55 protein-coding genes and 3 tRNA genes (2 of these 58 cut by a window edge) are annotated in these 56,406 nt (G+C 59.6%); 42 read left to right on the top strand and 16 right to left on the bottom strand.

What is annotated here, in order from left to right; genetic code table 11:
- A protein-coding gene (locus B2M20_RS09055; RefSeq protein WP_079446717.1) for a porin crosses the window boundary here: on the top strand, positions 1-463 show its final stretch. Its footprint begins 1,088 nt before the window's first position; only the last 463 of its 1,551 coding nucleotides appear in the window; the start codon falls outside the window, past its left edge; it ends in the stop codon at positions 461-463.
- 537 nt (positions 464-1,000) lie between these two features.
- On the opposite strand, the gene B2M20_RS09050 is transcribed toward B2M20_RS09055, so the two are convergent.
- Positions 1,001-3,238, bottom strand: a complete 2,238-nt coding sequence (locus B2M20_RS09050) for a lytic transglycosylase domain-containing protein (RefSeq protein WP_079446716.1) — start codon at positions 3,236-3,238, stop codon at positions 1,001-1,003.
- A 234-nt stretch (positions 3,239-3,472) separates the two neighbouring features.
- Between B2M20_RS09050 and dapA the strand changes: the two genes are divergently transcribed.
- The 4 genes from dapA to B2M20_RS20250 all read left to right on the top strand — a co-directional run bounded on the left by dapA (position 3,473) and on the right by B2M20_RS20250 (position 5,737).
- Positions 3,473-4,363, top strand: coding sequence for a 4-hydroxy-tetrahydrodipicolinate synthase (gene dapA / locus B2M20_RS09045; RefSeq protein ID WP_079446715.1), 891 nt, complete (start codon positions 3,473-3,475; stop codon positions 4,361-4,363).
- Between the two features lie 52 nt (positions 4,364-4,415).
- The gene (gene mscL, locus B2M20_RS09040) at positions 4,416-4,835 is read left to right on the top strand and encodes a large conductance mechanosensitive channel protein MscL (protein WP_079446761.1); all 420 of its coding nucleotides are present in this window, start codon (positions 4,416-4,418) and stop codon (positions 4,833-4,835) included.
- Between the two features lie 67 nt (positions 4,836-4,902).
- The gene (gene smpB, locus B2M20_RS09035; RefSeq protein WP_079446714.1) at positions 4,903-5,376 is read left to right on the top strand and encodes an SsrA-binding protein SmpB; all 474 of its coding nucleotides are present in this window, start codon (positions 4,903-4,905) and stop codon (positions 5,374-5,376) included.
- Between the two features lie 199 nt (positions 5,377-5,575).
- Positions 5,576-5,737: a hypothetical protein gene (locus B2M20_RS20250; protein WP_244553470.1), complete on the top strand. Its 162-nt coding sequence runs from the start codon at positions 5,576-5,578 to the stop codon at positions 5,735-5,737.
- Positions 5,738-5,750: 13 nt separating this feature from the next.
- On the opposite strand, the gene B2M20_RS09025 is transcribed toward B2M20_RS20250, so the two are convergent.
- Complete coding sequence (locus tag B2M20_RS09025) at positions 5,751-6,452, bottom strand: uracil-DNA glycosylase (RefSeq protein WP_173815959.1); 702 nt, start codon at positions 6,450-6,452, stop codon at positions 5,751-5,753.
- A complete protein-coding gene (locus B2M20_RS09020) occupies positions 6,430-7,047 on the bottom strand; it encodes a LabA-like NYN domain-containing protein (RefSeq protein WP_079446712.1) in 618 nt (205 codons plus the stop codon). Before B2M20_RS09020 ends, B2M20_RS09025 begins: the two co-directional genes overlap by 23 nt.
- A gap of 340 nt (positions 7,048-7,387) precedes the next feature.
- Here B2M20_RS09020 and rpoZ point away from each other — a divergent pair, with 340 nt between their 5' ends.
- The 12 genes from rpoZ (at position 7,388) to B2M20_RS08960 (ending at position 19,907) form a co-directional block, all read left to right on the top strand.
- Positions 7,388-7,780 (top strand): DNA-directed RNA polymerase subunit omega, encoded by a 393-nt coding sequence (rpoZ, locus tag B2M20_RS09015; protein ID WP_079446711.1) that lies wholly within the window; start codon positions 7,388-7,390, stop codon positions 7,778-7,780.
- A gap of 202 nt (positions 7,781-7,982) precedes the next feature.
- Entirely contained in the window at positions 7,983-10,268 is a 2,286-nt protein-coding gene (locus B2M20_RS09010; RefSeq protein ID WP_079446759.1) for a RelA/SpoT family protein, read from the top strand.
- A 142-nt stretch (positions 10,269-10,410) separates the two neighbouring features.
- Entirely contained in the window at positions 10,411-11,181 is a 771-nt protein-coding gene (locus B2M20_RS09005) for a pyridoxine 5'-phosphate synthase (RefSeq protein WP_079446758.1), read from the top strand.
- Positions 11,178-11,597, top strand: a complete 420-nt coding sequence (gene acpS / locus B2M20_RS09000; RefSeq protein ID WP_079446710.1) for a holo-ACP synthase — start codon at positions 11,178-11,180, stop codon at positions 11,595-11,597. The genes B2M20_RS09005 and acpS overlap by 4 nt, the downstream gene beginning before the upstream one ends.
- A 265-nt stretch (positions 11,598-11,862) precedes the next feature.
- Positions 11,863-12,621: a signal peptidase I gene (gene lepB, locus B2M20_RS08995; protein WP_079446709.1), complete on the top strand. Its 759-nt coding sequence runs from the start codon at positions 11,863-11,865 to the stop codon at positions 12,619-12,621.
- On the top strand, positions 12,618-13,418 hold the full coding sequence (rnc, locus tag B2M20_RS08990) for a ribonuclease III (protein WP_079446757.1): 801 nt from the start codon (positions 12,618-12,620) through the stop codon (positions 13,416-13,418). The genes lepB and rnc overlap by 4 nt, the downstream gene beginning before the upstream one ends.
- Complete coding sequence (gene era / locus B2M20_RS08985) at positions 13,415-14,326, top strand: GTPase Era (protein ID WP_079446708.1); 912 nt, start codon at positions 13,415-13,417, stop codon at positions 14,324-14,326. Before rnc ends, era begins: the two co-directional genes overlap by 4 nt.
- 9 nt (positions 14,327-14,335) lie before the next feature.
- Positions 14,336-14,707: a hypothetical protein gene (locus B2M20_RS08980; RefSeq protein ID WP_079446707.1), complete on the top strand. Its 372-nt coding sequence runs from the start codon at positions 14,336-14,338 to the stop codon at positions 14,705-14,707.
- Between the two features lie 49 nt (positions 14,708-14,756).
- On the top strand, positions 14,757-15,545 hold the full coding sequence (gene recO, locus B2M20_RS08975) for a DNA repair protein RecO (protein ID WP_079446706.1): 789 nt from the start codon (positions 14,757-14,759) through the stop codon (positions 15,543-15,545).
- Positions 15,546-15,632: 87 nt separating this feature from the next.
- On the top strand, positions 15,633-17,882 hold the full coding sequence (gene parC, locus B2M20_RS08970) for a DNA topoisomerase IV subunit A (RefSeq protein WP_079446705.1): 2,250 nt from the start codon (positions 15,633-15,635) through the stop codon (positions 17,880-17,882).
- A 32-nt stretch (positions 17,883-17,914) separates the two neighbouring features.
- Entirely contained in the window at positions 17,915-18,286 is a 372-nt protein-coding gene (gene arsC / locus B2M20_RS08965) for an arsenate reductase (glutaredoxin) (RefSeq protein ID WP_079446704.1), read from the top strand.
- A 232-nt stretch (positions 18,287-18,518) separates the two neighbouring features.
- Entirely contained in the window at positions 18,519-19,907 is a 1,389-nt protein-coding gene (locus B2M20_RS08960) for an Nramp family divalent metal transporter (RefSeq protein WP_079446703.1), read from the top strand.
- 281 nt (positions 19,908-20,188) lie between these two features.
- On the opposite strand, the gene B2M20_RS08955 is transcribed toward B2M20_RS08960, so the two are convergent.
- The 3 genes from B2M20_RS08955 to hemB form a co-directional block, all read right to left on the bottom strand.
- Positions 20,189-20,962: an arginyltransferase gene (locus B2M20_RS08955; RefSeq protein ID WP_079446702.1), complete on the bottom strand. Its 774-nt coding sequence runs from the start codon at positions 20,960-20,962 to the stop codon at positions 20,189-20,191.
- A gap of 79 nt (positions 20,963-21,041) precedes the next feature.
- Positions 21,042-21,584, bottom strand: coding sequence for an RDD family protein (locus tag B2M20_RS08950; protein ID WP_079446701.1), 543 nt, complete (start codon positions 21,582-21,584; stop codon positions 21,042-21,044).
- Between the two features lie 130 nt (positions 21,585-21,714).
- Complete coding sequence (gene hemB / locus B2M20_RS08945) at positions 21,715-22,776, bottom strand: porphobilinogen synthase (protein WP_079446756.1); 1,062 nt, start codon at positions 22,774-22,776, stop codon at positions 21,715-21,717.
- A gap of 164 nt (positions 22,777-22,940) precedes the next feature.
- Between hemB and B2M20_RS08940 the strand changes: the two genes are divergently transcribed.
- From B2M20_RS08940 to B2M20_RS08930, 3 genes are all read left to right on the top strand, one after another.
- Complete coding sequence (locus B2M20_RS08940; protein ID WP_079446700.1) at positions 22,941-23,405, top strand: DUF6163 family protein; 465 nt, start codon at positions 22,941-22,943, stop codon at positions 23,403-23,405.
- 432 nt (positions 23,406-23,837) lie between these two features.
- The gene (gene ldtR / locus B2M20_RS08935; protein ID WP_079446699.1) at positions 23,838-24,353 is read left to right on the top strand and encodes a transcriptional regulator LdtR; all 516 of its coding nucleotides are present in this window, start codon (positions 23,838-23,840) and stop codon (positions 24,351-24,353) included.
- A 241-nt stretch (positions 24,354-24,594) separates the two neighbouring features.
- Positions 24,595-24,897: an antibiotic biosynthesis monooxygenase family protein gene (locus B2M20_RS08930; protein ID WP_079446698.1), complete on the top strand. Its 303-nt coding sequence runs from the start codon at positions 24,595-24,597 to the stop codon at positions 24,895-24,897.
- A gap of 110 nt (positions 24,898-25,007) precedes the next feature.
- On the opposite strand, the gene B2M20_RS08925 is transcribed toward B2M20_RS08930, so the two are convergent.
- The 3 genes from B2M20_RS08925 to B2M20_RS08915 form a co-directional block, all read right to left on the bottom strand.
- Positions 25,008-26,153: an AI-2E family transporter gene (locus B2M20_RS08925; protein ID WP_079446697.1), complete on the bottom strand. Its 1,146-nt coding sequence runs from the start codon at positions 26,151-26,153 to the stop codon at positions 25,008-25,010.
- Positions 26,154-26,300: 147 nt separating this feature from the next.
- A complete protein-coding gene (glnA, locus tag B2M20_RS08920; RefSeq protein ID WP_079446696.1) occupies positions 26,301-27,710 on the bottom strand; it encodes a type I glutamate--ammonia ligase in 1,410 nt (469 codons plus the stop codon).
- A 90-nt stretch (positions 27,711-27,800) separates the two neighbouring features.
- Complete coding sequence (locus B2M20_RS08915; protein ID WP_011315159.1) at positions 27,801-28,139, bottom strand: P-II family nitrogen regulator; 339 nt, start codon at positions 28,137-28,139, stop codon at positions 27,801-27,803.
- Between the two features lie 344 nt (positions 28,140-28,483).
- On the opposite strand from B2M20_RS08915, the gene B2M20_RS08910 reads away from it, so the two are divergent.
- Positions 28,484-29,983 (top strand): NAD(P)H-hydrate dehydratase, encoded by a 1,500-nt coding sequence (locus B2M20_RS08910; protein WP_079446695.1) that lies wholly within the window; start codon positions 28,484-28,486, stop codon positions 29,981-29,983.
- Positions 29,984-29,987: 4 nt separating this feature from the next.
- Here B2M20_RS08910 and B2M20_RS08905 read toward each other — a convergent pair whose 3' ends face one another.
- On the bottom strand, positions 29,988-31,331 hold the full coding sequence (locus B2M20_RS08905; RefSeq protein WP_079446694.1) for a multicopper oxidase family protein: 1,344 nt from the start codon (positions 31,329-31,331) through the stop codon (positions 29,988-29,990).
- 278 nt (positions 31,332-31,609) lie between these two features.
- Here B2M20_RS08905 and B2M20_RS08900 point away from each other — a divergent pair.
- The 5 genes from B2M20_RS08900 (at position 31,610) to lon (ending at position 38,692) form a co-directional block, all read left to right on the top strand.
- Positions 31,610-31,694 (top strand) — tRNA-Leu (locus B2M20_RS08900).
- Between the two features lie 150 nt (positions 31,695-31,844).
- Entirely contained in the window at positions 31,845-33,206 is a 1,362-nt protein-coding gene (gene tig / locus B2M20_RS08895; RefSeq protein WP_079446693.1) for a trigger factor, read from the top strand.
- 376 nt (positions 33,207-33,582) lie between these two features.
- Complete coding sequence (locus B2M20_RS08890) at positions 33,583-34,218, top strand: ATP-dependent Clp protease proteolytic subunit (RefSeq protein WP_079446692.1); 636 nt, start codon at positions 33,583-33,585, stop codon at positions 34,216-34,218.
- Positions 34,219-34,667: 449 nt separating this feature from the next.
- The gene (clpX, locus tag B2M20_RS08885) at positions 34,668-35,942 is read left to right on the top strand and encodes an ATP-dependent Clp protease ATP-binding subunit ClpX (RefSeq protein WP_040675983.1); all 1,275 of its coding nucleotides are present in this window, start codon (positions 34,668-34,670) and stop codon (positions 35,940-35,942) included.
- Positions 35,943-36,265: 323 nt separating this feature from the next.
- The gene (lon, locus tag B2M20_RS08880; protein WP_079446755.1) at positions 36,266-38,692 is read left to right on the top strand and encodes an endopeptidase La; all 2,427 of its coding nucleotides are present in this window, start codon (positions 36,266-36,268) and stop codon (positions 38,690-38,692) included.
- Positions 38,693-38,878: 186 nt separating this feature from the next.
- On the opposite strand, the gene B2M20_RS08875 is transcribed toward lon, so the two are convergent.
- Positions 38,879-38,955: transfer RNA gene (locus B2M20_RS08875), tRNA-Val, on the bottom strand.
- 126 nt (positions 38,956-39,081) lie between these two features.
- Positions 39,082-39,300 (bottom strand): hypothetical protein, encoded by a 219-nt coding sequence (locus B2M20_RS08870; protein ID WP_079446691.1) that lies wholly within the window; start codon positions 39,298-39,300, stop codon positions 39,082-39,084.
- Positions 39,301-39,493: 193 nt separating this feature from the next.
- Here B2M20_RS08870 and B2M20_RS08865 point away from each other — a divergent pair, with 193 nt between their 5' ends.
- Entirely contained in the window at positions 39,494-40,351 is an 858-nt protein-coding gene (locus B2M20_RS08865) for a class I SAM-dependent methyltransferase (protein ID WP_079446754.1), read from the top strand.
- A gap of 7 nt (positions 40,352-40,358) precedes the next feature.
- Here the strand turns inward: B2M20_RS08865 and B2M20_RS08860 are convergent, their stop codons facing one another.
- From B2M20_RS08860 to B2M20_RS08850, 3 genes are all read right to left on the bottom strand, one after another.
- The gene (locus B2M20_RS08860) at positions 40,359-40,670 is read right to left on the bottom strand and encodes a hypothetical protein (protein WP_079446690.1); all 312 of its coding nucleotides are present in this window, start codon (positions 40,668-40,670) and stop codon (positions 40,359-40,361) included.
- A gap of 132 nt (positions 40,671-40,802) precedes the next feature.
- Complete coding sequence (pepT, locus tag B2M20_RS08855; protein ID WP_079446689.1) at positions 40,803-42,056, bottom strand: peptidase T; 1,254 nt, start codon at positions 42,054-42,056, stop codon at positions 40,803-40,805.
- Positions 42,057-42,191: 135 nt separating this feature from the next.
- Entirely contained in the window at positions 42,192-42,491 is a 300-nt protein-coding gene (locus B2M20_RS08850) for an HU family DNA-binding protein (protein WP_079446753.1), read from the bottom strand.
- A gap of 217 nt (positions 42,492-42,708) precedes the next feature.
- Here B2M20_RS08850 and B2M20_RS08845 point away from each other — a divergent pair.
- Positions 42,709-42,785: transfer RNA gene (locus B2M20_RS08845), tRNA-Asp, on the top strand.
- Positions 42,786-42,904: 119 nt separating this feature from the next.
- Here the strand turns inward: B2M20_RS08845 and B2M20_RS08840 are convergent.
- Positions 42,905-43,099 carry a hypothetical protein gene (locus B2M20_RS08840; RefSeq protein WP_079446688.1) on the bottom strand — a complete coding sequence of 65 codons (195 nt, stop codon included), beginning with the start codon at positions 43,097-43,099 and terminating at the stop codon, positions 42,905-42,907.
- A 318-nt stretch (positions 43,100-43,417) separates the two neighbouring features.
- Between B2M20_RS08840 and B2M20_RS08835 the strand changes: the two genes are divergently transcribed.
- The 14 genes from B2M20_RS08835 to nuoL all read left to right on the top strand — a co-directional run.
- Positions 43,418-43,783: an NADH-quinone oxidoreductase subunit A gene (locus B2M20_RS08835; RefSeq protein WP_079446687.1), complete on the top strand. Its 366-nt coding sequence runs from the start codon at positions 43,418-43,420 to the stop codon at positions 43,781-43,783.
- Positions 43,753-44,376, top strand: a complete 624-nt coding sequence (locus B2M20_RS08830) for a NuoB/complex I 20 kDa subunit family protein (protein WP_087881145.1) — start codon at positions 43,753-43,755, stop codon at positions 44,374-44,376. Before B2M20_RS08835 ends, B2M20_RS08830 begins: the two co-directional genes overlap by 31 nt.
- A gap of 141 nt (positions 44,377-44,517) precedes the next feature.
- Positions 44,518-45,123, top strand: coding sequence for a hypothetical protein (locus tag B2M20_RS19070; RefSeq protein ID WP_139372870.1), 606 nt, complete (start codon positions 44,518-44,520; stop codon positions 45,121-45,123).
- Between the two features lie 131 nt (positions 45,124-45,254).
- Positions 45,255-45,869, top strand: a complete 615-nt coding sequence (locus B2M20_RS08815; protein WP_079446683.1) for an NADH-quinone oxidoreductase subunit C — start codon at positions 45,255-45,257, stop codon at positions 45,867-45,869.
- Positions 45,869-47,077: an NADH-quinone oxidoreductase subunit D gene (locus B2M20_RS08810; RefSeq protein WP_079446682.1), complete on the top strand. Its 1,209-nt coding sequence runs from the start codon at positions 45,869-45,871 to the stop codon at positions 47,075-47,077. Before B2M20_RS08815 ends, B2M20_RS08810 begins: the two co-directional genes overlap by 1 nt.
- Positions 47,077-48,039 (top strand): FkbM family methyltransferase, encoded by a 963-nt coding sequence (locus B2M20_RS08805; protein ID WP_173815964.1) that lies wholly within the window; start codon positions 47,077-47,079, stop codon positions 48,037-48,039. Before B2M20_RS08810 ends, B2M20_RS08805 begins: the two co-directional genes overlap by 1 nt.
- Positions 48,040-48,053: 14 nt before the next feature.
- Positions 48,054-48,809, top strand: coding sequence for an NADH-quinone oxidoreductase subunit NuoE (nuoE, locus tag B2M20_RS08800; protein WP_079446680.1), 756 nt, complete (start codon positions 48,054-48,056; stop codon positions 48,807-48,809).
- Positions 48,809-50,134, top strand: coding sequence for an NADH-quinone oxidoreductase subunit NuoF (nuoF, locus tag B2M20_RS08795; protein ID WP_079446679.1), 1,326 nt, complete (start codon positions 48,809-48,811; stop codon positions 50,132-50,134). The genes nuoE and nuoF overlap by 1 nt, the downstream gene beginning before the upstream one ends.
- Before the next feature lie 4 nt (positions 50,135-50,138).
- Positions 50,139-52,214, top strand: coding sequence for an NADH-quinone oxidoreductase subunit NuoG (gene nuoG / locus B2M20_RS08790; RefSeq protein ID WP_079446678.1), 2,076 nt, complete (start codon positions 50,139-50,141; stop codon positions 52,212-52,214).
- Between the two features lie 5 nt (positions 52,215-52,219).
- Positions 52,220-53,290, top strand: a complete 1,071-nt coding sequence (gene nuoH, locus B2M20_RS08785; RefSeq protein ID WP_079446752.1) for an NADH-quinone oxidoreductase subunit NuoH — start codon at positions 52,220-52,222, stop codon at positions 53,288-53,290.
- Positions 53,291-53,298: 8 nt separating this feature from the next.
- Positions 53,299-53,787, top strand: a complete 489-nt coding sequence (gene nuoI, locus B2M20_RS08780; RefSeq protein WP_079446677.1) for an NADH-quinone oxidoreductase subunit NuoI — start codon at positions 53,299-53,301, stop codon at positions 53,785-53,787.
- A gap of 120 nt (positions 53,788-53,907) precedes the next feature.
- Complete coding sequence (locus tag B2M20_RS08775; protein WP_079446676.1) at positions 53,908-54,546, top strand: NADH-quinone oxidoreductase subunit J; 639 nt, start codon at positions 53,908-53,910, stop codon at positions 54,544-54,546.
- Entirely contained in the window at positions 54,543-54,851 is a 309-nt protein-coding gene (gene nuoK / locus B2M20_RS08770; protein WP_079446675.1) for an NADH-quinone oxidoreductase subunit NuoK, read from the top strand. Before B2M20_RS08775 ends, nuoK begins: the two co-directional genes overlap by 4 nt.
- Before the next feature lie 83 nt (positions 54,852-54,934).
- A protein-coding gene (gene nuoL / locus B2M20_RS08765; RefSeq protein WP_079446674.1) for an NADH-quinone oxidoreductase subunit L crosses the window boundary here: on the top strand, positions 54,935-56,406 show its 5' portion. Its footprint extends 595 nt past the window's final position; 1,472 of the gene's 2,067 nt are visible here — the first part of the coding sequence; it begins with the start codon at positions 54,935-54,937; its stop codon lies beyond the right edge, outside the window.

The raw sequence follows: 56,406 nt of genomic DNA, 5'->3' as shown, positions 1-56,406 counted from the left end.
CGGCGGCGGCATTAGCAGCGTTGGCTTCGGCTTTGCGCCCGATTCTGTCTATGCACCCAACGGCCAGCTTCAACTGGTCTCGACCTGGGGCATGCGCGGCGCCTTCACCCACAACTGGAGTCCGCACTGGAGCAGTTCGGTATTCGGCGCCTACGCAGCGGTCAGCTTCACCGGCGAAGCCAAGTCATATATGTGCGGTGTCTCAATTCCGCGGGCCCTTGGTGCGGGTTTCACCTCCTGCAACCCCGATTTCAACATCGCGCAGGTCGGTGCAAACCTTCGCTGGACGCCAGTCAAGAACCTGACGTTCACGACGGAAGGAGTGTACTCCATGTTGGATCAGAAGCACGCCGGTGTGGCGAATCTTCCAAACAACTACGCGGTCTACAAGGCGACGGGCAATTATCAGCTGAAGGATCAGGACATCTGGACCGTTATGTTCCGCGCTCAGCGCACCTGGTAAGACACATCGTCTGACGACGCACTCTCATAAAACCCCGGCGGGAGACCGCCGGGGTTTTGTTTTGTGGCGAAGCCAGATGTTTGCTCAGTTTCAGGGAAGGTGCTGCGCCGCCGCTGAGCGGGACAAGGACGACGATCGTCTGAACCACTGATAAGGACCTCTCGACGCATTTGGCCACGGGTCGTGAGCAGCCTGGACACTTTCATCGGCGACGGAGATAGCGGCGACAAATCCGATATTACGGCGTTCACGCGTAGATGCGGTTCTGCTGGAGTGTCCCTAGCGTTTTTGAGCGAAGTAGATGCCGGTTCGCGCGAAGAAGATGCGTTAATCCAAAGCTCGCTTCTGATTCAGCTAGAAGCAAAAAAGCTTTCGAATGGGACGGATTGATCGGGCCTGCGCGCAGGCTCCGTTGCTCCAGGCACTCGCGTCAATCTTGTTCCGCAAACGAAGTTCCGCAGCCGGCAAGGAGGACCACCAAGGACGTTTCCTCCACGTGGACTGTGCCCGGCACGAGGCGTTATTCGTCTCCAAACGTCACTGGTTAGCGCCGCGCTGCAAGTCCGCCTCGATCTGTAACTTCGAGCCGCCGCCAAAGCGGGCGCGATAGACCTGCAGGTTTTCCATTATTCGCTGCACGTAGTTGCGCGTCTCCGAGAACGGGATCAGTTCGACCCAGTCCACCGCATCGACTCCCGGGTCCCGCGGATCACCGTAACGCGCGATCCATTTTTGGACGCTGCCGCGGCCGGCATTGTAGGCCGCGAACGTCATGATGTAAGAGCCGCGATAGTCTTCGAGCAGGCCACCGAGCTCCGCTGCGCCGAGTGCAGCATTGTAGGCGGTGTCGGTCTTCAGGCGATGAAGGTCGAAGCTGGCGCCGTACTTCTTGCAGACATACCGTCCAGCATCCGGCGTCACTTGCATCAGCCCGTAGGCGTGCGCCGGCGAGACCACCGACGGATTGAAGGCGCTTTCCTGTCGGGCAATCGCATAGATGATGCTGCGCTCCACATCCGGTCCAATTGATTTGACCGGCGGCATTCCACTGACCGGGTAGGCATAGAAATCGAATGGCAATCCGCGATTTAGCGCGGCCTTGCCAGCGAGCAGCATTCCCTGCGCGTCGCCATGACGTGCGGCGAGTTCGCCAAGCCCCAACACCGCATCGGGGTCGCCGTTTGCGCCTATATCGGCAAGGATCGGAATTGCGAGGTCGTCTTTGCCGAGAGCGTAGAGAAGCTCCGTGGCGCGGACTATCTCGAGCCGCTCGATTCCTCGTGACCGGCTGCTTGGAACGCTGTGCAGTTCGATCTGCGGGAGCCCGAGCTTGGCGCGTGCGAGTTGACCATAGTAACTGGTGGATTGTTCCGCCGCCGACGCGTAGGCGCGACGAGACTCCTGAATCCGGCCTGCCGCTTCGGCGGCGCGACCCTGCCAGTAGCCGGCCCGCGCCAGCGCGGTCGGATTGACGCTGCCGACGCCGATGCGCGCAAAATGCCGGGCGGCCGTATTGGGGTCCTTCAGGAAGCGGAGAGCGATCCAGCCGGCGGTAAACTCTTGTTCCGTTTTGTAGATATCGCGCGCGGGGAGCGCCGCGTCGCGGGCGATGAGATACGCGGTGCGGTAGTCTCCGACGTCGATCATCTTGCGCGCGAGCAGCCGCCGCTCGATCCACCACTGATCGACATTGTAAAGCCGGTTGGGATCCCGCGGCGCGCTCTGCATCAGCCGCGCAGCTTCCGCAAACTTCTCTTCACGACGCAGTAGCTGAATGTAGGCCAAGACATAGCCAGGATCGCTGTGCAGTTCGTGTGGTACTTTCTCGAGCAGTGCGCGTAGGCTGGATGATTTGTGATCGGCCGCAATCCGCGCCTTGGCGAGGGCCTCTTGCGACCTTCCGAGACGCTGCGCCGCACGCATTCCGACTTCGCGGTCCTCGCCGTAAAGCATGTAATCCATGCGCGCCTTGTGGTCGCTCGGCGTAATCAGCGCTCCGAACATCTCCAGCGCTTTTCCCTCGACCGCGGCCGACATCGCATCTGTCCGCCAGGCCTCGCGGACCAATTGCTCGGCGCGGGCGCGGTCTCCGCGTGTGAGCAGCGCGCTTGCCAGAGCAAAGCGTCCTTTGCCCGACAGTGGTCGTTCATTTTCGAACCAGGCCATCACAGTGGCGCCGTCGCGATGGTCGTCCCATAGCGCAGCTTCCGCGCGCCGGCGTAGGAATGTCTGCGAGGGCCAACTCGGATTGGCGTCGAGGAAGGCGCGGTAGCGCTCGGTCGGCGCGCCGTTGTCGTTGCTGCGCAGGATGATCCACTCGGCGAGCTTGCGAGCCACCGGGTCTGTCATGCTGGCCTGGACCTGGGTGGCCTCCGAAAATTTATTCTTGTGGGTAAGGTCTATGACATTCTCAAGCGCAGCGACATCGGTGCGCGAGGTCGATGACGTTACGGCCATCGCAGCTCGTGGAGCGGGCTTGCGAGCCGGTGGCGCGGGAAGCGTGGCGTGCTGACGTGTAGCTGGTTGAATGATCGAGGCTGCGGGGGCCTTGCTTTTGCTCGGAGCGACGGTCTTGCTTTTGCTCGGAGCGACGGTCTTGCCGTGCCCATGGCCGGAGACGGGTTTTGGAACGGCGTGGCCTGAAGGTTTCGACTTCGGCGCGGAACTTTTGGCGACTTTCTCCGCATGGGCGATCCCCGCCCAGAGCGCGGCCGCCACCAGACTCGCGCCTAAAGCCGCGGTTCGTAGCTTTGATGCACGGGCAGGCGATGTCACGACAAATCCCTTTTTCAGCGAATTAGGCAGGCCCCTAAAATCTTATTTACTATTTCATTGAATGTGTGGACAAAACACTAAAACCCCGACATTGCGATCATATGCCTCGACAACGGCGGAATCGCGGCCATGGCTTCAGCCGTGGACCTTTCGTGGCAGCGTCAGACCCGATATGACTGATCCAGCATCAAAATCGGCAGACGGCGAAGCCGCGCAACGTGTTGGAGCGGACTAATGGCAAGCACGGCGAAGTTCCAAGGATCGTACACGGCCCTGGTGACGCCATTCAAGAACGGCTCCGTTGACGAGGCCGCCTTTCGTAGTCTGGTGAATTGGCAGATCGCCGAAGGAGTCCACGGGCTTGTGCCGGTCGGCACAACTGGTGAGAGTCCGACGCTGAGCCACGACGAACACCGCAAGGTCGTGGAATGGTGCATCGAGGAGGCCGGGGGTCGTGTGCCGGTGATCGCGGGCGCGGGTTCAAATTCGACCCGCGAAGCCGTCGATCTGGCCTTGCATGCCGAGAAGGCCGGCGCTGACGCAGTGCTGGTGGTGACGCCGTATTACAACAAGCCGACCCAGGAAGGTTTGTACCAACACTTCAAGACCGTGAACGATGCGGTTGGTATTCCTATCATTATCTACAACATTCCTTCGCGCTCGGTCGTCGATCTTTCCGTCGAAACGATGGCGCGATTATTCGAACTGAAGAACATCGCCGGCGTCAAGGATGCTACCGCTAATCTGGCGCGGGTCTCGCTGCAGCGCCGGGCGATGGGGCCAGAATTCATCCAGTTGTCGGGCGAGGATATGACGGCGCTCGCCTTCATGGCGGCGGGCGGACATGGTTGCGTCTCCGTCGTCGCGAACGTCGCGCCGAAATTGTGTGCGGGCCTGATGTCCGCCGTCCTGAAGGGCGACTATGCCACCGGGCTCGCAATTCAGGACCGCCTGGTGCCGCTGCACGACGCTATTTTCAAGGAACCTGGTCTCGCCGGAGCAAAGCATGCGCTCAAGCTGCTCGACCGGATCGACGAAGTCGTGCGGCTGCCGCTGATGCCGGTGACCCCGCCGACCGGAAAGCTCATCCGCGATGCCATGGTCCATGCCGGTTTGATGAACTGAATTGGGGCTAATTGCTGCCGCACGTGGCGGTGAAGGACTGCTGGAGATTGCGATGATCAAAGAATTTCGTGAATTTGCGATGAAGGGCAATGTCGTCGATCTCGCCGTCGGCGTCATCATCGGCGCCGCCTTCGGGGCCATTGTGTCCTCGATGGTAGCCGACGTCATCATGCCGATCATCGGCGCCGTTACCGGCGGCCTCGATTTTTCCAACTATTTCACGGGTCTCTCGAAGGCCGTCACTGCGACCAACCTTGCGGATGCGAAGAAGCAAGGTGCGGTATTGGCTTGGGGCAACTTCCTCACGCTGTCGTTGAATTTTATAATTGTCGCTTTCGTCCTCTTCATGGTCATCAAGGGCATGAACAAGCTGAAGCGCAAGGATGAGGCAGCGCCTGCCGCGCCGCCGAAGCCTTCTCGCGAGGAAGAATTGCTGACCGAGATTCGCGATCTCCTGAAAGCGAAGGTATAGGACGCAACGCCGCCAGATCGGTGTCGCCGCCGTCCCTCGAAAGATAACGCCTGGAGGTTTCAGGGATATGGCCGAGAAAGGCGAGCGCGCCATCAAGGTCGTCGCGGAGAATCGCAAGGCGCGATTCAACTATGCGATCGAGGATACCGTCGAAGCCGGCATTGCGCTGACCGGTACGGAGGTCAAATCGATTCGTAACGGTAAGACCACGATTGCCGAATCCTACGCCGATTCAAAGAACGGCGAAATCTGGCTTATCAATTCCAACATCCCCGAATATCTGCAAGCCAACCGCTTCAATCACGAGCCGAAGCGGCCGCGCAAGCTGTTGCTGCACAGGAAGCAGATCAACAAGCTGATGGGTGCGGTCGATCGTGAGGGGATGACGCTGATTCCGCTCAAGCTCTATTTCAACGAACGCGGCCGGGCCAAGCTGTTGCTGGCGATTGCCAAGGGCAAGAAACTGCACGACAAGCGCGAGACCGAGAAGAAGCGCGACTGGGGCCGCGAAAAGGGCCGGTTGTTGCGGGCGAGGGGATGAGAGTAGCAAGCCTGACGGAGGTCGATCCGGTCGTTAAACTTTAAAGGATCGGTTCAACTTAATTTTAGGGTTGAGGTGATTTGCTCTCGACATGCGCATCAAACAGAAACGTGCGATTCGGCGGATGCGTCGGCGGCATCAGCGAGCGTGGCTTGTGCTCGACTCGGTCGAGGGCAGATCCAAATCGGAGTGTGAGGTGATGGACATCTCCCACGATGGCGCGCGCCTGGTGATTGCCTCCGGTCTGACTGTGCCAAAGCGTTTCGGCGTCGCGCTGGTGCCGAATTCAACGCCGAGGGAATGCGAGCGCGTCTGGCGAAACGGCGAGATGATGGGAATCCGCTTCACGGAGCCGGGATAGAGTTGTCGGAGTTTCAGCGGCAGGTCAGATCGGCACGCACCTGCGCGAATACGCTCTCGAACATTGCGGGCGTCAGGACGCGCGTGTTGGTGTTGTAGCGCGAGCAGTGATAGCTATCATAGAGTCTCACCGCGCCGACAGGATGCACGGCGCCGTGGACGAAGGGTGCGGCGGCGGCGCGGACTCCGAGCGCCTTCACCGCGGAATCGTGTGCGACGCGGCCGAGTGCGACAATCGCTCGCAATCTGGGCATTGCCGCAAGCGTGGCGCTGAGAAACGCACGGCAGGTGTTGATCTCGGCCGGTAGAGGTTTGTTCTGCGGCGGCACGCAACGTACCGCATTGCTGATGCGGCAATCGACCAGTTTGAGGCCATCATCGGGGTGGGCCTGGTAACGTCCGGTGGCAAAGCCGTATTTGAGAAGCGTCGCGTAAAGCAGGTCGCCGGCATAGTCTCCGGTGAAGGGGCGCCCGGTGCGGTTGGCGCCTTGCACGCCCGGCGCCAAACCGACGATCAGAACGGCCGCGTCGGGGTCGCCGAAAGAAGGGACAGGCGCGTTGAACCAATCCGGCTCGCGCGCCCGCACCGAAAGGCGATAGTCGACCAGCCGCGGGCAAAGCGGACAATCACGGCCTGGTTCTGAACTGGCGGAAGCCGCGCCGGATCGAGCGGTTCGGGTGCGCGGGCGTGTTTCAGTCCTCAAAGTCGTCGTCATCGCTCCGGGGTGCCATAGTAGCGGTGCGCTGCAGGAACTGCGGCGCGTGGTGGCGCGATTGACGTTCCGACGGGTCGCGGCCGAGTTTCGACTGCAACTCAACGAGATCGGTGAAGACGTCGGCCTGACGGCGTAGCTCATCGGCGATCATCGGCGGCTGACTTGCGATTGTGGAAACAACGGTCACGCGAACGCCGCGACGTTGGACCGCTTCGACAAGAGAGCGGAAATCGCCGTCGCCCGAGAACAGCACGATCTGATCAACGTGCTCGGCAAGCTCCATCGCATCGACCGCAAGTTCGATGTCCATATTTCCCTTGACCTTGCGGCGGCCGCTGGCGTCGATGAACTCCTTGGTGGCTTTCGTGACCACCGTGTAGCCGTTGTAGTCAAGCCAGTCGATCAACGGTCTTATCGATGAGTATTCCTGATCCTCGATGATCGCCGTGTAATAGAAAGCGCGGATGAGGGTGCCTCGGGACTGAAATTCTTTCAGGAGGCGCTTGTAGTCGATGTCGAAGCCAAGCGTCTTGGCTGTTGCGTAGAGATTGGCGCCATCGATGAAAAGCGCGATCTTGTTGGAGGCAGATGGCATCGAGCGTTCTCGTGATCGTTGTTCGCGTTATTGGTGCGGCTGAATCCAGCCCCACGGTTCAATGATGCATCGCGTCTTGCGGATCAGACTGAAGAAGCCAATATGCGCAATGAGGTTGAGGCAAAGGCAGCGTGATACGATGGAGAAGCAATGAAGCGAATTGTTGTCCGGTCAGGACCCTATTCCGCGCTTCTCCGGACGTCGGCCTTCTGGCTCCAATAACGGGTATCAGAGACCGGCCGTCACGCCAAATGCTAAATTCCCTGTTGCGAAACCCGCAAACGCTCTATACGTAGCGTATATATTCACCAGTTTCAGCCCTGCAACGGAGCGACAGGCGATGGCGCGCGTCACCGTGGAAGATTGCATTGATAAGGTCGACAACCGGTTCGACTTGGTTCTTTTGGCCGCACATCGCGCGCGGACGATTTCATCCGGTTCGCAACTTACGATTGACCGCGATAACGACAAGAATCCCGTTGTTGCGCTTCGCGAGATAGCCGAACAAACCATCTCCCCGGAGGATATGCGCGAAGAGTTGGTTCATTCCTTGCAGAAGTTTGTCGAGGTTGACGAGCCCGAGCCCGACACCGTGCCTTTGATCGGTTCAGCCGGGGCAAGCGTCGATGCGGACGATACCGAGGTTGCCGTCGAGCGCATGACAGAGGAAGAACTGCTGAAAGGCCTGGAGGGACTCGCGCCTCGCGAGGAACAACCCGAAGAGGACGAATGATCGGCTCATCACCGACAGTAAGGTTTAAAAGCCCGGACCTCGGTCCGGGCTTTTGCGTTTAGTCAGGTCGTGGGATCGGCGGCCGCTTTGATAACCAAAATCTGGTACGCCTAAAGATCGAATTCGACTTTCGGTCGGGACAATCTAGGATAGACCCTGGAGGGTGAACGGCGGGTTCCGCGCGATGAAGACACTTGGTTCTATGACAGGCTGGCCTCGCAGAAGGCGACAGATAGAGGCCGCGCCCGACTCGGCCGCAGCGGCGCCGATGCCGGCTGCCCCCGTCAAGCCGCCGCGTCCGCGAATGATGCGTCAGTACGACCTGGTCGAACGCGTTCGCTCCTACAACCCCGATACAGACGAGGATTTGCTGAACCGAGCCTACGTCTATGCCATGAAAGCTCATGGCGAACAGATACGGGCGTCGGGCGATCCCTATTTCTCCCATCCGCTTGAGGTGGCGGCCATCCTGACCGGTCTCAAGCTCGACGATGCCACCATCGTCGCGGCGCTGCTGCACGATACCATTGAGGACACCGAGGCCACCCGCGCCGAGATCGACAACATGTTCGGGCCAGAGATCGGCGCGCTGGTCGAGGGCCTGACCAAGCTGAAACGGCTGGAACTGGTCTCGCGCGAGGCCAAGCAGGCCGAAAATCTGCGCAAACTGCTGCTGGCGATTGCTGACGACGTCCGCGTGCTGCTGATCAAGCTTGCGGATCGGCTGCACAACATGCGTACTCTCGAGTTCGTGCCGCCGATGTCGCGTCAGCGCATCGCCGAGGAAACCCTCGACATCTACGCGCCCCTTGCAGGCCGCATGGGTATGCAGGAGATGCGGGAGGAGCTTGAGGATCTGGCGTTCCAGACCCTCGATCCGGAAGCCCACGCGGTGGTGGGGCAGCGGCTTGATGCGCTGGCCGAGCGTAACCGCAACCTCATCGGCGAGATCGAGACCCAGCTCACGACCAGTCTTGCGAACAAAGGTATCGTTTCGCGGGTAAGCGGTCGTCGTAAGCAGCCGTTTTCGATCTGGACCAAGATGGAACGGAAATCGGTCGGGTTCGAGCAGCTTTCCGATATTTTCGGATTTCGCGTCGTAATGCCCGATGTCGAAGCCTGCTATCGCGCTCTCGGTGTGGTCCACATGACGTGGCCGGTCGTGCCAGGCCGTTTCAAGGACTATATCTCGACTCCGAAGCAGAACGACTATCGCTCGATCCACACCACGGTGATCGGACCTGGCAATCAGCGTGTCGAATTGCAGCTCCGGACCGAGGAGATGGATTGCATCGCCGAGCTCGGCATCGCCGCACATGCCTTTTACAAGGAAGGCGCGGGCTCGCCGACCGAATTGCTCAATCGCGAGTCCAATGCGTTCGCATGGCTGCGTCATACCATCGAAATGCTGTCGGAAAGCGCCAATCCGGAAGAATTCCTTGAACACACCAAGCTCGAATTGTTTCACGATCAGGTCTTCTGCTTCACCCCGAAGGGGAAATTGATCGCGCTGCCGCGGCACGCCAATGTCATCGACTTCGCCTACGCCGTGCATACCGACGTCGGCAACAGCACGGTGGGTTGCAAGATCAACGGCAAATTCGCGCCGCTGTCGTCGCGATTGCAGAATGGTGACGAGGTCGAGATTCTGACTTCGGACGTTCAGTCCGCACCGCCATCTGCCTGGGAATCGCTTGCGGCAACCGGCAAAGCGCGGGCGGCGATCCGGCGCGCTACGCGAGCCGCCGTGCGCGGTCAGTATGTCAGCCTTGGCCGGCGGATCGTGGAACGCCTGTTCATCCGCGCGAAGATCGAATACGCCGACGACAAGCTCACCGGCGCGTTGCCCCGGTTGGCGCGCGCGACGATTGAGGATGTCATGGCCTCGGTGGGGCGGGGGGAAATGCGCGCCGCCGATGTCGCGCGCGCGATGTACCCGGACTACAAGGAGGAGCGCTTAGGGCGCCCAGGCGTCAAGAAGAGCCTGGCGGCGAAACTCAAACTAAAATCGCTGCCGGATCCGGCTCGTGGCCCGGCGGTGATCCCGATAGGCGGCATCAATTCGGGCTTGCCGATCAAGTTCGCGCCCAGTGGCGGCGCGGTGCCGGGTGACCGTATCGTCGGCATCATCACGCCGGGTGAGGGTATCACGATCTATCCGATACAGTCGCCGGCGCTGACGAATTTCGAGGAAGAGCCCGAGCGCTGGCTCGACGTTCGTTGGGACGTCGACGACACCACGCCGCAGCGGTTCCCGGCCCGCATCGTGCTGGATAGCCTCAACGAACCCGGCAGCCTCGCGCAGGTCGCGACCGTGATCGCCGAGCACGATGGCAATATTGACAATATCAGCATGACGAGGCGCTCGTCCGACTTTACCGAAATGACCATCGATCTCGAGGTCTACGATCTCAAGCATCTCAGCGCCATCATCGCCCAGTTACGCGCCAAGGACGTTGTGGCACGGGTCGAGCGGGTCAATGGCTAGTAATAAAGTGATATGGATCGCGACCGGCCTTCATGTGCAATCTCAGTTTGTCTTCCCAAGCCGGCAAAATCGACTGCTCACATTTTAGTTTAACGTCGCGATGCTAAGCCAACGCGATACGAAGCAGATTAAGAGTTCTTTGATGTCCCATCCTCCGTCCATACGCCTAGGAGTTAATGTCGATCACGTCGCCACCATCCGTAACGCGCGCGGTGGCGATCGGCCGGATGTGGTGCGAATAGCACTTGCGGCGATTGCGGCTGGCGCCGACGGCATTACCGCGCACCTGCGCGAGGATCGCCGTCATATTCGCGACTCCGACATGGCGCGGCTAAAGGCCGGAATTGCAAAGCCTCTCAATTTCGAGATGGCGGCGACGGCGGAGATGCAAGGGATCGCGCTCGCCACCAAACCGCACGCCGTTTGTCTGGTCCCCGAGCGGCGGGAGGAGCTGACCACCGAAGGCGGTCTTGACGCGGCCGGCCAATACAACGCGCTGGCACCGTTCATTGCGAAACTGAACGACGCGGGGATCCGGGTCTCGCTGTTCATCGCCGCCGACCCCAGGCAGATTGAGGCTGCGGCGAAACTGCGCGCGCCGGTGATCGAGATTCACACCGGCGGCTGGTGCGATGCTGTCGTGGAGGATGACAAAGAGAAGGCGGATGCCGAGTGGCGTCGTATTGTCGAAGGCGCGGCGTTAGCCAAGTCGGCGGGCCTTGAGGTTCATGCCGGCCATGGTCTCGATTACGCGACGGCGGAGACGATCGCAGCTCTGCCCGAGATCGTCGAACTGAATATCGGATACTTTATGATGGGCGAGGCGTTGCTTGTCGGCGTCGCCGAGACCGTTCGCACCATGCGTGCGGCCATGGATCGCGGACGCGCAACGCTGAAGATACGGACGGCATGATCATTGGCATCGGCTCCGACTTGATCGATATTCGCCGCGTGGCGACAGTCATGGAGCGTCATGGGGATCGATTTCTCAACCGGATCTTCACGGAGGTCGAGCGGGCGAAGGCCGAGCGGCGCGCCAGCAATGAGAAGATGGTGGTTGCGACCTATGCGAAACGGTTTGCCGCGAAGGAAGCGTGCGCCAAGGCGCTCGGGACTGGAATCCGGCAGGGCGTATGGTGGCAGGACATGGGCGTCATCAGTCTGGCGACCGGGCAACCCTCTATGAGACTAACGGGCGGGGCGCTGAAACGGCTGGAGCTGCTCACGCCCTCCGGCCTTGAGGCCCGCATTGACGTGAGCCTTACCGATGACTGGCCGTTGGCGCAGGCTTTCGTCATAATTTCGGCCGTCGCAGCAGGCAAATTTTGAGTCGGCTGGCACTGAGTCTAAACTAAAATCTGCTATTTATCAGATAGTTATCTGATTTTCACGACACGGTTGATTGCGCGGTCGTAAACAACCGTCTAAAACGCCGCAGGGACCACGATCAGGGTGAATCAGCTCGAATCGTGACGAATTGCGTGCGAATTCGTCCAAATACCAGAATTCACTGCGTTATTGTGCGGAACGGATACGCTTCGCTTGAAATGCTTTGCCATCGCTTTGAAGCGGCGGCCACCTAGATAGGGAAACGATGAGCGTGTCATCCGGAACCAAAACTGAAAGCGGCGTCGGCGAGACCGTCCGTGTCGTTATCCACGCTCTCCTAATCGCACTGGTGATCCGGACCTTTCTGTTCCAGCCGTTCAACATCCCCTCGGGCTCGATGAAGGCGACGCTATTGGTAGGTGACTACCTGTTCGTTTCGAAATACTCATACGGCTACAGTCACTATTCCATCCCATTCTCACCGCCGCTGTTTTCAGGGCGGGTGTTCGGTTCTGAACCGAACAGGGGCGATGTCCTGGTGTTTCGTCTGCCGAAGGATAACACCACCGACTATATCAAGCGGGTGATCGGGCTGCCGGGCGACCATATCCAGATGAAGGAGGGGCTGCTCTACATCAACGATACACCGGTGCAGCGCGAACGATTACCGGATTTCGTGGGTGAAGACCCTTGCGGCTCCGATGCGACGGCGCGCGTAAAGCAGTGGCAGGAAACGCTGCCGAACGGTGTCACCTACAAAACGCTCGATTGCGTCGATAACGGCTTCTACGACAATACCAACGTCTACACCGTGCCGCCGGGCCATTTCTTCATGATGGGCGACAACCGCGATAACTCGACCGACAGCCGCGTGCTCTCCGCCGTTGGTTATGTGCCGTTCGAGAATCTGGTCGGACGGGCGCAGATGATCTTCTTTTCGATCGCGGAGGGCGAGCATGCCTGGCAGATTTGGCGCTGGCCCGCCGCGGTGCGCTGGAATCGCATATTCTCCATCGTGCGATGATCGACGAATCGGCTGATATTAAGCCAGTGCCGCCTCCCCACGACGTAGCCGTGCCATCCGGCGCGGAGCCGGTGGCGCTTGCCCCGAAGAAGAAGCGAGCCCGGACCACCACAAAAGCCATTATGGCCGCGATCGAACAGCGGTTGGGTCATAAGTTTGCTGATATCTCGCTGCTCACGACGGCCTTCACCCATGTCTCGGCGCTAAAGTCATCGCGCGGACGCTGCGATAGCTACCAGCGTCTCGAATTCCTCGGCGATCACGTGCTCGGTCTGGTGGTTTCCGACATGCTCTACCGTGCCTTCCCGCAGGCGGACGAGGGCGAATTGTCGAAGCGCCTGGCTGATCTGGTGCGCAAGGAGACGTGTATCGACGTTGCCAAGTCGCTCGATCTGCAAGAGGGCGTCAAGCTCGGCGCGGTCGGCGCTGGCGCCGGGGCTCGGCTACGCCGGTCCGTGCTCGGCGACATCTGCGAGGCGGTGATTGGGGCGGTTTATCTCGACGGTGGCTATGCGGCTGCAGCTACCTTCGTCGAACACAACTGGCTTGAGCGGATGCGCAAGCCAGTGCGACCGCTGCGCGATCCCAAGACCGTGCTGCAGGAGTGGGCGCAGGGCAAGGGGCTGCCGACGCCGGTTTACCGCGAAGTGGAGCGCACCGGGCCGCATCACGACCCGCGCTTCCGCGTTGCGGTAGAATTGCCGGGGCTGGAGGCTTCGGAAGGTATTGGCGGAAGTAAGCGTGCGGCGGAGAAGGCTGCGGCATCCGCCATGATCGCTCGTGAAGGTGTCAAGTGAGCGAGACCGGCCCGGCTGCGCGATGCGGTTTCGTGGCGTTGATCGGAGCGCCGAACGTCGGCAAGTCGACCCTGGTGAACGCGCTGGTCGGCTCCAAAGTCACTATCGTCTCGCGCAAGGTGCAGACCACTCGTGCGCTGATCCGCGGCATCGTTGTCGAGAACAACGCCCAGATCATTCTGGTCGATACCCCCGGTATCTTCGTCCCGAAGCGGCGGCTCGATCGCGCCATGGTTTCGACCGCATGGAGCGGAGCCTACGACGCCGATCTCGTCTGCGTGCTTCTCGACGCACGCGCGGGCATCGATGACGAGGCCGACGCCATCCTGACGAAGCTCGCTGGCGTGGCACATCCGAAAATTCTGGTGCTGAACAAGATCGACCTCGTCCCCCGCGAAAAGCTGCTGGCGCTGACCAGCGCGGCCAACGAACGTCTCTCGTTCGAGAATACGTTCATGGTATCGGCGCTGTCGGGCGACGGCACCGATGATCTGCGTCGTGCGCTGGCCGTGCGCGTTCCGGAAGGGCCGTTTCACTATCCGGAAGACCAGATGTCGGACGCGCCATTGCGCCATCTCGCTGCCGAAATTACCCGCGAGAAAATCTACCGCCATCTGCATCAGGAACTGCCGTATCAATCAACCGTCGAGACCGACACCTGGACCGAACGCAACGATAAGACGGTTCGTATCGAGCAGACCATCTTTGTTGAACGTGACAGTCAGCGTAAGATCGTTCTGGGAAAGAGCGGCGCGACCATCAAGGCGATCGGCGCCGAATCCCGCAAGGAGATCGGCGAGATCATCGGGCAGCCCGTGCATCTGTTTCTGTTCGTGAAGGTGCGTGAGAAGTGGGGCGACGATCCGAACCGTTATCGAGAAATGGGACTGGAGTTTCCCAAGGAATAGGCCGACGGAATGACCATCCCGAGAAACGTGCTGCGGTTTGAAGTTCTGCTGTACCTTTCGCTCCTGATCGATACGTTGTCGGCTGCTTTTATCGCACGCCCGTCGGCCGAGATCGACCAGGCGGCTGCGGTGAGCGCCGATACGTTCGTCGTTATCGTGTTTGTGTTCTTTCTGCTTTTGGTGTGGCTTGCAGCACGGCAACGAAAGAATTGGGCGCGATGGGCGCTGGTCGTCGCGCTTGCGCTTTCGGTGCTTTCGATGCTCGGTTCCTTAAACTATGGGCTGACTCTGGCATTGTCAGTCGATCTGTTTTCGACCGGTTTGGCCGGAGCCGGACTATATTTTTCGTTCTCCGATGACGCGGAAAAGTGGTTCCACTGACGGTGCAATCGAATTGCTGCGAAACGGCAGGATACCGTAGACTGGCGCCATGGAATGGACCGACGATGGCATCGTGCTCGGAGTGCGGCGACATGGCGAGTCCGCGGCTATCGTCGAGCTTTTGACCCGCAGCCATGGGCGCCATCTCGGCCTTGTGCGTGGCGGGGCCGGATCACGGATGCGTCCGCTGTTGCAACCCGGTAATTCGGTCAACGCGCTGTGGCGGGCGCGGCTTGACGAGCACCTCGGCACCTATGTGCTGGAAGGAACGCGCATGCGCGCAGCGAGCCTGCTCGCATCGTCACATGCGACCTATGGCGTGACCCATCTGGCAGCGTTGGCGCGCCTGCTGCCGGAGCGCGACCCGCATGAAGGCATGTTTGCGATGCTGGAACGGACGCTGGATGATTTCGACAGCGCGGGCGGGGCGGCGATCCATCTGGTCCGGTTCGAGCTGGCGATGCTGACCGAGCTCGGTTTCGGCCTCGATCTGTCGGCCTGTGCGGCCACTGGCGCCACCGCAGACCTCATCTACGTCTCTCCGAAATCGGGCGGGGCGGTGTCGCGGCAGGCCGGCGAGCCCTGGCGCGACCGGCTCTTGCCGCTGCCGCCTTTTCTCCGCGCGATCAACGACGAGCAAAACTGCTGGTCGGAACAAGACCTGCTGGACGGGTTTGAGCTAACCGGGCGATTCCTGCTGCGCTATGTGCTGGAGCCGCGCGGGCAGGGCCATTCCGACGCTCGCGCCGGGTTTATCAACGCGGTGGTGCGAAAGCGGGCAGCGGCAATTCCGGAGGGCGCGCGCACCGGGGCTGGCGAAGGCAGGGCATCCAGTTAGCCGCAGGTTGAGTTTACACCCTCCCTCGAGAAGGAGCGGTCATTCGCACACCTTGTCGCCGTACCTGACAGGCGTTAACCCGTCCGCATGGGAAAACGATTGATTCCGGCTGAGCCGGCCGAAATTCATGAAGTGCAACTGCGGGATGCGCTGGAAGAGCGCTATCTCGCCTATGCGCTGTCCACCATCATGCACCGCGCATTGCCGGACGCCCGCGACGGCTTGAAACCCGTGCACCGGCGTATCCTTTACGGCATGCGGTTGCTGCGGCTCGATCCCGGCTCGGCCTTCAAGAAGTCCGCCAAGATTGTTGGCGATGTGATGGGTTCTTTCCATCCTCACGGTGATCAGGCGATCTACGATGCCATGGTGCGGCTCGCGCAGGATTTCGCCTCGCGATATCCGCTGGTCGACGGCCAGGGAAATTTCGGCAACATCGACGGGGATAATCCCGCCGCCTATCGTTACACCGAAGCGCGCATGACCGATGTGGCGCGGCTGCTGCTCGACGGCATCGACGAGGACGCTGTCGAGTTTCGTCCGAACTATGACGGCCAGAGCCGCGAGCCGGTGGTCCTGCCCGGCGGCTTTCCGAACCTGCTCGCCAACGGCGCGCAGGGTATCGCGGTTGGGATGGCCACCGCGATTCCGCCGCACAACGCCGCCGAACTTTGCGACGCCGCGCTACATCTGATCGACAAGCCGGATGCGAAATCGAAATCGTTGCTGAAATGGGTCAAAGGGCCGGACTTCCCGACCGGCGGCATCATCATCGATTCCAAAGAGAGCATCGCTGAAGCCTACACGACCGGACGCGGCGCCTTCCGCACCCGAGCCAAGTGGCATCAGGAAGAAGGTGCGCGCGGCACCTGGGTCATCGTGGTCACGGAGATTCCGTGGCTGGTGCAGAAATCGCGATTGATCGAGAAGATCGCCGAACTGCTCAACGAGAAGAAGCTGCCGCTGGTCGGTGATATCAGGGACGAGTCGGCCGAAGACATCCGCGTTGTCATCGAGCCGAAGTCGCGCAACGTCGATCCCGAGCTGGTGATGGAATCGCTCTTCAAGCTGACCGAGCTTGAAAGTCGCATTTCGCTCAACCTCAACGTTCTCATCAAGGGCAAGATTCCAAAAGTCGTCGGCCTTGCAGAGTGCCTTCGCGAATGGCTGGACCATCTGCGCGACGTGCTGTTGCGTCGCTCCGCCTATCGCAAGGCGCAGATCGAGCATCGGCTGGAAGTGCTTGGCGGTTACCTGATCGCGTATCTGAACATCGACAAGGTCATCAAAATCATCCGCACCGAAGACGAGCCGAAGCCAGCCTTGATGAAGGCGTTCAAGCTGACGGAGGTCCAGGCGGAGGCCATCCTCAACATGCGCCTGCGTAGTTTGCGCAAGCTCGAGGAAATGGAGATACGCACCGAGGACAAGAATCTGCGGGCGGAACTCAAGGGCATCAATGCCGTGCTGGGCTCCGAAGCCAAGCAGTGGGAGAAAGTCGGCGAACAGGTGCGCAACGTGCGTGACATGTTCGGCCCCAAGACACCGCTCGGCAAGCGCCGCACCGTCTTTGCGGATGCGCCCGAGCACGATCTTGCCGCGTTGGAAGAATCGCTGGTCGAGCGCGAGCCGGTCACGGTCGTTGTATCCGACAAGGGTTGGGCGCGGACGCTGAAAGGTCACGTCGAAGATCTGTCGAACCTGTCCTTCAAGACCGACGACAAGCTCGGCTTCGCGTTTTTCGCTGAAACGACGTCAAAGCTGTTGCTGTTCGCTACCAACGGTAAATTCTATTCGCTCGACGTCGCGAAGCTGCCGGGCGGACGTGGTCATGGCGAACCGATCCGCCTGTTCATCGATCTCGAGCAGGATGCAGCGATCGTGTCGCTATTCGTCCACACTGGCGGCCGCAAGTTTCTGATCGCGAGCCATGAGGGGCAGGGGTTCGTCGTCAACGAAGACGATTGCGTCGGCACCACGCGCAAGGGCAAGCAGGTGCTCAATGTCGAGATGCCGAACGAGGCCAAGGCGATCGTGACGGTCGCGGGCGATCAGGTCGCGGTCATCGGCACCAACCATAAGATGGTGATCTTTCCGCTCGATCAGGTGCCGGAGATGGCGCGCGGCCGCGGTGTACGATTGCAGAAGTATAAGGACGCAGGGCTGTCCGACGTCGCCGTATTCGATTCGAAAACCGGTTTGACGTGGCGGGACTCCGCGGGCCGCGAGCAGGGCTTGAGCTGGAAGGACTTGTCCGACTGGCGCGGCAACCGCGCCGACGCCGGACGCCTCGCGCACGGCCTACCGAAATCGAACAGGTTCGGCCGAACCATCTGACATCGTGATAGACATCTAAGCGGAGGCTGACCATGACCGTGACGATCTATCATAACCCGTCTTGTGGAACCTCCCGCAACACGCTGGCAATGATCCGGGAGAGCGGCGAGGAACCGGTGATCGTCGAATACCTCAAGCACCCGCCGGAGCGTGCACGGCTTCGCGCGCTGGCTGACGCCATGGATCTTCCCGTTCGCGCGCTGTTGCGGGAGAAGGGCACACCCTATGCCGAGCTTGATCTCGGCAATCCCAAATGGACCGATGATCAGCTTCTGGATTTTATGCTGGCGCACCCGATCTTGATTCAACGCCCGATCGTGGAAACCCCGAAGGGCGTGCGGATTTGCCGTCCGGCCGAAACGGTGCTCGAACTGCTCGATTCTCCCGTCGCTTCTGGCAAGTAGATCTCACGTACCCGCATCTGGGTTGAACCCCGCGATCTCGGCGACGCGGTGCATCGCCGCTTGCGAACGCCTATAGCGTTTTCGAGCGAAGTGGAATCCGGTTCGCATGAAGAAAACGCGTCAATCAAAAATACTCTAGCGGAAACCGCTGCACACTTTTTTCTGCATCCCGCTCTAGATGCATTTGCAAATGAGTTGCAATAAAACTGGAGTTAGCCCATTATCACATCCGATGGATATGAAAACATCCGCTTTGTCGCCCGAACCGGCTTCGGAGCCGTCGCAAGGGACCTTCTCGGCTGAGACTGGCTGGAGTTCGGAAGCGCCAGTCCGTCCCAGTCTCGAGGAGGTCCATGCGACGGTGCGGGTTCCCGCGACCGGGCACTGGCTGCGTCGCATGCTGGCCTTTGCGGGACCCGGTTACATGGTCTCGGTGGGGTATATGGACCCCGGCAACTGGGCCACGGACATCGCGGGCGGCTCGAAGTTTGGTTACACGCTGCTATCGGTCATCCTGCTGTCGAACCTCATGGCGATCCTGTTGCAGGCTCTGGCCGCCCGGCTCGGTATCGCTGCCGGACTTGATCTTGCGCAGGCATGCCGCGCCAGCTATTCGCGACCCGTCAATTTCATGCTTTGGCTGGTCTGTGAGGCCGCGATCATTGCCTGCGATCTGGCCGAGGTGATCGGCACGGCAATTGCGCTGCAACTGCTGTTCGGCATCCCGCTGATCGGCGGCGCGCTGATCGCGGCGCTGGATGCCTTTCTGCTGCTGCTGTTGATGAACCGCGGCTTTCGTTTCCTCGAGGCTTTCGTGGTCGCGCTATTGATCGTGATCGCGGTCTGTTTTGCGATCCAGATCGTCGTCGCCGCGCCTCCGGTCGCCGAGATTTTGCGCGGCTTCGCGCCGTCACGCGAGATCGTTACCAATCCGGCAATGCTCTATATCGCCATCGGCATTATCGGCGCGACGGTCATGCCGCATAACCTCTATCTGCATTCGTCGATCGTGCAGACTCGGGCTTATCCGCGAACCACGGAGGGGCGGCGGAGCGCGATCCGCTGGGCGACCGCCGATAGCACGCTAGCCTTAATGCTGGCTCTGTTCGTCAACGCGGCCATTCTGATCGTCGCTGCCGCAGTGTTTCACCGCAGCGGACACACCGAAGTGGCCGAAATCGGAGACGCGTTCAGGCTGCTGTCGCCACTATTGGGTCTCGGCATCGCATCAACGTTGTTCGCGGTCGCGCTTCTCGCCTCCGGCATCAATTCCACAGTGACGGCGACGCTCGCAGGCCAGATCGTGATGGAAGGCTTCCTGCGTTTGCGGATGCCAATGTTGGCGCGGCGGTTCGTCACCCGCGGCATCGCCATCGTTCCCGTGATCTTCGTCACCGCGCTCTATGGCGAGAGCGGAACCGCGCAGCTTCTGGTTCTCAGTCAGGTCGTGCTGTCGATGCAGTTGCCGTTCGCGGTGATCCCACTCGTCCGCTTCGTCTCGGACCGGCGCAAGATGGGCGACTTCGCGATTTCAACCGGGACCGCCGCCGTGGCATGGATCATCGCCGGCGTGATCGTGATCCTGAATGTGAAGCTGTTGGCGGATACGGTTGCCGGATAGGGCACGGCATTGTAATCGTTCGAACGTGTGCTGGACCCTCTGAAGTCACCACGATCGGATGAGCATCTCCGTGGCTAACTGATTACTTCGATCGTCAGCTCGATGGTCAGCGTTTTGAAAGTGCTTCATCTCAAAGTAGGTTTCAAAATTCGCTCAACGCAGGTGCATTCAAAGTAGGACGGTACCGATGACGATAGATGGCAACGTAGTGACCTGTTTCTCTCAATCCTCGCAATGAGTGCTTACAATCGTTGTGGTGGAATGACCGGAGCGCGGTTGGCTTAGATTGCCGCGTCGCCTGTCGATCGACTGTTCTCATCCACGCGCAACCAGCCCGTCGGCGCAAGGCGCTGCTGTGGCAGGAAGCGGCCCTTGTAATCCATCTTCCGCGATCCCTCGATCCAGTAGCCGAGGTACACATAGGGCAGGCCGAGCCGCCGCGCACGCGAGATGTGATCGAGAATGATGAAGGTGCCGAGCGAACGGTTCTGTTCGGCCGGTTCGAAAAACGAATAAACCATCGAGAGCCCGTCGCTGAGCACATCGGTTAGCGCTACCCCCACCAGTTCGCCGCGTTCGTTGATACTGCTCACCGGGTTGCGCCTGCGATATTCGATGATGCGAGTCTCGACGTGGCTGTCTTCCACCATCATCGCGTAATCCAGCACGGTCATATCGGCCATGCCGCCGTGGCGGTGTCGCTGGTCCAGATAAGCGCGAAATACCGAGTATTGCTCCGACGTCGGCATTGCGGCACGCAGGTTGCCGACAATGTCAGCGTTCCGCGATAGCACCCTGCGGGCACTGCGCGACGGCCGAAATTCATCAGCGATCACCCTCACGGAAATGCAAGCACGACACTGGTCGCAAGCCGGACGATAGGCGATTGACTGACTGCGGCGGAAACCGCCATGAGTCAGCAGATCGTTGAGTTCGCCTGCCTTTTCGCCAACCAGATGAGTAAATACCTTGCGCTCGCTGCGATCGGGCAGATACGGACACGGCGAAGGCGCGGTCAAATAGAACTGCGGGGTATCTCGCGAGTGCTGGGTCACGGCGCCTTGTCAGCCTCCGACAAATTACATTGCAGCATCGCGCTCCCAGGGCTGACCGTCAATCCGGGTTGCCGCGATATCAATAGCTTCCATGTGGTTCCGCAACTGTCGCAAGATCCGAATTGTTGATGATGACGGTCCCCAACAACATGTCATGCAGCATGCGTCGCCGGTTGTTGAACAGGCTGATCAGGAGGATCAGCGGCGTAAACATCGACACCGAGATCCAGAACAGGATCGCGTGCATGGCGGCGAGCACAAAATAACTTGGCTCGCCATGCCAGGTCCGCATTTCCAGACCCATGGCCCGCATCCCGATCGTCGCCGAATGTCGGCCGCCAAGTGTCACGCCGTAGTAAACGATGGCCCAGATCAAGGAGGCGGGCGACACCAGCCAGAATAGCGCCCAGCCGAGCCCGAGCGTGATGACGCCGAATATTGCGATGAAGATCATGCCAAGGATCACTGGTATCGAAAGCACCAGCAGATCGATCAGGAATGCAAAAAAGCGCCGGGCCAAAACACCGCGAAACAGCTCGGGCTGCATCCAGGGATCAGACGCACGCCGCTGGAACTCGGCAGAGTTGCCACTCTGCGCAGTGTTGAAGCCACCATCGGCCATGTCCAATCCTCCACGGCGCTCAGCACGGCATTTCTGCCGCCCTTCGACATGGCGACGTGCTGCCTGGGTTACAAGCCCTCAGAAGCTCAGAGGCGTACGGAACGGTGGCGTACGGGCCGGGGAGGGAGGATCAGCCGTTTCGTTTCAGCTTCTCCGCTGCCTCCGCAGCAAAATAGGTGAGTACGCCGTCGGCGCCGGCGCGTTTGAAGGCAACGAGGCTTTCCATCATCGCCCGATCGCGGTCGATCCAGCCATTGCCTGCAGCGGCGGCAATCATCGCGTACTCGCCCGACACCTGATAGGCGAAGGTTGGCATTCCAAACGTGTCTTTTACGCGCCGCACAATGTCGAGATAGGGCATACCCGGCTTCACCAAGACCATGTCGGCGCCCTCGGCAATATCGAGTTCGACTTCACGCAGCGCTTCGTCGGAATTGGCGCTGTCCATCTGATATGTGCGTTTGTCTCCGGTGAGCGCCTTGGCCGAACCGATGGCGTCGCGGAACGGGCCATAAAACGCTGATGCATACTTCGCGGCATACGCCATGATCTGCACATCGACGAACCCCGTTTCGTCGAGAGCCCTTCGAATCGCACCGACGCGGCCATCCATCATGTCGGACGGAGCAATGATGTCGCAGCCGGCTTCCGCCTGCACCAGCGCCTGCTGGACCAGAACCGCAACGGTTTCATCGTTGAGTATCCTGCCGTCCTCAATCAGACCGTCATGGCCATGACTGGTGAAGGGGTCGAGCGCCACGTCGCAGAGCACGCCGAGGTCCGGGAATTCCCGCTTGATGGCGCGGACCGACTTGCAGACCAGATTCTTGGTATTGAGGGCTTCGCTGCCGGAGAGGTCTCGCAATGCGGGATCGGTGTAGGGGAACAGCGCGATGCAGGGGATGTTCAGCTTGAGCGCTCGTTCAGCGTCACGCACGCACTGGTCCACGCTGAGACGGTCAACCCCGGGCATTGAGGGAACAGGCGTCCGCCCGTTGACGCCATCGGCCACGAACAGCGGCCAGATGAGGTCGTCGGTTGTCAGAACGCTTTCGCGGACCAAACGGCGGGCCCATTCCGCTTTGCGGTTACGACGAAGCCGGGCCACGAGATCGAGCGGAGGGGCGGTGATCGCGGCATCGCGGCGGGGTCCATCCCGCATTTCAATGGGACGCCCGTATTTTATCGCCATGTTGCCGACACTCCCGAAGGCCAGAACCAATTGGATTTTTGTAGCATCAGGAACCGGCTTCGTCACCGCGCTCGTGCATCTCGGTGCATTGCAATTGATTTTATGGTTCCGGAAAGTCATGAATTGATCTCGCATGGCTGTCGGTTCCGGTTGTGAGCATCCTGATGTCTAAAACCTCATCGCGCGAGCAGATCCCGCGGGATCAAGCCATGTCGGTGGCAAGAAGTTCGACTGCACAGACAGAAGCCGACGAAAACCTCTGGACCCGGCGACTTGTGGTGTTTCTGCGGGCCATGGCGGTGCTATCGCTCGCCGTTGGGCTCTATCATTGGGCTCAATTGACCGGATTCATAGGCGGCGAGGACGACGCCTTTGAGAACCAGATGGTGGCCTGGCAGGCGGCGACGATCTACTTCGCCGTGATCGAGCTTGTGGCTGCCGTTGGTCTATGGCTGGCCACGCCATGGGGCGCCGTCGTGTGGCTGACCACGGTGGTCTCAATGGCCGTCGTCGAACTTATGTTTCCGGCGATCTACGGCGGCAACCTGATCGTCGTCGGATTGGAAACTGCATTGCTCACGGCCTATCTGGCGCTGGCATGGATGGCTGCGCGTGAACGGCCGCCATAGATGAGGCGTGCGACGAGCGTCGGGCCGATAGAAGGGAGTACGGCTTGAACTGTAGCGGCTCTTCCGAACGGACGTCATTTCCAGATCGGAGATGACGAAGTCCCGTAAAGTTTTCCGAGAATTTTTCGCAAAAGAATTTGGTCACCCTAACGGCCCGGTTATCTATATTGACCGAGTATTTCAAATCTGAACCGTGCTGTTTCTGAATGCGACAGCGGTCGCACACGAAGCGTGAACAGCGCAGCGGAAACGTCAACGAAGGGTTGCGAAATGCCCTTTTCTGGCGACTTAATCGGCGATTCACTCTCTTAAATTCATGATGTCTTTATTGTCTTATTTAAGCTGATCTTCAAACGCCCCCCCTAAGGTCTCAGCTATCAGGCGGAACACAAGTTTCGTCGAATAAGTCGAAAAACGACAACAGGGGATGTCATCATGAAAGCCGTTGCGAAGGCTCACGAGCCCGCGGAACAGGTTGCCGGCCAGGCACCGGTGCAGTCGCTCTATCTCGAAGCATTGACCTTGGTCGAGCGACTGCATCGCAGACTGCTCGATGTTATTAAAGATGAATTCGATCGTCGCGGTCGGGCCGACATCAATTCGGTGCAGGCGCTTCTTCTCTATAACATCGGCGACAAGGAACTAACGGCCGGTGAGCTGCGAACCCGCGGCTACTATCTCGGCTCCAACGTTTCTTACAATCTGAAGAAGCTCGTCGAGCTTGGATTCCTCGATCATCAGCGCTCGCGCGTGGATCGCCGCTCGGTGCGAATCCGCTTGACCACGCAGGGCCAGGAGATCCGACGCATCGTCGATGCGCTTTATCAAAAGCACGTCAAGACTGTCGAACAGGTCGGCGGCATCTCAAACGAAGAGTTCGCAACGCTGAACAAGTCGTTGCATCGCCTTGAGCGCTTCTGGACTGACCAGATTCTATATCGGCTCTGAGTTTTCTCCGGAACAGGGCGAAGTCGGCAGCAAGATCGGCAGCCCGTTCTCCGGATACCCTGAACGCGATATTCCCCGCATTTGCGCCCATCGGCCCGGTTCGCCCGGAGCCGGGGGCGTTTTGTCGTTGTTTGGTGGCGATAACAGCACCTGGTAACGCCACCTGAACGCTACTTGCCGTTCGCTTCACGGTTGCAGTCGATTGCGGTACAGAGGCAAGGCATATGAAAGGTCTGCTCACATGATCACCGAGATCGCGCAAATCGAGATCAAGCCGGGCAGCGAGAAAGATTTTGAGGCTGCTGTGTCGCAGGCTCAAACGATCTTCAAGCGCTGCAACGGCTGGAGAGGTTTTGAGTTGCATAGGTCTATCGAGAGACCGTCACGCTACAGGCTGCTGATCAAATGGGAAACGCTTGAAAACCATGTCGTGGATTTTCGCGAATCCTCAAACTTCACCGAATGGCGTGCGCTGGTGGGGTCATTCTTCGCTTCGCCCCCCGAGGTCGAGCACACCGAAACGGTGGTGATTTCCAGCGTCTGACGGCAAGAACTTTTCCGCTTCTGATGGAACAGTAGCGGAGCTCTCAGATTTTGATTTTGACGTGTTGTCTTCGCGCGAACCGGTACTTACTTCGCTCGAAACCGCTATAGTCAGCTCTGGGCAACCGCAGTTTGATCCGGCCAGACGTGGTTCAGCACCACTTTGATGACCGCAATCAAAGGCAGCGCCAGCGCCAGACCCCACACGCCGAACAGCACGCCGAGGAAAATTTGTGCCGCGAACAACGTCGCAGGCGGAATGCTGATGGCGTGGCGCTGAATTAGCGGCGTTAGTACGTTGCCTTCAAGAAATTGCACGGCGAGATAGAGCGCGAAGGAGCTGATGATCGCGGTGAATCCGGAGCCGAGGCTCGCGAGCACGATAAGAGCGCCCGCCAGGATGGCGCCGACGTTGGGGATGAACGTCAGGAGCCCGGTAATGAAGCCCAGCACCAGCGCGCCGGGAATGCCGATCACGGTCAACCCGATCCATGTCAGCAGGAACAGCGTGGCCATGGTGGCCATTTGACCGAGCAGCCACCGGCGCAATGTCTCGCTGACATCGTCGATGAGGCGCGTTGCTTCGGGTAGTCGTTGTCTAGGCACGAAACGCAGGATGCCGTCTCGATAGAGTTTTGGCTGTGCCGCCAGTAACAGCCCCAGGAAGATGATGATGAAGAAGTTGCCAACGCCCTCAAAGACGTGGGCTAGAATTTTGATGGTCTGAGTGACGATTGCGCCGGTTCCGGAGGCGATGGTGCTGGCGTCGGGTAGTTTCGGGCCGAGCGACGGCGAGGCAGATGTGGTGGGCGTCGGAGTGGCACCGGCGTCGGTTGGCGCCGCCTTGGTGCCCAGGTTGAGGAAGCTGGTGTCGATCCCTTGCTTCTCGAGAAAATCCTTGGCGTTGCCAAGCTGCGCGCGGAGGGTCGAACTCAATGCCGTAGCCTGTTGGGCGATGGTTGCGCCGCCGAGTACAACCACACCGGACAACAGCCCGGTGAACAGGAGGCACACGATCACCAGCCGCAGGGTTTGATTTCCGCCGAACACCCGGCGCAGCAGATCCGCCATGGCCGTGAGGAACACGCCAAACAGGATGCCAGCGAACAGCATGAACAGCGTTGCTGCGGAATACCATGCCAGTGCGAGGGCTGCGCCAAAGGCGACAATGCCAATGCCGCCGGCCGCGATCGAGCGGGCAAGAGACCGCCGTTCGAAGCCCTGAGTTTCAGGCGAACCGTCCACTTTCAACCTCACTGATTCCCAAAGCAGGCACTCTTTCTGCAAACCCCGCAGGGATCAAGCTGGCGCGACCGTACGGAGTACGACCGTTCAACAAAAAGGGCGCCCCGCGATGGGCGCCCTTGAGCTTTCGAAACCTGCGGAAGATTTCGCAGGTCGCGATTACAGCGAGTAGTACATATCGAATTCGATAGGGTGCGGCGTCATCTCGAAGCGCTCCACCTCGGCCATCTTCAATTCGATGAAGGCGTTGATGAAGTCGTCGTCAAACACACCGCCGACCTTGAGGAAGGCGCGATCCTTGTCGAGATTTTCCAGCGCTTCGCGCAACGAGCCGCAAACCGTTGGAATCTGCTTCAGCTCTTCCTTCGGCAGATCGTAGAGGTCCTTGTCCATGGCGGGGCCGGGATCGATCTTGTTCTTGATGCCGTCGAGGCCCGCCATCAGCATCGCAGCGAAAGCGAGATACGGATTGGCCATGGGGTCAGGGAAACGAACCTCAACACGCTTGGCCTTCGGCGAGGTGGTGTAGGGGATACGACAGGAGGCCGAACGGTTGCGCGCCGAATAGGCGAGCAGCACCGGCGCCTCGTAGCCCGGGACCAGGCGCTTGTAGGAGTTGGTGGAGGGATTGGTGAAGGCGTTGATCGCCTTGGCATGCTTGATGATGCCGCCGATATAATACAGGCAGGTTTCCGATAGGTCGGCGTACTTGCTGCCGGCGAAGGTCGGCTTACCGTCCTTCCAGATCGACTGATGAACGTGCATGCCCGAGCCATTGTCGCCGTAGACGGGCTTCGGCATAAAGGTGGCGGTCTTGCCGTAGATGTGCGCGACCTGATGAATGCAGTATTTATAGACCTGCATCTGATCGGCCATGTGGGTCAGTGTATCGAACTTCATGCCGAGTTCGTGTTGGGCAGATGCCACCTCGTGGTGGTGCTTCTCGACCTTCACGCCCATGCGGGCCATGGAGCCAAGCATCTCCGAACGCATGTCTTGGATCGAATCCTGCGGTGGAACGGGGAAGTAGCCGCCCTTGTTGCGGATGCGATGACCTAGATTGCCGCCCTCATATTCGGTATCGGAATTAGTCGGCAACTCAGAGGAATCGAGCTTGAATCCGGTGTTGTAGGGCGTGGACTGAAAGCGCACGTCATCGAACACGAAGAACTCGGCTTCCGGGCCGACGTAGACCGTATCGCCGATGCCTAGCGATTTTACCATCGCTTCGGCTTTTTTTGCGATTCCGCGCGGGTCGCGATTATAGGGCTCGCCTGTGGAAGGCTCCAGGATGTCGCAGGTGATCACCATGGTGGTCTCGGCGAAGAACGGATCGATCGACGCCGTCGCCGGATCGGGCATCAGCATCATGTCGGATTCGTTGATCGCCTTCCAGCCGGCGATCGATGAACCATCGAACATCGTGCCCTCGGCGAAAAATTCCTCGTCGATCATGCTCACGTCGAAGGTGACGTGTTGCCACTTACCGCGCGGATCAGTGAATCGCAGATCGACGTACTTTACGTCGTTGTCCTTGATTGATTTCAGGACGTCATTGGCGGTCTTCATAAATACCCCTTGTCTATGCTGGTCTTGGTAATCGGCGGCGCGAAGCGGCCGTCTGTATGGCTTGTTGTGTGGATGTCGTTCTCAAAGGGTCTAGATTGCGTCGAGGCCGGATTCCCCCGTTCGGATCCGAATAGCCTCTTCGATATTGGATACGAAGATCTTGCCGTCGCCGATGCGGCCCGTTTGGGCGGCGCGCCTGATGGCCTCGATGGCTTTTTCGACCAGATCATCGCCGATCACAATCTCGATTTTGACCTTGGGCAGGAAGTCCACCACGTATTCCGCGCCGCGATAGAGCTCGGCGTGTCCTTTCTGCCGGCCAAAGCCTTTCGCTTCGATCACGGTGATGCCTTGCAATCCGATCTCCTGCAGAGCTTCCTTTACTTCGTCAAGCTTGAACGGTTTGATGATGGCTTCGATCTTTTTCATTGAACGTCTCCTGGCGCTTTCAATGTCCAGCCAGGGGCTAATGCGCGCTCACACTGCCGCCTGCAGCAGCGGTCATGCACTGGTTTTCGGACGGACAAAAGTCGCGGGACACGCTTCATTGCCCGCCAGTGGATACACTGGGTCGAATTTCGCCTTCAAAGCAGGGTTTATGCCAATACGCAATTTGTAAAAAACATCCATAATATCATACGATTAAGGTAACTTGACATATCTGTAAGTGAGCGTCTGACCAGCGGCCAGACTATAAATTAGGCACTACGTTTATTTTTTGTGCAACGTTGGATGTGCGAGACGGGCAAGTTGCCGCTATCGGGTTTGAGGCCATGGAGATTCTGACGACCGGCGAAATGGAGCAGGCCGATCGGCTGGCGATTGCGGGAGGCACGTCGGGTTTTGCCCTGATGCTGCGTGCCGGGCAGGCGGTCGCGGACACAGCCGCCGACCTCGCAGAGGAAGGCTCGATCCTGGTTGTCGCCGGATGCGGTAACAACGGCGGGGACGGGTTCGTGGCTGCTACGGAGCTGGCGGCGCGCGGTTACGACGTTTCGGTCATCCTGATGTGCGAGCGAAGCAGCCTCAAGGGCGACGCCGCGCTCGCAGCAAAAGGTTGGAAAGGGCCGGTGCTGCCCTGCGACCTCTCCACGCTCGGCTCACCCGCGCTGATCATCGATGCGCTGTTCGGCGCGGGTCTCAACCGGCCGGTCATGGGTGACGCCCGTGCGATGATCGAGGCAATCATCGCCAACGGCGCGCCGGTGCTCAGCATCGATCTGCCGAGCGGCATTAACGGCACCACTGGCGCGATCATGGGCGCGGCGATACGCGCTACCGAAACGGTAACGTTCTTTCGCAGAAAACCGGCGCATTTGCTTTTACCGGGTCGGATTTTTTGCGGCCGGGTGCGCGTGGCCGATATCGGTATCACCGATGCGGTACTGCATAAGATTCGCCCTATAACCTTTGAGAATATCCCGGATTATTGGCAGAGCGTGTTTCCAGTGCCACCTATCGACGGGCACAAATATGCGCGCGGCCATGCCGTCGTTGTGTCCGGCAATCTGACATCCACGGGCGCTGCCCGACTGTCCGCGCGCAGCGCGTTGCGCATGGGAGCCGGGCTTGTGAGCGTGCTTTCCCCCGACGATGCGCTGGGCGCGAACGCGGCGGCGCTGACTGCCGTGATGGTACGCCGCATGAATGACGCGGCCGGTCTCGCGGAAATCCTGGAAGATCGGCGCATCAATGCCTGCGTGATCGGACCTGGCGCCGGGATCGGCGAGGAAACGCGAGCACTTGTGACGACGGCTATTGCAGCCAAGCGGGCGCTGGTGCTCGACGCCGACGCACTGACGAGCTTTGCCGACGCGCCGGGTCGCTTGTTCGAGACCATCAAGCAGAGCGGAAGCGCCGACATTATCTTGACCCCACACGAAGGAGAGTTCCATCGTCTTTTCAGTGAGATGATTGAGAAACATCCACTTCGATCAAAACTTGAGCGGGTGCGTGCCGCGGCCGAGCGTTCGGAAGCGGTCGTTCTGCTCAAGGGGCCGGGCACGGTGGTGGCCTCGCCCGACGGCCGCGCGACGATCGCGGCCAATGCCCCGCCATGGCTGGCGACGGCAGGCTCGGGCGACGTACTGTCCGGCATGATCGGCGGGCTGCTGGCGCAGAGGGTGCCGGCCTTCGAGGCGGCGTGCATGGGGGTCTGGATGCACGGCGAGACGGGGCTCGAGGCGGGACCGGGACTGATCGCCGAGGATTTGCCGGAGGTGTTGCCCGCTGTCTTGCGGCGGCTCTACGATCGGTTCGGGGTTGATTACTAAACAGCTACTCAACAGCGAACCAACTGACCTGGCGCGGCGCGCTCCATTCCACAGCCATCGTTTCGATCAGCCATGCTCCGGCGACGTCAGCGACAAAAGCGATGCGTTGGGTCTGCCCTGTATCGACCAGCACCGTATCCAGCCAGAACGGTTTCCATCCGTCGTCGAGCCGGTCCAGCAGGCGGGCGTGATGGCCATGCAGGCGAAAGACCATCGGCTTTGTTGTCGTGTTTGTCAGCGCAAGCACGGCGGTCCGGCCGCGTTTGACACGGAAGGCGGGGGTTCTACGCGTGCTAAAGAGCGCCGGGCGACTCCATGAAGTTGGAGTTCCTTCAGAGGAGGGCAGCGGCACGTCGGCGCGCAGCGCATTCCTGAGATCGAGTCTCGCAGGCAGGCTGGTGGATGGCAACGCAGGCGGCGCCGGCAGCGGCGCGGCCCGGCCCGGCCCGTCAGCTGAAACGTGCAGGCGGGCGATCTCATGTGGTTTGCCGCCGCCGTCATGCAGGGCGATGGCTGATGTCGTTCCCGACGGCAGCGTGGCGTCTATAACGGCGTCGATCCGGGTTCCCGGGGCCAGTACCAATCGGCCGTTGCGCGCCAGAAACGGCTCCGCCGGCTGGCTGTCGATCGCTATGATCCGCACACCAATATTTTTGATTTCAATAGCAATTACATTGCGTTGACAGGCATTTATGAACCGCAGCCTGAGTCGCTCGTTGATGTGAAGGTTAATGTCGGGCGATGGTTTTCCATTCACCAGGTAGAGAGGCGGTCCGACCTTTTTTTCGGTCGTTCCCGGCGCGACAGGAAGTCCTTCAGCATCCAGCCGCCAGTCCTCAATCAGCATGACCTCGTCACGGTCGACTTCCGCCGGCGACTGTTCCTCGACGATCAGAGCCTGCGCGGGCGAGGGCTGCGCCAGACCATCTCCCAGCAGGCGGCTATCGCACATAAAAGTTCCGGCCTGCCGGAAGGGGAGTGAATAGCGATCGGTTCCGCCCGGCGAGATAGGGGGCCGAGCGGTCAATGGCTCGATGGCAGCCGCGCCATCTAATCCATGCCAGTTCAAAACAAACGGCGCCGGCAGGCCGTTGTTCACGACAAGGCCCAACATGCTCTCGCTTTGGCGGAAACGGAGGCTTCCGGAGGAGCCGTCGGTCTTCAGGGACCAGACCGTGGTTTCGCGATGATCCGGCCCAAGTGAAAGGGGGGTGGGCATTGCGTCAATGGCGTGTATTTGAGGATGTTGCGATTGCGCATGGATCGTGGCGGCGGGTCCTGCCGCGGCGGCTGCCCCGAAACCGGCCAGAAGATGCCTCCGGGTTAATCGAGCAGGACGAAACATCATTTGCCAATGCCGATCATGTTCTTCGGACCCTGTCCAGCACGGCCATTTTTTTACTGCAGACGGATGCCGCCATGTTATAAGCCCGCCGCATCGAAGCGCCTCGATGACGGCGGGAGATGAATCCGTTGCCCTCGATGCGCCTGGTTTCAACTCGTTCCGGTTTTAACTCGTTGGAGCATGAGGTCTACCGAAAGCCGCTTCGCATTTTTCGGCATCATTTGACATTCGCTTTGCCGACTCCCAGCCAAATGGTAGCAAATGTCAAACCCACTCCACCGGCGGGCGTGGCGGAATTGGTAGACGCGCTGGATTTAGGTTCCAGTGACGAAAGTTGTGGGGGTTCGAGTCCCTCCGCCCGCACCAAGCGCTAAAGCGTTTGAGCAGATGATTTCAGGCAGCTATCCGGGTTGGATACATGCCGGCCGTACACCGATGCAGGCGTTTTGCCGCGCATCGACCGATTGACAATGATTCGGCCATTCCAGCCGGATCGAGCGGAAGAAGATTGACGTCATGCAGGTGAACGAAACCCTCGCCGAGGGACTGAGACACGAGTTCCAGGTCAGCATTCCGGCCGCCGAAATCGCGGCCAAGGCGGATGAGCGGCTCGTCGACCTCAAGGACAAGGTGAAGATCAACGGCTTTCGTCCAGGGAAAGTGCCGGTCAGCCACCTCAAGAAGCTCTATGGCCGCTCCTTGATGGTCGAGACCATCGAAGACACGATCCGCGATACGAATATGCAGATCGTCAACGACCGTGGCTTCAAACTCGCAGGTAATCCCAAGGTAACGATGCCTTCGGAGGAGAAGGAGATCGAGGATATCCTCGCGGGCAAGTCCGACCTCAGCTATAGCGTGGCGATCGAAGTCGTGCCGCCGATCGAACTAGCGGACTTCAAGTCCTTCACCATCGAGAAGCCGGTGGTCGATGTTAGCGACGCCGACGTTGACGAAGCCATCAAACGGATCGCCGATCAGAATCGCACCTACTCCAACAGGACGGAGGGCGCGAAGGCCGAGAATGGCGATCGCGTCACCATTTCGTTCAAGGGCACCATCGACGGCGAGCCGTTCGAGGGCGGGAGCAGCGAGGATATCCTGGTCGTGCTGGGATCGAATGCCCTCATTCCGGGGTTCGAAGAGCAGTTGGTCGGGGCCGGAGTCGGCGAGACTCGTACGGTCAAGGCGTCGTTCCCTCAGAACTATGCGGACTCAGAGCTTGCTGGGAAGGATGCAGAGTTCGAGACCACGGTAAGCCTGATCGAGGCGCCGGAGGATATCAAGATCGACGACGAGTTTGCCAAGTTGCTCGGTCTGCAGGAGCTCGATCAGTTGAAGCAAGTCGTCCGCGAGCAGCTCAGCGCTGAATTTGCCCGAGCGATGAGGCAACACGTCAAGCGCGCGCTATTTGATCGTCTCGATGAGACGCACAAGTTCGATGCGCCCCCGACGCTGGTTGAAGAGGAGTTCGAACAGGTTTGGCAGTCGATCACGGCGGAGATGGAAAAAGAGAAGAAGACCTTCGCCGACGAGAACACCACCGAAGAAGAGGCCAGGGCAGAGTACCGCCGGATTGCAGACCGCCGGGTACGACTCAGCCTGGTACTCTCGGAGATCGGCGAAAAGAACAAAATCTCGGTCGCGGATGATGAAATCAACCGTGCGTTGATTAGTCGCGCCCGCCAGACGCCGGGCCGTGAGAAGGAAATTTGGGATTACTATCAGAAAAACCCGCAAGCGCTGGCTCAGATTCGCGCGCCCCTTTTTGAGAACAAGGTGGTGGATTACATTCTTGAACTCGCCACGATCACGGAAAAGAGTGTGACGCGCGAGGACCTCTTTAAGGAACACGAGGCGCACAGTAACGAGATCTGACCGACCGCGCGTTGGGGCCTGTTCGGCGCCGCTTGATATTATGGGTATGGATCGGATCCGGCGTCGCGATACGGTCCCGTCAGGCTGCGAATCAGTTTGTGGAGTGAGCCTGACATTCGAGACGGGGGTGCCGTCCAGGACCAGCTCGTACTGCGCGACCTTTCGTGGCGAACGTCAAAATCGAGGGCGCCAGCAAATTACGATTCCGGCGTGGCTTAGGTTCAGTCTTGTCGCCCAAGCGATGAACTTATATCTGTGGGCCGTGCTTGCCGAGTCCTGCATCACGGGACATTCATCCGCGCCGGAAGAACTGAAGACTCTCGGTTTCTCGGATGTTCGTCGCCGCCAACCGCTGACACAAACTTTTGGGTGATCAATGCGCGATCCAGTGGAAACCTACATGAACCTCGTGCCGATGGTGGTCGAGCAGACCAATCGCGGCGAGAGGGCCTACGATATCTTCTCCCGGTTGCTGAAGGAGCGCATCATCTTTGTGACCGGCCCGGTCGAAGACAACATGGCGATGCTGACCGTTGCGCAGCTCCTTTTCCTGGAGGCGGAGAATCCGAAAAAGGAAATCTCGATGTACATCAATTCGCCGGGTGGCGTGGTGACTTCGGGTCTGGCGATCTACGACACGATGCAGTTCATTCGTCCGCCGGTCGCAACGCTGTGCACCGGACAAGCTGCGTCGATGGGCTCGTTGCTGCTGGCCGCAGGTGAAAAGGATATGCGGCACGCACTGCCGAACGCGCGCATCATGGTTCACCAGCCCTCTGGCGGTTTCCAGGGGCAGGCGACGGACATTATGCTGCACGCGCAGGAAATTCTGAGCCTCAAGAAGCGGCTCAACGAGATCTACGTCAAGCATACGGGACAGACCTACCAGGCGATCGAGGAGGCGCTGGAGCGCGATAAGTTCCTCACAGCTGACATGGCTCGTGACTTCGGCATCGTTGATAAAGTGATCGACAAGCGCGCTGAAGAACCGGCCGCACCGAAGGCTTCGTAACGTATCAAGGCTCCGTCCAGTGACGAACGGAAGGCCGGTTGATCCCGATCCAGTTTGAACCATCGCGATTGCACGGCGATGGTTTCTGAAAAGTTCCTTGTCCTTCCGCGCGAAGTATTCGCCTGACTGGCATGATACCGGCGCAACGCTGGACCAGTTTTTGGCAAGGGAAGAGTCGCCTCCCTGGGCCAAATCAGGCTATTGTCGCATTGCGGATGGCTGCCGATTAGCGAATTCTTGAGAGTCGGGGAGCCATGGTGCGGTTGCTGCGTTTCAACTGGCGGTATGCGCAGGAGAATCGAATGGACCCGCGATTCGCGCGGGGTTGAGAGCGCAGGGTCTTTTCTGGTACGGACTTTGCTCATATGTAAACCCGTTAGACCGGATGTGCCGGATCGGAACGGGCGAGCAGGCGAACAGGCGGGATCGAGCGTCGGACGGAGACAGGAATGAGTAAGGTCGGTACGGGCGACTCCAAGAATACGCTGTATTGTTCGTTTTGCGGCAAGAGTCAGCACGAGGTGCGCAAACTGATCGCGGGCCCGACCGTGTTCATCTGTGACGAATGCGTCGAGCTCTGCATGGACATCATTCGCGAGGAGAACAAGTCCTCGCTGGTGAAGTCGCGCGACGGCATTCCGACTCCGAAGGAGATATGCAAGGTTCTGGACGACTACGTCATCGGGCAGGGCCACGCCAAGAAGGTACTTTCGGTTGCGGTCCACAATCACTACAAGCGGCTTAACCATCAGACCAAGCATAACGACGTCGAACTCGCGAAGTCGAACATCCTGCTGATCGGACCGACCGGATCGGGCAAGACGCTCCTTGCGCAGACGCTGGCGCGTATCCTCGACGTTCCGTTTACCATGGCGGATGCAACGACGCTGACCGAGGCCGGCTACGTCGGCGAGGATGTCGAGAACATCATCCTGAAGCTGTTGCAGTCGGCGGACTACAATGTCGAGCGTGCGCAACGCGGTATCGTTTATATCGACGAAATCGATAAGATCTCACGCAAGTCCGACAACCCCTCGATCACGCGTGACGTGTCGGGTGAGGGCGTGCAGCAGGCGTTGTTGAAGATCATGGAAGGCACAGTGGCTTCGGTTCCGCCGCAGGGCGGCCGGAAGCACCCGCAGCAGGAGTTCCTGCAGGTTGATACCACGAATATCCTGTTCATCTGCGGGGGCGCGTTCTCCGGCCTAGAGAAGATCATCTCGGCGCGAGGACGCACGACGTCAATCGGTTTCGCTGCACAGGTGCTTGCGCCGGAAGACCGCCGCACTGGCGAAATCTTCAGGCATGTCGAGCCGGAGGATTTGCTGAAGTATGGCTTGATCCCGGAATTCGTCGGACGTCTGCCCGTCGTGGCCACGCTCGAGGATCTCGACGAAGCATCGCTGAAAAAGATTTTGACCGATCCCAAGAATGCGCTGGTGAAACAGTATCAGCGGCTGTTCGAGATGGAGAATATCGAGCTGACGTTCGCCGACGAGGCGCTCGGCGCGGTGGCCCGCAAGGCCATCGAGCGCAAGACCGGCGCGCGCGGGTTGCGCTCGATTCTCGAAAGCATCCTGCTCGAAACCATGTTCGATCTTCCGGGTCTGGAAGGGGTCGAGGAGGTCGTGATCTCGCGCGAAGTGGTCGAAGGAACCGCGCGACCGCTGTACATTTACGCCGACCGCTCTGATCGCGCGAGCGAAAGCAGCGCCAGCGCCTGATTCGACCGTTTCTCGGCTGTCTCGTGCCTCGCTGGCGGTTAGCCGCGAGGGCCTTGCTTTTACAAGCCGATGGCTCCTGTAGGTTGCAAGCCGACGCTCCGTGTCGGTTACAAGCCGCTGATTTCCTTCACTTGACACGCTGGTGGTGGATGGCCACCTTATGCTGTCGGCGGCGGCGCATGTTCGCTAGCTGCTCACGACCTCGGGCAGGTGAGGCCTCGGTTCGCAAAGGCCCATTCTTCTCCAGGAAACTCGGCACCTTGTGGCGGTTGCGCATTGACATGCGGCTGCGAACAAGGGGGCGCAACAAAAGGAACAAGGCTATGACCGCCTCGAAACCCCGGCCAGCTATAGTCCACGGCGAAATCCATGCCTATCCGGTGCTTCCGCTTCGCGACATCGTCGTTTTCCCGCACATGATCGTGCCGCTGTTCGTCGGCCGCGAGAAATCGATCAGGGCGCTGGAAGAGGTGATGAAGAACGATGGGCTCATCATGCTAGCGACGCAGAAGAACGCGTCGGACGATGATCCTGTGCCAGATTCTATCTATAAAATCGGAACGCTCGCCAGCGTGCTGCAACTGCTGAAGCTACCCGACGGCACGGTGAAGGTGCTGGTGGAAGGTCTTGAGCGGGCGCGCGTTGAGACCTATTCCGACCGCTCTGACTATTATGAGGCGACCGCGGTCGCGCTGGCTGATACCGATACCAATAGCGTCGAAGCCGAGGCGCTGGCGCGTTCAGTCGTGTCGGATTTCGAAAGCTATGTGAAGCTGAACAAGAAGATCTCTCCCGAGGTTGTGGGTGTCGTGCAGGCGATCACGGATTTCGCCAAGCTTGGTGACACCGTAGCGTCGCACCTCGCCGCCAAGATCGCGGATCGCCAGGGCATTCTTGAGACGCTGTCTGTAACCGCACGTCTGGAAAAGGTGCTCGGTCTGATGGAGAGCGAGATCTCCGTCCTGCAGGTCGAGAAACGCATCCGTTCACGCGTCAAGCGCCAGATGGAGAAGACCCAGCGCGAGTACTACCTCAACGAGCAGATGAAGGCGATCCAGAAGGAACTCGGCGATGACGAGGGCCGGGACGAGCTCGCCGATCTCGAAGAGAAGATCGCCAAGACCAAGCTTTCGAAGGAGGCTCGCGAGAAGGCCCAGCACGAACTGAAGAAGCTGCGGCAAATGTCTCCGATGTCCGCGGAGGCCACCGTGGTGCGCAACTATCTCGATTGGTTGCTGTCGATTCCGTGGGCCAAGAAGTCCAAGGTGAAGAAGGATCTCAACGCCGCCCAGGAAGTGCTGGACGCTGATCATTACGGGCTTGAGAAGGTCAAGGACCGTATCGTCGAGTATCTCGCGGTGCAGTCGCGCGCCAACAAGCTGACCGGACCGATCCTGTGCCTTGTCGGTCCGCCCGGCGTCGGCAAGACCTCGCTCGGGAAGTCGATCGCGCGGGCGACGGGCCGCGAATTCGTGCGCGTCTCGCTCGGCGGCGTGCGCGATGAGGCGGAAATCCGCGGTCACCGCCGGACGTATATCGGCTCGATGCCCGGCAAGATTATTCAGTCGATGCGCAAGGCCAAGACCTCGAACCCGCTGTTCCTGCTGGACGAGATCGACAAGATGGGCGCGGATTTCCGCGGCGATCCGTCGTCTGCCCTGCTTGAGGTCCTCGATCCCGAGCAGAACTCGACGTTCAACGATCACTATCTGGAAGTCGACTATGATCTGTCCAACGTGATGTTCCTCACGACCGCGAATACGCTGAATATTCCCGGTCCCTTGATGGACCGCATGGAGATCATCCGGATCGCCGGCTACACGGAGAACGAGAAGGTCGAGATTGCTCGCAAGCATCTCATCCCGAACGCGCTCACCAAGCACGGCCTGGATTCGAAGGAGTGGTCAATCGATGACGACTCGCTCCTGCTCATCATCCGTCGCTACACCCGCGAAGCGGGCGTGCGAAACCTGGAGCGTGAGCTTTCCACACTCGCCCGCAAGGCGGTGAAGGAACTGATGCTCTCGAAAAGGAAGTCGGTCAAAGTCACCGAGAAAGTCGTCGAGGAATTTCTCGGAGTTCCGAAATATCGCTACGGCGAGATCGAAACCGACGATCAGGTCGGTGTCGTGACCGGTCTGGCATGGACCGACGTCGGCGGCGAGTTGCTGACGATCGAAAGCGTGATGATGCCCGGCAAGGGACGCATGACGGTTACCGGCAACCTGCGCGACGTGATGAAGGAATCGATCTCGGCGGCGGCTTCCTACGTCCGCTCGCGCGCGATCACCTTCGGGATCGAGCCGCCGCTGTTCGAGCGACGCGATATCCACGTTCACGTCCCCGAGGGGGCTACCCCGAAGGATGGTCCTTCGGCCGGTGTAGCGATGGCGACGACGATTGTGTCGGTGCTGACCGGAATCCCGATCCGGCGCGATATCGCAATGACGGGCGAGATCACGCTGCGAGGCAGGGTTTTGCCGATCGGCGGTCTCAAGGAGAAACTGTTGGCAGCCGCGCGAGGTGGCATCAAGACGGTGCTCATACCGGACGAGAATGCCAAGGATCTCACTGAGATCTCCGAGTCTATCAAGGCTGGGCTGGAGATCATTCCGGTCGCGCGGATGGACGAGGTGATCGCCAAAGCGTTGGTGCGGCAGCCCAAGCCGATTGTCTGGGAGGAGGATACGAAGCTCCCGGTCACTCCCGATGCGGCTGACGAGGCGGCGGGCGGCCTGACCGCTCACTGATCGTCACGATATAATTGACGGAACGGCGCCTGCGAGGGCGCCGTTCTTGCATTATGATGCGACTATGCCTGCCAGACCATAATCAGGGATATAGAGGAGGGAGATGGAGGTGCGCTTCATTGAAGCGTTCCCATGCGTCAAAATTCGGGGAAGCTGGCGGGGAGCCGAATCAAAACAGCTAAATATTGGTAGGCGGCGAGAGATTCGAACTCCCGACCCTCTCGGTGTAAACGAGATGCTCTAACCAGCTGAGCTAGCCGCCCTCCGCTCCTTGTTTAGCCCCGACGCATCCCAGCATGCAAGCCGCTGTCGCAGCCCTAGGCTTTATCATACGGCTTTGCCCGTTGATCCCGATGCAAACGGAAGCCGCAGACGCATACTCGGGTCGATCATGACGAAACTTTACGATAGATCAAACCGGGGGCGATAAGGCATTCATTCCGGGCCAGCTGCGATGGCTCGAGCCCGCCGGCTCCTTCGAGAGCGATACGATCAAACTCAAACCGGGCGCCGCTCGAATCGACGATGTATTCGGGGATCGATTCCCGGCGATACTCACCGATGGAAGGGCCTTGCTCGACGATCGTCTTATCTTCCTCATCTGCCATCTCTTCTCTCCATTCTGGTCCGAACCGCAGGCGGCATCTCCTCTGTCCCGCTGCGGCGGGATATCGCCCTCGGCTTGGGTGTGGTACGTTTTGACCTCGGCTTGTTACCAAGCCGCTAGATCGAGTGGTTTCCTCCATAAGCGGCGTCACGGATTTTGTGAAGGGCAATCGCTCGAATTGCGCGGGAGCGGTGATGGCAGGGGTTCCTCTGACGCGAAACGCGGACCAGATCGCCTATTGGAATGGACCCGGCGGCCAGCGCTGGGCTGATCGTCAGCGTATGCAGGATGAACTGCTGCAGCCGGTCTCCACCTTCCTGCTGGATCGTGCCAAAGCTATGCCCGGCGAACGCATCATAGATGTCGGCTGCGGCTGCGGTGCAACTACGCGGGCATTCGCGGAGAGGGTAGGCGCTTCCGGCTACGTCCTGGGAATCGATATTTCTGCACCGATGCTGGAACGGGCAAAGCAGATTGCGCCGAAGAACGCGTCGGTGGAATTTCTGCTCGCCGACGCCACCGTATATCCATTTGAGCCAGCGCGTTTCGATCTGGTGGCCTCCCGGTTCGGCGTGATGTTCTTCGACGAGCCGGTCGTGTCGTTTGCCAATCTGCGTCAGGCGCTGCGACCCGGTGGCCGCTTAGCATTCATTTGCTGGCGGGAGCCTCGCCTAAATCCCTGGCTCATGGTCCCGCTCCAGGCGGTCTACAACCATGTTCCGAAGCTCCCCGAGGTCGCGCCGGAAGACCCCGGTCCGTTCGCGTTCGCGTCCGAAGCGCGTGTTCATCGTATTCTCGGTGCTGCCGGTTTTTCCGATGTCGCAATGGAGGCCTATGACCTCACATTGGATATTTCGGTCGGCGGCGGAATTGAAGCCGCGGTCAAGTCCGCGCTTCAGCTCGGTCCCGCCAGCCGCGCGATCGAAGGCCAGCCTGTTGAAGTCATCGCTGCTGCGGCGAACTCGGTCCGGGAAGTTCTTGCTCCGTTTGCCAGTGAGAAAACAGTGGTTCTACCGGCATCGATCTGGATCGTAACCGCGCGCAACCTTTGATCGTGCCCTAGCAATATCCGTAAAGTCCGCAAGCGTACGGCAATCGGTCGAAATAGAACGAGAGCACTGGCCGCTCCTCGTAGTACGGGCGATAGTAGAAATCGTTTGGCCTTCCGTAATAGCCCGGCACCGGCGGCGGAATCCGAAAACGGTAGAGCACGCTCTCGGGGTAATCCTTCTCCTGCGCAACACGGACCGGCGGAGGTTCCGGCTCCGCGAAGATTTTGCCGATGCGGCTCTGCACTGGAAGGTCGGCGGCCGATCCCGCCGCTCCCATCATTGCAACTCCGATGACCGCAAGCGAGATGGTGCGTAGCATTCTTGAATCCCCAGTGATTCGAGGATCATATCTTCTGATGTTTAGGAAAGATTAACGATGTTCGCGCAGTCGTATCCCGCGATGACCGCGCGGCATCCGGACCTGCGATCTCTGCTCGCGATATCAGAAACGTCAGGCACGTTCTTCCCAGATCGCAGCGAGATGGACGATGGTGCGCACAGCGGCTTCCATGTCCTGTACGCTGACCCACTCGGTGCGTGAGTGGAAAGCATGTTCACCGGCGAAGATGTTAGGGCAGGGAAGCCCCATGAATGACAGTCGCGAGCCGTCCGTGCCGCCGCGAATGCTGCCTTTGGCTGGCTTGAGACCGGCGCGGCGGATTGCCTCCATCGCGTTATCGACAACCTCCGGGTGACGATCCACAATCTGCTTCATGTTGCGATACTGGGGCTGTATGTCCAGCCGATACGTCGAATGTGGGAAGTCCGTCATGACATCGCGGATGATGCCCTCCAGCAAGGCCTCCTTCTCCGTCAGACCTGTTTCCGTGAAATCGCGCACGATGAAGTTTAGCGTCGCGTGTTCGAGTACGCCGCTGAATCCGGTCGGATGAAGAAAACCTTCGCGGCCCTCGGTAGTCTCGGGCGAGCAAATATTTTTTGGAAGCCGCTCCACAATGCGCGATGCGATCTTGATCGCATGTTCCATCTTTCCCTTGGCGAATCCGGGATGGGCACTGACTCCCTTGATGGTAATAACCGCAGCATCGGCCGAGAACGTCTCGTCCTCGATATGACCTGCGGTCTCGCCGTCGACGGTGTAGGCGAAGTCCGCGCCGAGTTTTTTCAGATCGACTTTGTCAACGCCGCGTCCGATTTCCTCATCGGGCGTGAACAGGATTTTGATCACGCCATGCCTGATATCTCGGTTGGCAAGCAGAACCTGCACTGCATCCATGATTTCGGCGACGCCGGCTTTGTTGTCGGCGCCAAGCAACGTGGTCCCGTCCGACGTGATGATGTCGTTGCCCACCTGATCAGCCAGTGCCGGATTATCCGCCACGCGGACGATCTGCGACGGATCGCCGCACAGAACGATGTCGCCGCCGCGATAATTCCGGACAACCTGCGGTTTGACGTTAGCGCCTGAACAGTCCGGCGACGTGTCCATATGCGAACAGAAGCAAATAACCGGAACCTGCTTTGAGCTGTTTGCCGGAATGGTCGCGTACACGTAACCGTGCGGGTCGAGATGAGCATCGGCGGCGCCGATCTCCTGCAATTCCCTCACCAGCAGCCGTCCAAGATCCTTCTGCTTCCCGGTGGAAGGACAGCTGGAAGACGTCGGATCGGACTGGGTATCAATGGTGACATAGCGAAGAAAGCGCTCCGTCACCGTGTGATTGAATGTCATGGGAACAGCCATCGGGAATCCAGGGCAGGGCTGAGCAGTAAGAAATCAACCTCGCCAAATCCGCGATTGGGCTTTGCGTGGGCAACCGGTTCGTTGCGGCAAATCCTCGAGCGTTTGAACGGAGCGTCCTGGACCCGGCATTCCTGGTCAGATGGCTTCCTTGAGCTCTTTGGCGGCTCGGAACGCGACCTTCTTGGATGCTTTGATCTGAATTTCCTCGCCGGTGGCCGGGTTGCGTCCCTTGCGGGCGGCGCGTTTGCGGACCTGGAGGATGCCGAGGCCGACGATGCGGATACGATCGCCTTTCTTGAGGTGTTTGGTGATGCGGGTAACCATGTCGGTCAGGATGGCCTCGGAGGCCTTCTTGGACAATTCATGGTCCTCGGCCAACGCTGCCGCGAGATGTTTCAGGGTCACGGTGCTCGGGGTCGCTGCCTTCTTCGCCATAATATAGCTCTCCTCGTCATTGCCAGCGTCGAAAAGCAAGGCGTATCAGCCCTTGTTTGATTCGGGGAGATGCCACTCGCGCCATTTTGCCTGCAAATAGCTGATTTTTTGCACCGACCCCTCAAAAAGCCTGATAGCAAAGGAGATCTGCAACTGCCTTGACTTGGAAAGGCCCCCCCTTTAAGCCGTCACCCCTATGCGCGGATAAACGGTTTCCGCGGGAGTAGCTCAGTTGGTTAGAGCGCCGCCCTGTCACGGCGGAGGCCGCGGGTTCGAGTCCCGTCTCTCGCGCCATTTGGCGTGATCTCAGCTTCGGGTTTTGACGAGGGCTCGCAGCTCGGACCGGTTCCAGCCAGCGGTTGCCTCAATGAGCGCCACCAGATGGCGCTTCGGTCACCGGCGCGAAATCAGGATCATCTTACGAGCGATGGTTCCGAGCTGGATACCATCGTTGGTTGTCCGGCCTTGATCACGTGAGCAGTCTGGACGAAGTCGGTGCTTGGGCGACGGGAAGTCCCGAAAGTCGTCAATACGGCACCCGCGACAAGCGCGACAATCACGATCTTCAGGTGGGTGGCGCGATCTGCGCTCTGGATCGAATGGTTCATGGTTTGCCTCCCGCCTCGTCACAACTCGTGGTCCGTAGGCAAGAGCAATAAAACCAGTTTGTTTCAGCGCGGCTTCGCGGCACTCCCGAAATGATTTCATTGGGTCTGATTTTTCGGGCCGTGGTTCGGCGGGTGAGCGAGGAGCAGGTTGACCGCCCGGCCGCGGTCCTGGCTCCGATGTCAAGTCGCAAAATCTCCGTCCCGGGTGCGTCAAATTAGGCTATCTTGCCACCCCTGTTTTGCTAGGCTAAAGCCTCTCAAAAGTTCCAATATCTAAACAAATCTGCGGGTAAAGCATCGCAGCGAGGGGAAGCGCCCATGAGCGGCATTTTGCAGAACTATCTTCCGCTTGTGGTGTTTATCGGGATAGCGGGTGTGATCGGCGCCGTGCTCCTGATCGCTCCATTTATCGTCGCATACAAGCAGCCGGACCCGGAAAAGCTTTCCGCTTATGAGTGCGGATTTAACGCATTCGACGATGCCCGGATGAAGTTCGACGTCAGGTTTTATTTGGTCGCTATTCTTTTCATCATTTTTGACCTTGAAGTCGCGTTTCTCTTTCCTTGGGCGGTCACGTTCGGCAAGCTCGGCGTGACAGGCTTCTGGTCGATGATCGTGTTTCTAGGGGTGCTGACGGTCGGTTTTGCCTACGAATGGAAGAAAGGCGCTCTCGAATGGGATTGAACTCTCCCACGGCAAAGGTCGCCTACGCCGGCAGCCCTCTCTCGGCTCCGTCGGGAGGCTCGATTTTGGACCCCAGCACCGGCCGGCCCGTCGGTGCCAGCGATCCGTACTTTCTCGAGGTTAATCACGAATTGTCGGACAAAGGTTTCTTTGTCGCCGCGGCCGACGATCTCATCACCTGGGCGCGTACCGGTTCGCTGATGTGGATGACCTTCGGCCTGGCCTGCTGCGCGGTCGAGATGATGCAGGTCTCGATGCCGCGTTATGACGTCGAGCGCTTTGGCTTCGCGCCGCGTGCATCGCCGCGGCAATCGGACGTGATGATCGTCGCCGGAACGCTGACCAACAAGATGGCGCCCGCGCTGCGCAAGGTCTACGACCAGATGCCGGAACCGCGTTATGTCATCTCGATGGGATCGTGCGCCAACGGCGGCGGTTACTATCATTATTCCTATTCGGTGGTGCGGGGTTGCGATCGCATCGTGCCGGTCGATATCTACGTGCCGGGCTGTCCGCCTACGGCCGAAGCACTTCTCTACGGCATTCTTCTCCTGCAGAAGAAGATCCGAAGAGTTGGAACTATTGAACGCTAAACCCTCGGACCGCGCCAAGGTGAGATGCTGAAAATGGGTCTATTCGGGTGGCTTCGAGGTTCGTCCGCAAGACAGACGCGACTGTTCGGTCCAACGAGCGAGGGACTTTACGGTGCGCTTCCAAAGGGCGCTCGATGGACTTTGGGATCAGATCCAGCGGCAAGTCCTTCTCTCTTCGTTCCAGAGCCAGGCGAACTGGCGTTCGATATTGTCGAGTGCGAATGGGATGAAAAAATTTTTAAGGCGGTTGTTGTAGCAAACTGTGGTGAACGGGTCGTTGGCTTTGCGCTTGTGCTTCCTGTTTCGGACGGCACAATAACGGATGGGGTGGATAAAATTAGTGCTGGCTTCAACGGGCAGCCTGTTTTGCACGACCGGCACGAATGGATCATTCCGAGAGGACATCCCACACGGATTGCCACTTTCGTGTCTTTGGGCGAGCCGACGAACAATCTTGTGCGATTGTTCGAAGAGTGCTTTGGCATGCCGGCCACCGATCGCCCGGCTGCCCCGGACTTTATGTGTGATATGGTCGTCCTGCGTGGTTTGATCGTGCCCGAGAGCGGCCGGATGACCGCAAGATGCAAAGTGTTCCTACGTACTTCGGATGCCGAGGATGAGACGTACGCGGAATTCTTTTTGAGCATAAACACACTGGAGAAGGCAATTTGGGTCTCGGAGAAGGCGGCAGAATACAGGGCGCCAATCATTGGGTGGGCCACCAGTGAAATCCAGCGACCTCAGTAACGCGGTGGAAATGGGATGCAATCTTGCAACGATCTTCAAGGACATGCCAGCTTGACGGCTAAGGTTATGGTTTTGACGCGTAATCCCATTCTGTCCGGGCGGCAGGCCGCCTTTGAAGTGCGGAGTCATGGATGACCGATCTCTCCGAACTCGGTCAGATGATCGTCGCCACGCTTCCGGGCGCGGCCACGGATCATTCCGTGTCGTTCGGTCAACTGACCGTGACGGTTGAGGCGGCGAAGATTGTCGAGGTCGCCCGCTTCATCCGCGACGACCAGCGCTGCCGCTTCGTCAACTTCATCGACGTGACCGCGGTCGACTATCCCGGCCGTGAGAAGCGCTTTGATGTGGTCTATCATTTCCTGTCGCCGACGCTGAACGCGCGCATCCGCTTGCGTGCTCACGCTTCGGAGACCACCCAGGTTCCCTCGTTGATCGACGTGTTTCCCGGCGCGGACTGGTTCGAACGGGAGGCCTACGACCTTTACGGCGTGATCTTCACTGGCCATCCCGACATGCGGCGTTTGTTGACCGATTATGGATTCGACGGACATCCGCTGCGAAAGGATTTTCCGCTGACGGGCTTCGTCGAGGTGCGTTACGACGACGCCGAGAAACGGGTCGTGTACGAGCCCGTGCGTCTCAACCAAGAATTTCGCAAGTTCGATTTCATGTCACCTTGGGAGGGCGCTGACTATCAGTTGCCGGGTGATGAGAAGGCGACGGGCGGCAAGGCGGGTAGCTGATGACGGAAGCACTTGGTGCCGTAACTCCCGGTATGCGTAACTTCACCATCAATTTCGGCCCGCAGCATCCGGCGGCCCACGGCGTTTTGCGCTTGGTGCTGGAGTTGGATGGCGAGGTGGTCGAGCGCGTCGATCCGCACATTGGCCTGCTTCACCGCGGCACCGAGAAGCTGATCGAGCAAAAGACCTATCTTCAGGCGATCCCGTACTTCGATCGGCTCGATTACGTCGCGCCGATGAATCAGGAGCACGCGTTTTGTCTCGCGGCCGAGAGACTGCTTGGGATCGCAGTGCCGCGACGCGGCCAGTTGATCCGGGTGCTCTATTGCGAGATCGGACGCATTCTTTCGCATCTCCTCAACGTCACCACGCAGGCGATGGATGTCGGCGCGCTGACCCCGCCACTGTGGGGTTTTGAGGAACGTGAGAAGCTCATGCTCTTCTACGAGCGCGCGTCCGGCTCGCGGATGCATGCCGCGTATTTCCGCATTGGCGGGGTGCATCAGGATCTGCCGCCAAAGCTGATCGATGACATCGACGCCTGGTGCGATCCGTTCCTCCAGGTTGTCGCCGACCTCGACAGGCTGTTGACCGCCAATCGCATCTTCAAGCAGCGCAACGTCGATATCGGTGTGGTGACGTTGAAGCAGGCCTGGGAATGGGGCTTTTCCGGCGTCATGGTTCGCGGCTCCGGAGCGGCCTGGGATTTGCGCAAGGCGCAGCCCTACGAATGCTACGCCGAAATGGACTTCGATATTCCAATCGGAAAGAACGGCGACTGCTACGATCGCTATCTCATTCGCATGGAAGAGATGCGGCAGTCGGTTCGCATCATGAAGCAGTGTATCGCCAAGCTGCGCGCTCCTGACGGGCAGGGACCGGTAGCGGTCGAAGACAACAAGATTTTCCCGCCCCGTCGCGGCGAGATGAAGCGCTCGATGGAAGCTTTGATCCATCACTTCAAGCTTTACACCGAGGGTTTCCACGTTCCGGCAGGTGAGATCTATGCGGCCGTGGAAGCGCCCAAGGGAGAGTTCGGCGTCTACCTCGTCTCCGACGGCAGCAACAAGCCCTACAAGTGCAAGATCCGCGCGCCGGGTTTTGCGCATCTGCAAGCGATGGATTTCATCTGCAGGGGGCACCTGCTAGCGGATGTGTCCGCTATTCTCGGTTCGCTTGACATCGTGTTCGGAGAGGTTGACCGGTGATCGCACAGCCGCCGATCCAATTCGACCGAACCTCCGGCGTTCTTCAGGGAGCGAACGCCTGGGAGCGCGTGGCTGCGCTGGCGCTGGTGGCTGGCTCCAAGGTGTCGTCGCTGTTCTCGCATCGCGGCTATAACAGCTGCGCCAACCTGCTGCGCAAAACCTTGCCGGAGCGGGATATCGCCGTCAGGCTCAATCCCGATGCTACGTTCGCGTTTCCCTATGGCGACGGCTATTGGAGCAAGCTGCTCAATCGCTCCTTCAAGTATGAAGACGAACTTGAGTTGCTGTTTCGCGATTCCGCAGACGTCGATTACACGCTGCTCGATTGCGGCGCTAACTACGGTTACTGGTCGGTGCTGGTGTCCAGCAAGCCGTTCGGATCACGCAAGGCGATCGCGATTGAGCCGTCGTCCAAGAATTTCGCCAGGCTTTCGAACAATGCAAAGATCAATGGCAGTCGCTTCGAGGTGATGCAGAGCGCCATTGGCGCGACGCGCGGCACCGCGCGCCTGTCCGGCACCAAGCACGAGGCCTTCAGCATCGCCGGCGGCGCGGATGCCGGCGGCGAAGTTGTGCCAGTGGTGACGCTAGATAATCTACTCGATGACGGCAAGATTTCACCTGACGGCAAGTACCTCATCAAGCTTGACGTCGAAGGCGTTGAGATCGAAGCCATCAAGGGCGGCACCCGCGTGCTGCAGGGTGATGCCGTGATCCTATGCGAGGAACACGGCAACGACCGAAATCACACCGTATCGCGCTATATTCTTGAGCAGACGCCGCTAGATCTGATCGTGCACGATCCGGCCAGTGATCGTTTCGAGACGTTAACCGAACTTTCCATTTTGGACCGCATCAAGGTTGCCTCCCACGTTGGATACAACGTGTTCGGAACCTCGAGCGCATTCTGGAAAGATCGTTTTCGTCGCCTGAACGCGACCGCGTCGCAACGTGTTCATTGAGAGACTAGAGTACGATGTCCGTTCGCCGCCTGGCACCGAAAGAACAACAGCCCGAGTGTTTCGCCTTCAGCGAGGAAAACCTCGCATGGGCCAAAAAGCAGATCGCGCAATATCCGGAGGGCCGCGAAGCCTCCGCATCCATCGCTATCTTGTGGCGCGCGCAGGAGCAGAATGGCGGCTGGATCTCCGAGGCAGCTATCCGCGTCGTCGCTGACATGCTCGACATGCCCTACATCCGGATGCTGGAAATCGCGACCTTCTACACGATGTTCCAGTTGCAACCGGTCGGCAAAAAGGCTCACATTCAGGTCTGCGGCACCACGCCTTGCCGGCTGCGGGGCGCTGAGGACATTCTCGCCGTCTGCAAAAGCCGCATCCATCACGAGCCGTTTCATCTTTCGAAGGATGGCGACTTCTCGTGGGAAGAGGTCGAGTGCCTCGGTGCCTGCGTCAACGCGCCGATGGTATTGATCTGGAAGGACACTTACGAAGATTTGACGAAGGAGAACTTCGGCAAGGTGCTGGACGGGTTTGCCTCGGGCCAGCCGCCGAAGCCCGGTCCTCAGATCGACCGCCAGTTTTCCGCGCCGGTCGGCGGTCCGACCACATTGAATACGGCGGCTGCGAAAGGCGAGGGAAGATCGCGCGGCGGTGTTCAGCCGGCATTGACGGATGCGGACGCCAAGAAGCCGACCGATTCCGCGAGCCGGCGGGAAAGCCCTGCGCCGAAGCCGCCCGCCGATGACGCGACCAAAAAGGGCAAGACCTGATGCTCGACGACAAGGATCGCATCTTCCGAAATCTCTATGGTCTCGATGACTGGCGGCTGGCCGGCGCGCGCCGCCGTGGTGCGTGGGACGGCACCAAAGCGATCGTCAACAAGGGCCGCGACTGGATCGTCAGTGAGATGAAGGCCTCGGGCCTGCGTGGCCGCGGCGGGGCCGGATTCCCGACCGGCATGAAATGGTCCTTCATGCCGAAGGACAACGCCGACGGCCGCCCGAGCTATCTCGTCGTCAATGCCGACGAGTCCGAGCCCGGCACCTGCAAGGACCGCGAGATCATGCGGCACGATCCGCATCTGCTGATCGAAGGTTGCCTTTTGGCTGGCGTCGGCATGGGTGCCCATGCTGGCTATATTTACATTCGCGGTGAATTCATCCGCGAGCGCGAACATCTTCAGGCCGCCATCGACGAGGCCTACGAGGCCCGGCTGATCGGCAAGGATAACATTCATGGCTTCCCGTTTGATCTCTACGTCGCACATGGTGCAGGGGCCTACATCTGCGGCGAGGAGACGGCGCTGCTGGAGAGCCTCGAAGGCAAGAAGGGTCAGCCTCGGCTGAAGCCGCCGTTTCCGGCCAATGTCGGTCTTTACGGTTGCCCAACCACGGTGAACAACGTCGAGTCGATCGCGGTGGCGCCGGATATCCTGCGCCGCGGCGCGGCCTGGTTCGCCGCCATCGGCCGACCCAACAATGTCGGCACCAAGCTGTTTTGTGTTTCGGGCCACGTCGAGCGCCCCTGCAATGTCGAAGAGGCGATGGGGATCACGTTCCGCGAATTGATCGATACCCATTGCGGTGGCATCCGCGGCGGCTGGAACAATCTCAAGGCAGTCATTCCGGGCGGCTCGTCGGTGCGCATGGTGCCGGCTGAGCAGATCATCGATACGCCGATGGATTTCGACAGCCTCAGCAAGCTGCGTTCCGGCCTCGGCACCGCGGCGGTCATCGTCATGGACAAGTCGACCGACTTGATCCGGGCGATCGCGCGCATTTCCTATTTCTACAAGCACGAGAGCTGCGGCCAGTGTACGCCGTGCCGGGAAGGGACCGGCTGGATGTGGCGGGTGCTGACCAGGATGGCCGAAGGTCGCGCTCACAAGCGCGAGATCGACATGCTGCTCGAAGTCACCAAGCAGGTCGAGGGTCACACCATCTGCGCGCTGGGTGATGCGGCGGCCTGGCCGATTCAGGGTCTCATCGCGCATTTCCGGCACGAAATCGAGGCGCGCATCGACCAGTATTCGCACAAGGCCGACCGCGACGATCAGGGCATCCTCGATCCCGCCCATATGGTTGCGGCGGAGTAGAGCCATGACGAAGCTTATCATCGACGGCAAAGAGATCGACGTGCCGGCAGAGTATACGCTCTTGCAGGCGTGCGAGGCCGCCGGCGCCGAGATTCCACGCTTCTGCTATCATGAGAGGCTGTCGATCGCCGGCAACTGCCGGATGTGCCTTGTCGAAGTGAAGGGTGGTCCGAAGCCGGTCGCGAGTTGCGCCTGGGGCGTACGCGATTGCCGTCCCGGTCCCAACGGTGAACCGCCGCAAATCTCCACGCGATCACCGATGGTGAAGAAGGCGCGCGAAGGCGTGATGGAGTTCCTGCTGATCAACCATCCGCTTGACTGTCCGATCTGCGATCAGGGCGGCGAGTGCGATTTGCAAGATCAAGCGATGGGGTACGGCGTCGATACTTCGCGTTTCGCCGAGAACAAACGCGCGGTCGAAGACAAGTATCTCGGTGCACTGGTCAAGACTTCGATGAACCGTTGCATCCAGTGTACGCGCTGCGTCCGCTTCTCCGCCGAGATATGCGGCGCGCCGGAAATGGGCGCGACCGGCCGCGGCGAGGACATGGAGATCACGACCTACCTCGAAAGTGCGCTCACGTCGGAATTGCAAGGCAACCTCGTCGATATCTGTCCGGTCGGCGCGTTGACATCGAAGCCCTACGCATTCGCCGCCCGACCATGGGAGCTCGGAAAGACTCAATCCATTGACGTCATGGACGCGGTTGGCTCAGCCATCCGCGTCGATACGCGCGGACGCGAGGTGATGCGCATCTTGCCCCGCTTCAACGGTGCCGTGAACGAGGAGTGGATCTCGGACAAGACCCGCCACATCGTCGACGGGCTTCGCACCCAGCGGCTCGATCGCCCCTACATTCGCGAGAACGGCGCGTTGCGCCCGGCCTCGTGGCCGGAAGCATTCAAGGCGATTGCTGCGAAGGTGAAGGGGACCGACGGAAAGCGGATCGGCGCGGTTGCCGGCGATCTTGCTGCTGTCGAGGAATTGTTCGCGCTTAAGGATCTGCTGTCAAAACTCGGCTCGGTCAACATGGCGGTGCAGGGAGGCGACGCCTTCAATCCCGCGCGGGGGCGGGCGTCCTACATCTTTAACCCGACCATCGCCGGCATCGAGCAGGCCGACGCGCTGCTGATCGTCGGGTCCAACCCGCGCAAGGAAGCGGCGATCCTCAACGCGCGCATCCGCAAGCGCTGGCGGACGGGTCAGCTCAAGATAGGTGTGATCGGAGAGCGAGCCGATCTGACCTACGAGTATGACTATCTCGGCGCCGGCGCAGATTCGCTTGCGGACCTCGCTGCGGGGAAGAACAAGTTCCTCGATGCACTAAAGGGCGCCAATTATCCGATCGTACTGGTCGGCGGTGCTGCAACGTCCCGGCCTGACGGCGCGGCAATTCTCGCGGCAGCGGCCAAACTTGCCGTTGATATCGGTGGGCTGAATGACGACTGGAACGGATTTGCCGTTCTTCACGATGCGGCGTCGCGGGTAGGCGCGCTGGACCTCGGCTTCGTGCCGGGGAAGGGTGGTTTGAACGCAGGGCGGATGACCGCGCCGGGCGGGCTCGACGTTTTGTTTTCGCTCGGCGCAGACGAGATCAAAGTGCCGGACGGGGTATTCGTCGTCTATATCGGAACACACGGCGATGCCGGCGCTCACCGCGCGGACGTCATTTTGCCAGGCGCAGCCTACACCGAAAAGACCGGCATTTATGTCAACACGGAAGGCCGGGTCCAGATGGCGAACCGGGCGAGCTTCCCGCCCGGCGAGGCGCGAGAGGACTGGGCGATCATTCGTGCGCTGTCCGAAATGCTAGGCAAGACCCTGGGTTATGACTCGCTGGCCGCCCTGCGGCAGGCGATGTTCAAGACAGTGCCGCATCTGATGCGGATCGACCAGATCGAGGCCGGCGATATCCGCGCGATCAAAGATCTGGTGGGCAAGGGCGGCAGTATCGAGAAGTCGCCGTTCAAGCCTGCGATTGACGACTATTATCTGACCAACCCGATCGCGCGGGCCTCGGCCGTGATGGCCGAATGCTCGCGGCTTGCGTCGGGTCGTATGCTGACGGCAGCGGAGTAAGCGTGATGGCCGATTTCTTCGCAATGCCATTATGGACGGACTTTCTCTGGCCCCTGATCGTGATGGTGGCGCAGAGCCTGCTGCTGCTCGTCGTTCTGCTGATAGCAATCGCCTACATTCTGCTCGCCGACCGAAAAATCTGGGCCGCGGTGCAGATCCGGCGAGGTCCCAATGTTGTCGGACCGTGGGGTCTGTTTCAGTCGTTCGCCGATCTTCTGAAATTTGTGCTGAAGGAACCGATTATTCCCTCCGGCGCCAACAAGGGCGTGTTCCTTCTGGCGCCGCTGGTCTCCTGCGTGCTGGCGCTGGCGGCGTGGGCGGTGATCCCGGTCAATCTGAACTGGGTCATTTCCGACATCAATGTCGGGATTCTCTACATCTTCGCGATCTCGTCGCTGTCGATTTACGGCATCATCATGGGCGGCTGGGCGTCGAACTCGAAATATCCGTTTCTCGCCGCTTTGCGTTCGGCGGCGCAGATGGTCTCCTACGAGGTATCGATCGGCTTCGTCATCATCACGGTTTTGCTTTGCGCAGGTTCACTGAACCTCTCTGCCATCGTCGAGGCGCAGCATACCCGCGGGTTGGCTAGTCTGATCGGACTGCCGTGGCTGACGTTTCTGAACTGGTACTGGCTGCCGCTGCTGCCGATGTTTGTAGTGTTTTACGTTTCGGCTCTGGCCGAGACCAATCGCCCGCCGTTCGATCTCGTCGAGGCGGAATCCGAACTCGTCGCGGGCTTCATGGTCGAGTACGGCTCGACGCCGTATCTGTTGTTCATGCTCGGCGAGTACGTCGCGATCACCACCATGTGCGCGATGGGTGCGATCCTTTTCATGGGCGGCTGGCTGCCGCCGGTCGACTTGCCACCGTTCAACTGGGTGCCTGGCGTCATCTGGTTCTCACTGAAACTGTTCTTCATGTTCTTCCTGTTCGCGATGGCGAAGGCGATCGTGCCGCGCTACCGCTATGATCAACTGATGCGGCTCGGCTGGAAGGTGTTTCTGCCGCTGTCGCTGGCGATGGTGGTGATCGTAGCCGGCGTGTTGCAGTTCGCTGGCATCGCGCCGAATTGAGATTTGTCATGAGTATCAATGCAACAGCCCGTTCGCTCCTGCTGACCGAATTCATCTCGGCGTTTTTCCTCACTATGAGGTATTTCTTCAAACCGAAGCCGACCATCAACTATCCCTTCGAGAAGAATCCGATCTCGCCACGCTTCCGCGGTGAGCACGCGCTGCGCCGTTATCCAAACGGCGAGGAGCGTTGCATCGCCTGCAAGCTGTGCGAGGCGATCTGCCCTGCGCAGGCCATTACCATCGAGGCCGGTCCGCGCCGCAACGACGGCACCCGCCGCACAGTGCGGTACGACATCGATATGGTGAAATGCATCTATTGCGGGTTGTGCCAGGAGGCCTGTCCGGTCGATGCGATCGTCGAAGGGCCGAATTTTGAATTCGCGACCGAGACCCGCGAGGAGCTTTATTATGACAAGGCCAAGCTGCTCGCCAACGGCGACCGCTGGGAACGCGAGATCGCGAAAGCGATCGAACTTGACGCGCCGTATCGGTAAGGTGGGTATGTTCAATCGCATTGTAGTATGGGGCGTTGCCTCCGTTCTCCCGCCCCGACAAGGGGGGAGGGGGTGTGTTCTCCGCGTGGCAAGGTTGCAACTGGCTGGCGGAGGTATCGCATGATCCTTCCAGCGCTGTTCTTCTATCTGTTCGCCGGCGTGTGCGTTGCATCTGCCGCGATGGTCATTTCGTCGCGCAATCCCGTGCACTCGGTGCTGTTCCTCATTCTGGCGTTCGTCAACGCCGCCGGTCTGTTCATCCTGTTAGGCGCGGAATTTATCGCGATGATCCTCATCGTGGTCTATGTCGGCGCGGTCGCGGTGTTGTTCCTCTTCGTCATCATGATGCTGGACGTCGACTTCGCCGAATTACGAGAGGGCTTTCTTGAATATTTGCCGTTCGGTTTGGTGATCGCAGCGATCTTTTTGCTGGAACTGCTGCTCGTTGTCGGGGGCTGGACCCTCAATCCGACGGTCACGAAATCGATCACGGCGGCCATTCCGGGCGACGTCAGCAACACCGAGGCGCTCGGTCTCGTGCTCTACACGAAGTACATTCATTATTTCCAGCTCGCCGGCATGGTGTTGCTGGTGGCCATGATCGGCGCCATCGTCCTGACGCTGCGACACAGGGCCAGCGTCAAGCGTCAGGATATCAATGTCCAGAACGCGCGGACTCCCGAGATGGCTATGGGCGTGCGCCAGGTTGCCTCGGGGCAGGGATTGCAGGACGCTGACTCAGCGGAGTGGGTGAAATGACAATCGGCCTCGGACACTATCTGGCGGTTGGCGCGATCCTTTTCACGCTGGGGACTCTCGGCATCTTTCTCAATCGCAAGAACATCATCATCATCCTGATGTCGGTGGAATTGATTTTGCTGGCCGTCAATATCAACCTGGTGGCTTTTTCGGCGTTTTTGGGCGACATCGTTGGACAGGTGTTTACGCTACTAGTGCTCACGGTTGCCGCGGCCGAGGCGGCGATCGGCCTTGCTGTTCTCGTTGTGTATTACCGCAACCGCGGTTCGATCGCGGTTGAGGACGTCAATCTGATGAAGGGCTGAAGCATGATCCGGAAAAGTGAGGACCGGCTTTCTCCGGCCAATGGATGCATTGGTTGCGAGATCATGCTTCGTGAGGTGGATGCATGATCGAGGCAATCGTCTTCTTGCCGCTGATCGGCGCGATCCTCGCCGCGCTGATTGCATTGGTGGGCGCGCATGGGCGCAATCCCAGCGGTGATTCAGTCGATCATCACGACGACCATGGTCATGCTCACGCGGCTGCTGCGCATGATGAACATGGGCACGGTGACGCCCACGGTCACGACGACCATCATGTCAGCGAGCCTCCGGCTGCTGGATCGCGCGCCGCCGAACTGATCACGACCGCGTTTTTGATTGCATCGGCAGTCCTGTCATGGGTGACGCTGGTCGATGTCGGCTTCATGCATCATGACGCACGGATTGCGCTCTTCTCCTGGATTTCCTCCGGCGATCTTCAGGTGGGTTGGTCGTTACGGGTGGATACGCTGACGGCGGTGATGCTCGTTGTCGTCACCACGGTGTCGTCGCTGGTGCACTTCTATTCCATCGGCTACATGGACGAGGATCCCAACCGGCCGCGATTTTTCGGCTATCTGTCGCTGTTCACCTTCGCGATGCTGATGCTGGTGACGTCGGACAACCTGGTCCAACTGTTCTTCGGTTGGGAAGGCGTCGGTCTCGCTAGCTATCTGCTGATTGGATTCTGGTATCAGAAGCCGTCGGCTAATGCGGCGGCGATCAAGGCGTTCGTGGTCAACCGTGTCGGAGACTTCGGCTTTTCGCTCGGCATTTTCGCGGTGTTCATGCTGATCGGTTCGACTGATTTCGACACTATCTTCAACGCGGCGCCGGGCTTGGCCGGGACGAAGGTTCACTTCCTTGCCTGGGACGTCAACGCCCTGACTTTAATCTGCCTGTTGTTGTTCATGGGCGCCATGGGCAAGTCGGCCCAGTTCCTGTTACACACCTGGCTGCCCGACGCCATGGAAGGACCAACACCAGTATCGGCACTAATTCACGCAGCGACCATGGTGACGGCGGGGGTGTTCATGGTGGCGCGGCTGTCGCCCCTGTTTGAACTGGCGCCGGATGCGCAGGCTTTCGTGATGTTCATCGGTGCGACCACGGCGATCTTCGCGGCGACGGTCGGTCTCGTGCAAAACGACATCAAGCGCATCGTGGCGTATTCGACCTGCTCGCAGCTCGGCTACATGTTCGTGGCAATGGGAGCAGGAGCCTACACCGTTGGAATGTTCCACCTGTTCACTCACGCCTTCTTCAAGGCGCTGCTGTTCTTGGGTTCGGGATCGGTGATTTATGCGATGCATCATGAGCAGGACATCCGCAATATGGGTGGTCTGAAGGATCGCATTCCTTATACCTACTTCGTGATGGTGATCGGTACGCTGGCGCTGACAGGATTTCCGCTGACGGCGGGTTATTTTTCAAAGGACGCGATTATCGAATCCGCCTATGTGTCTCACAACCCCTTCGCGTACTACGGTTTCCTCATGACCGTGGTTGCTGCCGGCCTGACCTCCTTCTATTCGTGGAGGTTGATCTTCAAGACCTT

The organism is Nitrobacter vulgaris (genome assembly GCF_002028545.1).
Classification (GTDB): domain Bacteria; phylum Pseudomonadota; class Alphaproteobacteria; order Rhizobiales; family Xanthobacteraceae; genus Nitrobacter; species Nitrobacter vulgaris.
Note: the sequence above shows the minus strand (reverse complement) of the source record. Positions and strands in the feature narration are given on the sequence as shown.

Coding starts and splice junctions, on each gene's coding strand:
- nuoF (WP_079446679.1), top strand. CDS start 48,809: ATGCTCGACGACAAGGATCGCATCTTCCGAAATCTCTATGGTCTCGAT.
- B2M20_RS08815 (WP_079446683.1), top strand. CDS start 45,255: ATGACCGATCTCTCCGAACTCGGTCAGATGATCGTCGCCACGCTTCCG.
- B2M20_RS08835 (WP_079446687.1), top strand. CDS start 43,418: ATGAGCGGCATTTTGCAGAACTATCTTCCGCTTGTGGTGTTTATCGGG.
- glnA (WP_079446696.1), bottom strand. CDS start 27,710: ATGAAGACCGCCAATGACGTCCTGAAATCAATCAAGGACAACGACGTA.
- B2M20_RS08915 (WP_011315159.1), bottom strand. CDS start 28,139: ATGAAAAAGATCGAAGCCATCATCAAACCGTTCAAGCTTGACGAAGTA.
- nuoG (WP_079446678.1), top strand. CDS start 50,139: ATGACGAAGCTTATCATCGACGGCAAAGAGATCGACGTGCCGGCAGAG.
- pepT (WP_079446689.1), bottom strand. CDS start 42,056: ATGGCTGTTCCCATGACATTCAATCACACGGTGACGGAGCGCTTTCTT.
- clpX (WP_040675983.1), top strand. CDS start 34,668: ATGAGTAAGGTCGGTACGGGCGACTCCAAGAATACGCTGTATTGTTCG.
- dapA (WP_079446715.1), top strand. CDS start 3,473: ATGGCAAGCACGGCGAAGTTCCAAGGATCGTACACGGCCCTGGTGACG.
- B2M20_RS08890 (WP_079446692.1), top strand. CDS start 33,583: ATGCGCGATCCAGTGGAAACCTACATGAACCTCGTGCCGATGGTGGTC.
- nuoH (WP_079446752.1), top strand. CDS start 52,220: ATGGCCGATTTCTTCGCAATGCCATTATGGACGGACTTTCTCTGGCCC.
- parC (WP_079446705.1), top strand. CDS start 15,633: ATGGGAAAACGATTGATTCCGGCTGAGCCGGCCGAAATTCATGAAGTG.
- B2M20_RS09025 (WP_173815959.1), bottom strand. CDS start 6,452: ATGACGACGACTTTGAGGACTGAAACACGCCCGCGCACCCGAACCGCT.
- acpS (WP_079446710.1), top strand. CDS start 11,178: ATGATCATTGGCATCGGCTCCGACTTGATCGATATTCGCCGCGTGGCG.
- nuoI (WP_079446677.1), top strand. CDS start 53,299: ATGAGTATCAATGCAACAGCCCGTTCGCTCCTGCTGACCGAATTCATC.
- B2M20_RS08960 (WP_079446703.1), top strand. CDS start 18,519: ATGGATATGAAAACATCCGCTTTGTCGCCCGAACCGGCTTCGGAGCCG.
- recO (WP_079446706.1), top strand. CDS start 14,757: ATGGAATGGACCGACGATGGCATCGTGCTCGGAGTGCGGCGACATGGC.
- lepB (WP_079446709.1), top strand. CDS start 11,863: ATGAGCGTGTCATCCGGAACCAAAACTGAAAGCGGCGTCGGCGAGACC.
- B2M20_RS20250 (WP_244553470.1), top strand. CDS start 5,576: ATGGACATCTCCCACGATGGCGCGCGCCTGGTGATTGCCTCCGGTCTG.
- B2M20_RS08810 (WP_079446682.1), top strand. CDS start 45,869: ATGACGGAAGCACTTGGTGCCGTAACTCCCGGTATGCGTAACTTCACC.
- nuoE (WP_079446680.1), top strand. CDS start 48,054: ATGTCCGTTCGCCGCCTGGCACCGAAAGAACAACAGCCCGAGTGTTTC.
- nuoK (WP_079446675.1), top strand. CDS start 54,543: ATGACAATCGGCCTCGGACACTATCTGGCGGTTGGCGCGATCCTTTTC.
- B2M20_RS08840 (WP_079446688.1), bottom strand. CDS start 43,099: ATGAACCATTCGATCCAGAGCGCAGATCGCGCCACCCACCTGAAGATC.
- B2M20_RS08860 (WP_079446690.1), bottom strand. CDS start 40,670: ATGCTACGCACCATCTCGCTTGCGGTCATCGGAGTTGCAATGATGGGA.
- B2M20_RS08850 (WP_079446753.1), bottom strand. CDS start 42,491: ATGGCGAAGAAGGCAGCGACCCCGAGCACCGTGACCCTGAAACATCTC.
- rpoZ (WP_079446711.1), top strand. CDS start 7,388: ATGGCGCGCGTCACCGTGGAAGATTGCATTGATAAGGTCGACAACCGG.
- B2M20_RS08865 (WP_079446754.1), top strand. CDS start 39,494: ATGGCAGGGGTTCCTCTGACGCGAAACGCGGACCAGATCGCCTATTGG.
- mscL (WP_079446761.1), top strand. CDS start 4,416: ATGATCAAAGAATTTCGTGAATTTGCGATGAAGGGCAATGTCGTCGAT.
- B2M20_RS08910 (WP_079446695.1), top strand. CDS start 28,484: ATGGAGATTCTGACGACCGGCGAAATGGAGCAGGCCGATCGGCTGGCG.
- hemB (WP_079446756.1), bottom strand. CDS start 22,776: ATGGCGATAAAATACGGGCGTCCCATTGAAATGCGGGATGGACCCCGC.
- B2M20_RS09010 (WP_079446759.1), top strand. CDS start 7,983: ATGACAGGCTGGCCTCGCAGAAGGCGACAGATAGAGGCCGCGCCCGAC.
- B2M20_RS09020 (WP_079446712.1), bottom strand. CDS start 7,047: ATGCCATCTGCCTCCAACAAGATCGCGCTTTTCATCGATGGCGCCAAT.
- rnc (WP_079446757.1), top strand. CDS start 12,618: ATGATCGACGAATCGGCTGATATTAAGCCAGTGCCGCCTCCCCACGAC.
- B2M20_RS08930 (WP_079446698.1), top strand. CDS start 24,595: ATGATCACCGAGATCGCGCAAATCGAGATCAAGCCGGGCAGCGAGAAA.
- B2M20_RS08870 (WP_079446691.1), bottom strand. CDS start 39,300: ATGGCAGATGAGGAAGATAAGACGATCGTCGAGCAAGGCCCTTCCATC.
- B2M20_RS09005 (WP_079446758.1), top strand. CDS start 10,411: ATGTCCCATCCTCCGTCCATACGCCTAGGAGTTAATGTCGATCACGTC.
- B2M20_RS08950 (WP_079446701.1), bottom strand. CDS start 21,584: ATGGCCGATGGTGGCTTCAACACTGCGCAGAGTGGCAACTCTGCCGAG.
- lon (WP_079446755.1), top strand. CDS start 36,266: ATGACCGCCTCGAAACCCCGGCCAGCTATAGTCCACGGCGAAATCCAT.
- B2M20_RS08830 (WP_087881145.1), top strand. CDS start 43,753: ATGGAAGAAAGGCGCTCTCGAATGGGATTGAACTCTCCCACGGCAAAG.
- B2M20_RS08980 (WP_079446707.1), top strand. CDS start 14,336: ATGACCATCCCGAGAAACGTGCTGCGGTTTGAAGTTCTGCTGTACCTT.
- B2M20_RS08940 (WP_079446700.1), top strand. CDS start 22,941: ATGTCTAAAACCTCATCGCGCGAGCAGATCCCGCGGGATCAAGCCATG.
- B2M20_RS08775 (WP_079446676.1), top strand. CDS start 53,908: ATGATCCTTCCAGCGCTGTTCTTCTATCTGTTCGCCGGCGTGTGCGTT.
- tig (WP_079446693.1), top strand. CDS start 31,845: ATGCAGGTGAACGAAACCCTCGCCGAGGGACTGAGACACGAGTTCCAG.
- B2M20_RS08905 (WP_079446694.1), bottom strand. CDS start 31,331: ATGATGTTTCGTCCTGCTCGATTAACCCGGAGGCATCTTCTGGCCGGT.
- smpB (WP_079446714.1), top strand. CDS start 4,903: ATGGCCGAGAAAGGCGAGCGCGCCATCAAGGTCGTCGCGGAGAATCGC.
- arsC (WP_079446704.1), top strand. CDS start 17,915: ATGACCGTGACGATCTATCATAACCCGTCTTGTGGAACCTCCCGCAAC.